This is a genomic window from Janthinobacterium sp. BJB401 (assembly GCF_013372745.1).
In the GTDB taxonomy this organism is placed as follows: Bacteria; Pseudomonadota; Gammaproteobacteria; order Burkholderiales; family Burkholderiaceae_D; genus Janthinobacterium; species Janthinobacterium rivuli.
In genome coordinates this window covers 1-53,506 of sequence record NZ_JABXFH010000042.1, presented here as the reverse complement: position 1 = coordinate 53,506, position 53,506 = coordinate 1, and the positions used below count along the sequence as shown (strand labels likewise).

Sequence of the window (53,506 nt, the reverse complement as noted above, 5' to 3'; positions counted from 1 at the left end):
CACCGGCCATTCGGGCTTGAGCCATGTCAGGCTGCTGCCGATTCATACCATCAAGATCGACCGTTCCTTCATCCACGACCTGGGCAGCAATGGCAGCAGTGGCCGCGACGCCGTCATCGTCGCCTCGACCCTGGCGCTGGCGCGCGGCCTGGGCTTGCAGGCGCTGGCCGAAGGCGTGGAAAACGGTGAGCAATTGGCGCAGCTGCGGCGGCTGGGCTGCCCGCAGGTGCAGGGCTTTTATCTGCACCGCCCGGCGCCCGCGGACGAGGTGGCCGCGCTGCTGTCCGCCGGCCTTGTAACAGTGCCGAAACATGGCGCCATGCGGCATGGCGCGGATGCTCAGTAGAATATGGCCACTGCAAGCCGCGTGCTTTAACACCTACTCCCCCACGCAAGAATGATAAACAGTCCCGTCCCGGCCTATGTCTTTGGCCCGTTTCGCCTTTTGCCGCTGGAGCGCCTGCTGTTCGAGGGCGACCGCGCGCTGCGCCTGGGCAGCAGGGCCATGGACTTGCTGCTGGCCCTGCTGGAGCGCGCCGGCGACATCGTCGACAAGCATGAACTGGTGGCCATCGTCTGGCCCAATGCCGTGGTCGACGACGCGACCTTGCGCGTGCATCTGGCGGCGCTGCGCAAGGCGCTCGGCGATGGCCGCGACGGCCAGCGCTACATCACCACCATCCCCGGTCGCGGCTACGGCTTCCTGGCGCCGCTGGCGCACACGGGCTGTCCGGTGTCCGGTGCGGCGGGCGCCGAGCCGCGCCACAATCTGCCCGTCATGCTGACGCGCATGTTGGGCCGCGCCGAGGTGCTGCAAACGATGGCCAACCAGCTGCTGCAATTGCGCCTGCTGTGCATTGCCGGTCCGGGCGGGATCGGCAAGACCACGCTGGCCGTCGGCCTGGCCACGCGCGTGCTGCGCCGCTATGCCGACGGCGTGTGTTTCGTCGACCTGTCGCCGCTGGACGAGGATCGCCTGGTGCCGCTGGCGCTGGCCACGGCGCTGGGCGTGGCGGTGCCGGCCGGCGACGCCATGCCGGTCCTGCTGGCCTATCTGCGCCCGCGCCACATGCTGCTCGTGCTCGATAACTGCGAACACGTGATCGGCGCGGCCGCCACGCTGGCCGACGCCTTGCTCAAGGGCGCGCCGCTGCTGCACCTGCTGGCCACCAGCCGCGAGCCGCTGCGCCTCAGCAGCGAACAGCTGCAGCGCCTGCCCGCGCTGGAATTGCCGCCGGCCGACGCCGCACCCGATGCGGCGGCGCTCCGGCATTTCGCCGCGGTGCAGCTGTTTTGCGAACGCTGCGCGGCCGTCGACGATGCCTTCGTGCTGGCCGACGCCGACGTGCCCGTGGTGGTGGACATCTGCCGGCGCCTCGACGGCATTCCGCTGGCGCTGGAGCTGGCGGCCGGGCGCATCGGCCATTTCGGCCTGCACGAATTGCGCCGCCAGCTCGACGACCGCTTTCGCCTGCTCACGCGCGGCGCGCGCAACATGCCCTTGCGCCACCAGACCCTGCGCGCCACCCTGGACTGGAGCTACGGCCTGCTCGATGCGCAAGAACGCCAGGTGCTGCAGGCGTTGAGCGTGTTCAAAAGCCGTTTTCGCCTCGAGTCGGCCAGCGCCGTGGCGGGCTGCGACGTGTTCGACACACTGGCCGACCTGGCCGCCAAGTCCCTCGTCAGCATCGAGTTTTGCCGCCAGCATGTGTATTACCGGCTGCTCGACACCACGCGCGCGTATGCTGGCGCGCAGTTGTCGGCGGGCGGGGATGCGGGCGCCGTGCTGCTGCGCCATGCGCGCCATTGCCTGGGCCTGGCCGGACGCATCGCCGCCGACTGGGCAAGCATGCCGCCGGCCCAATGGAGCGCGCGCTACGGCCGCCATGTCGACGACCTGCGCGCCGCCATCGACTGGGCCTTCGGCGAGGAGGGCGACGTGGCGCTGGGCGTGGCACTGACCCTGGCCGCGCAAACCCTGTTCTATCAGCTGTCGCTGATGGATGAATACCGCGTGCGCGTCGAGCGGGCGCTCGAGCGCATGGCAACGCATGCCGTGGACGACCCCGACAGCGAGATGCAGCTGCATGCCTCGCAGGCGCACCTGCTGCTGCATACGCAGGGCATCACCGGCACCATGCTGCGTTCGTTCCAGCGAGGCTATGCGCTGGCCATGCGCACGGACGATGGCAGCCGCCGTGCCGAAGCGATCTGCGGCATGTGGATCTGCAGCCTGAAGCTGGCCGATTTCCAGCGCGCCGACAGTTACGTCACCGAGCTGGCCATCCTGTGCGACACGCGCGACGACACGGCGATGCGCCTGGTGCTGGCGCGCATGCGTTCCGTGGGCGAGTATGTGCAGGGACGCTACGCGCAGTCGTCGGCGCTGGCGCGCATGGTGCTCGCGCATCCCGAGGGCGCCGCGCAGCTCGGCTTCAACAATGCCTTGCTGGCCGATCACCAGGTGTGCCTGCGCGGCACGCTGGCGCGCTGCCTGTGGATGCAGGGCCGCCCCGACGACGCCCTGGCGCTGGCGCGCGAGGCGGTGACGGTGGGCTTCGAGCACAATGGCGTCACGCTGTGCGTGGCGCTGGCCATCAATGCCATCCCCGTCGCCCTGTGGTGCGGGCAGCGGGAACTGGCGCATGCGTGGATTTGCCTGCTGTGCGAGCACGCGGCCCGCTATGGCTTGCTGTACTGGAGCGCCTGGGGCGCCGCCTATGAGCGCCTGCTCGACGGGGGCGAGGCGCTGACACAGTTCCCCTGGCCGTCGGTGCGCAGCTGGCCGATACAGGTCGATCTGATGGCCACCCTGCACGACGCGGCCGCCGATAGCCAGGCGCTGCGGCGCGCGCGCATGGGCCTGGCGCCGTGGAGCGCGCCGGAAGTGCTGCGCCGCGACGCGCACCACCGCTGGCGGGCGCTGGCGCACGACGATGCGGCCGGCCTGGAAGCGGTGCGGGTGCAGCTGGAAGAAGCGCTGCAGCTGGCCAGGGGCCAGCAGGCGCCGGGCTGGGAGCTGCGCTGCGCCACCAGCCTGGCGGCCCTGCTGCAGGCGCAAGGCCGCGCCGTCGCCGCGCATGCTGTGCTGGCCCCTGTGCATGCGGGCTACCGTCAGGGACGCGAGACGACGGATGTGATGGCGGCGGCGGCTTTGCTGGCGCGGCTGGCTTGAGCGCTATTCGTAGGCGCCCAGCCGGCGCTGTTCCTCCGGCGTGAAACTGGCGTCGCGCAGCTGCTGCAGGGCTGCCGCATCCTGCGCGCCGCCGGGCAGGCTGGCCTGCTGTGCCTTGGCAGCCTGGTACGCGATGATGCGCTGCTGCCACTGCGATTCCTCGCGGTCCAGTTCCGCCAGGCGCGCCGCCGCCGCCGGCGTGAAGGTGCCGGCGCGCAGGCGGTAGACTTCATTCTCGCCGCCGCCCTGTGCCCGCAAGGCCTTGACGGAGGCGTCCAGCTGCGCCACCTGCAGCGGCGCGTCGCGTGCGGCGCGCTGGGCCGGCGACATTTTCTGGTCCAGCGCGGCCAGTTGCGCCTGGCGCTGCGCTTCATCGAGCGACGCGTCGCCGAGGATGGCCATGCGCGCCACGGCGTCGTCGTCATACGCGTCGCTGGCGCCAAACAGGCCCGTGCTTTCCTCGGCTGTAAAGTAATTGCCGCGCAAGGCGCGCATGGCTTGCAGGCGCGCGCGCGCCGCCAGGGCCGCATCGGCTTGCGCCGGCAAGGCCTGTTCCGCGCCGGCCAGCGCCTGCTTGTAGGCCAGGTAAGCGCCCAGCAGGCGTTTCGCTTCGCGGGCGGGCGCGGGCGCCAGGCGCTTGTCGAGTTCCGCCTCGATCTGGCTGCGGATGGCGGCCAGCGGCTTTTCACCGAGGCCCGCCAGATAGTAGTCGAACAGGTGGCCCAGTTCCGCGTCGACCACCAGCTTGTCGCCGGCGGCCACCGTCACGTTGCCGTCGGGCCGCGTGCCTTCCATCGAGCGCACGAACGCGAACAGGTCCGGTTCCGCCTTTTCCGGCGGCGGGGCGGGTGGTTCACCGGGGCGCAGCGCCAGGTACAGGGCCAGCGCCGCCAGGCTGCCGCCGAAGATCCATTTCGCGTGCATGCGCTTCTCCTTACAGTCCCAGGCCTTGCAGGCGGTTCGCTTGCTGGCGGAAGACGGTGACGGGGTTCGTCTCGAACAGGTTGACGATGCCGACGAACTGGTTGACTTCATCGAGGTGGTTCATGGCGTAGTCGTCGCGGATCACCTTGCCCAGGTGGCTGGAGCAGCTGCTCACCAGGCCATCGTTCTTGACGCCGCCGAAGGCCAGGCTGATGGCGGCCAGGGCCGGGTCGCCCACGTCGAGCACATTCGTGTACGGCTGCGCGCCGCTCCACGAAAAATAGTGCACGCCTTGCACCTGGTAGGCGCCTTCGCCGCAGGCCGAGGTGGGCACGCCTTGCGGGTGGCGGCTATTGAAGGCCAGCGAGCCGGCCGTGGACAGCGACGCCAGCGAGGCGCCCGCGTTTTGCGGCAAGCCCTTGTTGCCCGACAAAATGCCGATCAGCGAGGCGAGCGCATTGCCCAGCGCGTTGCTGGTGTTGGGAATGGCGCCGCTGAGGATATCGGCCACCTTGGAACCCTTGTTGACGCCGGCCACGCTGGTGACGGAGGCCACCAGGTCGGGGCGCACGGAAGCGACATAGCGGGCCGTGGGGCCGCCGTGGCTATGGCCGATCAGATTGACCTTGGCCGCGCCCGTGGCGGCGAGGATTTGCCGCACCTGCGACAGCAGCTGCTCGCCGCGCACTTCGGTGCTGTTGGCGCCCGACACGGTGGTCACATACACTTGCGCGCCGCCGCTGCGCAGGGCGGCGGGAACGCCATAAAAATATTCGACGGGACCGAGCTTGTCAAAGCCGAACAGGCCGTGTACGAGCACGATCGGGTACTTGGTTTGCGTGTAGCCGGCGGCGCTGGCGCTGCCGGGCAGGATGGCGAGGGAAAACAGCAGGGTGGATAGCAATTGCCAGAAGCGAGTCTTCATTTTGTCTCCGTTATTTGAATAATATGGAAATGTCGATGCTGTAGCGGTGAACCGTGCACTCCTTACATTCTCGATGCATTAAAAATAGCGAGCGCTCGGTTTTTTGAATGTAGCACCGCTCGATGTAAATTGCATTTGAATTGCATGATGCAGCGCAATAACTGTGGGAATTTGGCGTTGCTGATGTGCCCATTGCATAGTTGAAAAGTCAAATAGTTGTTTTCCTGAGCTATAATCGGCCCGGCATCCGCCGTCCCGCCGTCTTGCCATGCCGCGTACCGGCATGGCATGGATATCGCTCCTCCACCGTTACTTGGGAATGCACTTGTCGACCCATTTTAATTTTGAACAGTTTCAGCAGATGACGCCTTTAAATGGCGAAAACATCTGGGAATATATTCTTGACCGCCACGCGGAGCGCATCGGCGTCAAACGCCGCAAGCCGGCGCTGGAAAATCTTGAACGCATCTTCGTCGCCACCTTCCGCCTGGCCAATGACGTGGGCTTCCGCGCCATGAGCTTGCGCGATTTGTGCCGCGAGACGGGGTTGTCGATGGGCGGCCTGTATGGCTACATCACCAGCAAGGATCAACTGGCCGAAATGATCGAGGATGTGGTGCGCCACGCCACGCAAGCCTTACCGCTGCTGTTTGTGGACGTGAAGTCGCCGCTGGACCGCCTGGAAGCGATGATACGCTCGTCGATCTACCTGTCCGAAGTGCTGCAGCCGTGGTTTTATTTTGTCTTCATGGATTCGCGCGTGCTGCAGGTGGAGCAGCGCAGCATGGCGAAAAATTCGGAACTGTATGTGCAGACCCTGATCGCCACCACCATAGCGGAAATCGAACCGAAGCCGCAGGGCGATCCGACCCTGCTGTCGGCGCACTGCCTGGCCCTGTTCCAGGACTGGTATGTGAAACGCTGGAAGTACCGCGCGGCGAAGGTCAATGTCGACGATTTCGCCGACAGCGTCGTCAGTACGGTGCGCGGGTATTTGAGCATGGTCAAGGCGGCGTAAAAACGCCGCCAACGGCGTCTTGTCGGGTTACGCCGTTCCGGCTAACCCGACCTACGGGTCCATCAGTTCGAGGTTTCCACCGGCACCGTCTCTGGCACGGCCGCCGGATCCGTCGGCGTTTCCACATCCATATCCAGCGTCTTGACGCCATTCATGTCGATGAATTCGTCGTACAGCCACTCGCCGTCGACCTGGCTCAGGCCCGTCGGCACGGCGCGCGTGATTTGCGGGCGCGCCGACAGGGCCGTGCGCATGTAGTCGATCCAGATCGGCATGGCCAGCGAGGAGCCGAATTCGCGCCCGCCCAGAGATTTGGGTTCGTCATAGCCCATCCACGCCACCGCCACGATGCCGCCGCCATAGCCGGCGAACCAGCCGTCGACGGCGTCGCTGGTGGTGCCCGTCTTGCCGGCGATGTCAGTCCTACCCAGTTTTTTCGTCGCCGCCGCACCCGTGCCCGTGCGCGTGACTTCGCGCAGCATGCTGTCCATCACGAAGGCGTTGCGCGGGTCCAGCGCCAGGGTCTTGTCATCGTTAGGCGCGGGCGGCTTGGTCTGCATCAGCACCGTGCCCCTGGCGTCGACGATGCGGTCGATCAAATACGGTTCCACCTGGTGGCCGCCGTTGGCGAACAGGGCGTAGGCGCCCGCCATCTGCACGGGCGTGACGGACCCCGTGCCCAGCGCCATGGTGAGATTGCTGGGCTGGCGCTTTGGATCGAAGCCGAATTTTTCCATGAAGTCGTGCGTGTACGACACGCCCAGCGCGCGCAGGATGCGCACCGAGGCCACGTTCTTCGATTGCGCCAGCGCGTAGCGCATGGTGATGGGGCCGTCGAACTTGAAGTCGTCATTCTGCGGCGCCCACACCTTGCCGCCCGCCTGCATTTCCAGTGGCACGTCGTTGATCAGGGTGGCCGGCGAAAAGCCTTTTTCCAGCGCCGCCGAATATACGAACGGCTTCATGGCCGAACCGGGCTGGCGCCATGCCTGCGTGACGTGGTTGAATTTCTGCAGGTTGTAATCGAAACCGCCCACCATGGCGTGGTAGGCGCCCGTTTCCGCATCGAGCGACACGAAGGCGGCGGCCACCAGCGGCACTTGCGTGATGGCCCAGTTGCCCTTGGCGTCCTGGCTGATGCGGATCACGGCGCCCGGGCGCAGCTTGATGCCAGCGCTGGCCTTGGCGGAGAGGGCAGGAGCGGCAAAGCGCAAGCCATCGCCCGTGATGGCCTTGGCGTCGCCATCGCCCGTGTCGGCCACCACCTTGCCGTTGGCGACGTCCGTGACGACGGCGGCGATCAGGCCGTCGCTGTCCGGGCGTTTTTGCAGCGCCGCATCGATGGCGTCGTCGCGCTGTTCAGGATCGAGCGGCATGTCGATGAAGGTTTCCGGGCCGCGGTAGCCGTGGCGCTGGTCATAGGCGATGACGTTGCGGCGCGTCGAGGCGTAGGCCGCGTCCTGGTCCGCTTTCAGTATCGTCGTGTAGACGCTGATGCCCTTGGTGTAACTGTCTTCCTTGTACTGGGCATACACGGCCTGGCGCGCCAGTTCGGCCACGTATTCGGCATGCGTGTCGAAACCCTGCTTGCCGCGGGTATTGATATGCAGCGGCTGGGCCAGCGCCTGCTGGTACTGGCCTTCGCTGATGTAATCGAGTTCGCGCATGCGTTTCAAGACCAGTTGCTGGCGCGCGTGCGCCTTTTTCGGATTGCTGATCGGGTTATGGCGCGAGGGGTTTTGCGGCAAGCCGGCCAGCATGGCCATTTCCGCGATCGACAATTCGGACAGTGGCTTGCCGAAGTACGTTTGCGCCGCGCTGCCGAAACCGAACGAGCGCTGGCCCAGGTACATCTGGTTCATGTACAGCTCGAGAATCTGGTCTTTCGACAGGGCCGCCTCGATTTTCAGGGCCAGCATGATTTCATTGAGCTTGCGCGAGGCGACTTTTTCACGCGTCAGGAAGAAATTGCGCGCCACCTGCATGGTGATGGTGGAGCCGCCGCCGTGGCCGAAGCCGTGGCGCAGGTTTGACAGCACGGCGCCGCCGGCGCGCACGAAGTCGATGCCGTGGTGTTCGTAGAAGCGGCCATCCTCGATGGCCAGCAAGGCCTTTTTCATCATTTCCGGCACTTGCGCGATCGGCACGAAGTCGCGGTGCTCTTCGCCGAATTCGCCGATCAGCACATTGTCGGCCGTGTAGACGCGCAGCGGTATCTTCGGCTGGTAGTCCGTGATGACGTTCAGTTCGGGCAGGCGCGGGCGCACATACAGGAACAGCCAGGCGGCCAGCAGCACGGCGGCGGCCAGCGCGGCGCAGCCGGCGATGATGATAGCGCGCACGGTGGCGCGGCGGGATGGCCAGGGGAATCCGGTTCGTTTGGCAGTCAAGGCAGTCTCACGTGAGCGTGCAAGGCACGGTGGCAGCGATTATAGACCAATGCGCCAGCGCTTCCCGTGCGGGCGGGGCGGCGTCATGGACCTCAAAAAACCTTTTCATCGAAACGCGGCTGTGCGATAGTCTCGGCTTCAAGAAAATAGCCCGGGCGTCAATCCGGGCTGTTTATTTTTAAAAATTAAGGAAATATCCATGGCAAAAGATGCAACACCGAGCGTCGTGAAGCCCTATATCCCGGCCGATGCGAAGCTGCCCGAGATGACCTTCCGCGCGCTGTTCATGGGCGTCATCCTGGGGATGGTCTTTGGCGCCTCCTCGCTGTACCTGGTGCTGAAAGTGGGCCTGACCGTCAGCGCCTCGATTCCCGTCGCGGTCATTGCGATTACCCTGTTCGGCCTGGCCAAGAAGGTGGGCGGCAAGGATTCGTCGATCCTGGAAAACAGCATCACGCAAACGGCCGGTTCGGCCGGCGAATCGCTGGCCTTCGGCCTGGGCGTGACCATGCCGGCCATTTTGATCCTCGGCTTCGACCTGGAAATCTCCAGGGTCATGCTGGTCGGTATCCTCGGCGGCCTGCTGGGCATCCTGATGATGATCCCCATGCGCCGCACCATGATCGTCGACCAGCACAAGGAACTCAAATTCCCCGAAGGCACGGCCTGCGCCGAAGTGCTGAAGGCGGCCGCCACGGAAGAATCGCGCATCGCCGCCGGTGAAAGCATCGAAAAGGATTCGGCTGCCGCGCTGGACGCCAAGCGCCGCGCGAAGATCATCTTCGGCGGTTTTGCGGTCGGCTTGCTGTATAAAGTCTTCAATATCTCGTTCAAAGGCTGGAGAGACACGCCGGGCGTGGAATTTGCCGCACCGCTCAAGGGCGGCTCCATCGGCGCCGAGATTTCCCCTGAATTGCTGGGCGTGGGCTACATCATCGGCCCGCGCATCGCCGCCACCATGGCGGCCGGCGGCGTGCTGTCGTACCTGCTCTTGATCCCGATGATCAAGTTCTTCGGTGACAGCCTGACCACCGTGCTCTCGCCGGGCACCAAGTTGATCAGCGAAATGGGCGCGGACGACGTGCGCAGCGCCTACGTGCTGTACATCGGCGCGGGCGCCGTGGCCGCCGGCGGCCTGATTTCGCTGGTGCGCGCCATGCCCATGATCTGGCGCAGCCTGTCGGCTGGCCTGAAAGGCATCGGCAAAGGCGTCAAGAGCAATTCCACCCTGCGCACGGATCAGGACATTCCCCTCAAATGGGTCATCATCGGCTGCCTGTCCATCATCGCCGTGATCACCTTCGCCACGCCGCTGCACATGAATTTCCTCGGCGCGCTGCTGATCCTCGTCTTCGGCTTTTTGTTCGCCACCGTGTCGTCGCGCCTGACGGGCGAAATCGGTTCGTCGTCGAACCCGATTTCCGGCATGGCCGTGGCCACCTTGCTGTTTACCTGCCTGATCTTCCTGATCATGGGCTGGACGGGCGGACGTTACTATGTGACGGCCCTGTCGGTGGGCGCCATCGTGTGCATCGCCGCCAGCAATGCGGGCACCACCTCGCAGGATTTGAAAACCGGCTACCTGGTGGGCGCCACGCCGCGCCTGCAGCAGTACGCGATTCTGGCGGGCGCCTTGTCGTCGGCGCTGATCCTCGGACCGATTCTGCTGAAGCTGAACGAAGCGAGCACCGTCTACGTGCCGGCCGCGCAAGTGGCGCCTGGCCTGACGGTCGATGCGTCGAAGCTGACGGTGACGGGCGAGCTGCATGGCCCGCAAGCCGATACGGACCACAACACGTATAAAGTCTGGCAAAAGACGGACACCGTGGGCGGCCCGGCCGGCAAGTATTTTGTCAAGGAAGATGGCCAGCTGGCTTACCTGGTCGATCCGGGCATCAACGGCCATTACAACAAGCGTCCGGACGGTTCGGAAGTGAAGAAATACGATGCGCCGAAGGCCGTGCTGATGTCCTACATCATCAAGGGCATCCTCGACCAGCAACTGCCGTGGACCCTGGTGCTGTTCGGCGTGATGATCGCCGTGGTACTGGAAATGGCCGGCATTCCGTCACTGGCGTTTTCGGTGGGCGTGTACTTGCCGTTGTCGTCCACCTTGCCGATCTTCGTCGGCGGCCTGGTACGCTGGCTGGCGGACCGCCGCAACAACAAGCTGGAACACAATGCGAAGCTGAACGAGGAAGAGCGCCAGCTGGCGGGCGACCGCAGTTCGGGCGTGCTGCTGGCATCCGGCTACATCGCCGGCGGCGCGCTGGCCGGCATCATCATCGCCATCACGGCCGGCGTGTTGACGCACTTCGACCAGATGATGGCCGACTGGGCCGAGCACGGCAATCCGTTCTACGCGGGCCTGCACTCGGACGCGTTGTCCCTGCTGCCATATGCGCTCATCATCGTGCTGCTGTATATCGTGGCGCGCGAGAAGAAGGCTGGCAGTCCGCAGGCTTGATGTTCTAGCAAAGCCAATGAAAACCGCCCGGCGTCATGATGATCCGGGCGGTTTTTTCATGCGCGCCCGATGGGCCGCGCCGCCAGTTGCGCCGCGCTGGCGTAGATCGTCACGTGCTCAATGGCCAGCCGGTGCAGGTGCGCATAAAACGCCTGCGCCGGGATGCACCACGATTCCGCATCGCCCACCTGGCCGTTGACGCGCAGGCCGGCGGCATCGAACTCGCGCGCAAAATAATCGCGCAAATCATCCCGGCTTGCATGGTCGATGCGGCGCTGGGCGACGGCTTGGTCAAACGGGCGCACGGGCACGTCCCAGCGCCGGCCGGCGTGGTCCAGGCAAGCCAGCAGCTTTACATCGTCTTCCCATACGGGCACGGGAAAGGCGTCGCCCATGGCGTCTTCCAGCGCGTGATAGAACGTCACCGGCCCCATGGAAATGCCCAAACCCAGCACCTTCGCCTGCTCGCAGCCGATGAAGCGCTGCCACGGCGAGCCCATGCCGAAGATCGAGGGTGCGCGGTGGTGTGCCTCGGTCAGACAGGCGGCATGGCGGCCCCACGCGGACACGGAGTGTGTCGGGTGGATGCTGCGATGGATCGCATCACTGGCCAGGAAGGCTTCCGGCAGCCGCCCCATGTGCGTGCCATGGCGGCGCGGGTCGAACACATAGTCTTTCATTTCACAGGTGGCGCGCACGGTGCCGCCGGGCAGATAGTAGGTGGGCAGCAGCAGGGTGCCTTGCGGGCCGACGGCGTCTTGCAGGGCATGGACCACGGCCACTGCGCCGCCTTCCACATAGCCCAGGCTTTTCAGCGAAGAATGCACGAACAGCGTATCTCCGTGCGCGATGCCCAGCCGCGCCAGGCCGGCTGTCAGCACGGCGCGCGTCACGTGGGGCCTGCTCTGGCGCACGTGACTGGCGCTGGTGGCGCGGCGCCACGCTTCCAGCGCGGCGTGGATGGCGCTTTTTGTCTTTTCAAGCATCGCCAATTTGCATTTCCAGCAGGTTCGCATCGATGCAGAATTTGGCGGCCCAGTTCAGGTAGGACCAGCTGCCGTAGTCGCCATCGACGGGAAACGAGCCCTTGACGCCGCCGCGCGCGTGCGCGGGACCGTCGATGCTGATCGAACGCCGCACGTAACTATTCAGGCGGCGTCCCGCATCGAGGTAGCGCCGTTCGCCCGTGAGCTGGTACAGCAGGAACAGACAATGCGCGTTTTGCGCGGAACCCGTGAGGCAGGCGTAGCCGGCTCCTGGCTGGAAGTCGGGACCGAGGCGGCCGGCCAGGTAGCCGTCGGCCGCCACGGCCCTGACGATGCTCGTGCCGGTGCGCGCGGCGGCGTCCAGCAGGTCGGCGCGCGCGGAAAAGCGGTGCGCTTCGAGCAGGCCGCGCAAGGCGTAGCCGATGGTATGGGTCAGGGGCAGCAGCGGGTTGTCCAGGCAGTTGGAAGCAAACCAGCCGTTGGGGCGTTGCTTGCTCAGCGCCCAGTCGACCTGGCGCAGGCCGGCCGCGCCATAGCCGTGGCCTGGAGCGATGCGGTCCGCTTCGAACAGGCCCCAGGCCACGTGCGTTTCATAAGCCTTGTCGCCGGCGCTGGCGAACGGCGTCGGGTGGCGGCGCCAGCAGCCGTCGGCATCCTGGCTGTCGCGCAGCCAGCTTGCCGCGCGGTGCATGGCATCCTGGTAGGACGCGCCGTACGCCTCCACGCCGGCGGCCAGGCCAAGCAGGATCTGACCCGTGTTGAAGGTGACGGGCACGCGCGGGGTGGAGTCGATCTTCCCGCCCTGGAAGCCGCCTTGCGGGAACTGGATGGCCACGCACCAATCGAGCATGCGGCGCGCCCGCCCGTGCAGGGCCTCATCTTCACCATGATCTCCCGTGCGCCGCGCCAGGGCGATCATGGTGGGGATGATGTAGCCGGTGGTCTCCGGGTAGGAACTCGACCAGCCTGTCAGCAAATTGTAGTCGCGCGCGACGCCGCCGTCGTTTGAGCTGGAATGATCCTGCGCCGCGCATAGCCAGGCCGTGCAGGCCCTGACGATGGCTTGCGGGCCGGGGTCAAAGGCGGGCAGGCCGCGCCGGTCCGACAGCCGCTCCATGCGCGCCGCCGCCGGCAGGCCCGCCTGCGGCGCCAGTGTGTTGCGGATCTTCGTGAGCAAGGTGCGCATGGCATTCCATTTGGTGATTGGCTCAGGCCACTCTAGCGCCGGCAGCCGGCACGGCTATTGACTTGCCGCAAGGATTCGCTGCCGCCGGAATTGACGCATAATGGCTACTTCACCGTCGTCGACGAGGCCCGCCATGAACAATGTCACGCTTGAGTATTCGGTCGTCACCAATCCCGACTCCTTTGTCGGCTTCAAGTATTACGTCAAGGCGGGGCAGGCATTCGATGCCGACGATTTCGCCTATTCCTACAAGCTGAACCGATCCGACCTGGACCCGGACAGCGTGCTGGCCACGCGCGAGGCGGCGGCGAATCTGCAGCCGGGCGAGTGGCTGACGGTGTCGCACTCGATTGCGGCGTAGCGCTATGGCTGTGCGTTTCCACTTTAACTTTACCGGCCCGCCAGGGATCTATGCATCTGACTCTTTCAGCATTTCCTGATATTTCCATTGTTCCAACCTTGCCTGAACACGCGCAAGCGCTGGCCACCCTGGTGGCGCAAAACCGTGAGCACCTGCAAGCTTATTTGCCCGCCGTGGTGCAGCTGGACTCCTTCGGCGAGGCCCAGGCCTATCTGCAGGCCGCTTGCGCGCGCGCGGCCAGCGGTGACGTCCTGGAGTGGCATGTTTTCTCCGCTACGGCCTTGTGCGGCAGCATCCGCCTGAAAGACATCGACGCAGCGGAGCGCAATGCCCGGATCGGTTATTACCTCGGAAGCCAGTTCCAGGGCCGGGGCATCGCCAGCGCCGCGGTGCGCGCCGTCCTCGCGCATGCGTTTGGCGCGCTGCAGTTGCACCGCATCGAATTGCAGTGCGCTGCCGGCAATCACGCCAGCATGGCGCTGGCCGAGCGGCTGGGGTTTGCGCACGAGGGCGTGCTGCGGCAAGGGGAGCTGTTAAATGGCGTGTTTGTCGACCTGCACGTCTTTGGTTTGCTGCAGCCCGATTTTGTGCCGGAGGGTGTGGCCTTTAGCCAGGCATGAACCACGCCCGCAGCTCATCCTCGGCCCGCTGCGCCGTTGCCTGCGTCAAGGTCAAAACGATAATCTTTTCCTGCGCCGGGCGCTGCCCATCGCTGCAGGCCAGTTCGATGGTTTGCTCGAAACTCGTGTAGTCGTGGCCGAATTCATGCGGGCATTGCTGCACGATGCGCGCCGCCTTGCCGGCGTTCCTGTCCGCCAGGTTGATGATGGGATTGCCGTCATAGAATGGCTGGCCATTGGCAAACGCGGTGCGCAGATACGGCGCGCACTGGCCATCGAGGAAGGCCAGGCGTGCCTGCCAGTAGGCCTCGGCCGCCGCATACACGGCATGGTCCTCGAGAAAATCGGCAAACAGGATGTCGCTCATGGTGTTCTTTCCGGCTAGATGCCGAATATTTTTAAAATCGCGTCAGTAAACCCTTCGAACCAGCTGCCCACCTTGCCCGGCTGCTTGCCGTGGCGCGGGGTTTCCTCGTACAGGTAGACGCCGTTGTCGCCGTCGAAGCGGTCGTTGAGCAGCGCCTGCTGGCCGCGCAGGTAGGGGATGAAGGTTTCGCTGCGCAGGGTCGAATACAGCACGTCGGTGCTAAAACCCAGGGTGGCGGACTGGCTGATGGAGCGCCCCTGGCCGGCCCGTTCCAGGCGCACGCCGCGGCAGCCGCGCACGATCAGGGTGATGGGGCCGCGAAAGACGATGAAGCGCAGCTGCAAGGTAAGCCAGGCGTGCAGGCTGCCCAGGCGCCAGTGGCTGCTGATTGCCAAAGGCTGGCCCGCATCGCAGATCAATCCGACGAGGCCCCGTGGCTGGAACACGAGGGCGCTGCCGGCCGGCAGGTGGACGATGGCCACTTCCAGCAGCGGGTCGTCGCTGGCCGATATCGTCACGGATGCCGGCTCGCTGCTTTCCAGCCGCGTCAGCGCCACCATGCCGGCGGCCAGGCTGGTGAACGGGAAGCGCCAGTCCAGCAGCCACTGCGTGCGTTTATGTGTACTGACGGGCGACGATTGCAGGTATTCGGGGTGGATCAGCATCCGCTGGCCAGGCTGCAGCAGCAAGCCCTGCGAAACGGCGGAAATGCGCGATTCGCCCTGCGGCGGCAGGGGCAGGCTGGCGGCGTTGAGCTGCAATGCGCGCGCGATCGACAGCGGCGGCAAACGGGCAGCGACGGGTGCCAGCACGAAGTAAAAGAAGGCCTTGATCGCCACGGGCAGCAACATGGCAGACAAGACCAGCAGGGCGGCCGTGGGCGCCACATCCATGACGGGTGCGCGCCAGCGGGCGATCCAGTTGCGCGCCAGCTGGCTTTCGCCGGCCGTAATCGCCGCCTGCACGGGCGCCAGCGCGCCGGCCAAGGCTTGCTCATCGATGGCAAATGGCGCTGGACGGGCGGCGTTGCCGGTACGTCCGTGCTGCTTTGTCCAGGCCCGATACGCTTGCAGGTTGATCTCGCGCCAGCGCTGGCCCTGCGCTTCGAGTTGCGACAGCTGCGCATAGGCGTCGCTGCCGGGCAGGCGGGCCGCCAGCGGGTGCTGCGCTTCCAGTTGCCGGCGCTGGCGCAGGTTGGCTTGCAGTGCCGCATACGCGCGCACGTGGTCCGCATGCAGGCGCGCCAGCGTCTGGCGTGCATCTGTGCCGCTGACCGCCGCCTGCAGCGCGGTCAGATAACGGGCTTCCTGCGCCAGGACTTCGATCTCCACGCGGCGCGCCGCTTCGTCTTGCGCGTGCAGGGCCAGGGTGTTCGTGTCGGGCAGGGGGCGGGTGAACAGCGAGGGCTGCTGCCGCGCGCGCAAAGCCGTCAATTGCGCCTGCACTTGCGCCAGGCGCGCGGCGATGGCCGTGTGCGAGGCCGTTTGCAGGGCGTTGACCCGCGCCGTGGCGGCAGCGGCCAGGCCGGCGCCATGATGATCGGCGCCACCGGCGGCCAGCCTCAGCGCGGCGACGGCCTCGCTGCCGGCGCTGTAGGCGCGCCATTCGGCCAGCAGCATGCGTCCGGCCAGCAGGATGACGATGAACAGCGCGAACTGCAGCGCGTGGCGCAGCAGGAAGCGCAGGGTGGCCGTCAGCAGCTGGCGCAAGGAGATACCGTCTTAGGCGGCCGAGCTATCGGCGTCGGCACAGCATTTCTTGTACTTCTTGCCGCTGCCGCAGTGGCACGGGTCGTTGCGGCCCGTCTTCGGCAGTTCGCGCAAGACCGTGGCGCCGGGCTGGCTGTGTGCCTGGCTTTTCAGGTGGCGCTGGCGCGCCCAGGCCGCGTTGATGGCGATCACGGAAGGAATCACGCCATCCATGGCCGTTTCAGCGGCATCGTCATCGAGTTCGCCGGCCGTGGCCAGGTGCTGGAACGGTGCCAGGTATTGCGGTTGGCTGACGGCCAGGGCCGCCCATTGGGGCTTGTCCAGGCTCGTGCCCAAGATAAAACCGGCGCACCAGGCGGGCACGCTCCATTCGGGGCCGCACACATAGATGGGCTCGAAGCTGTCCGGGTCCTTCGCCAGCCATTCGACCATGTAGGCGTGGTGGCGCTGCGCCAGGCTGGCCGCCCGTTCGCTGGCCTCATCCTGTGCTGGCGAGGCGCTGCCGGTCGCCTTGTCCCACACCCACGGCAGCCACTGTTCCGGCGCGATCTGTTTCGGGCTCAGGGCGACAGCCGTGAGGAAACCTTCCAGCATCGACACGTCCATGGCACGGCCGGCCAGGGCAGGCGCGGCCAGCAGGGTGTCGAGTTCGGCGTATTCGTCGTCGGAGAGGGGCGTGGTGGTGGAGATGCTGGACATAATATTCTTTGGTGATGTGAGTGGAGTGGCCGGTGGCCCTGGCCGTATTGTACCGCCCGGCAAGGGGAAAACCGGCGCTGGAATGAAAAACGGCGGCCCGCAGGCCGCCGTTGTCAGCTAAGGCAGAACGCTTACTTCACGCCATGCATCAGTTTGTTGATCAGCGGTGCGATCAGGAACAGGATCACGCCGGCGCCCAGCAGGGACCAGAAACCGAAGGTGTAGCCGGACAGTGCCGACTGCACCGACATGCCGCTGGTGCCGCTGACGTGGCTGGCGAAGATGCCCGACAGGTTGTTGCCGATACCAGTCGACAGGAACCAGCCGCCCATGCCCAGGCCGACCAGGCGCACTGGCGCCAGCTTGGTGACCATCGACAGGCCGATAGGCGACAGGCACAGCTCGCCGATCGATTGCAGCACGTAGACGGTGGTCAGGGTCCAGAACGGGATCTTGTTGTCGGCGCCAACCAGACTCGACAGAGCGAAGATCAGCAAACCGAAGGCCAGCGCATTGCCCAGCAAGCCCAGGCCGAATTTGCGCGGGATCGACGGATTGACGTTGTGGCGCGCCAGGAAGACCCAGATGGCGGCAATGATCGGCGCGAAGACGATGATGGCGACCGAATTGACGGTCTGGAAGTAGGCGGTCGGGAAGATCCAGAAGCCCAGGTCGCGGTTGACGATCTTGTCAGCCAGGAAGGTAAACGAGCTGCCTGCCTGCTCGAAGAACATCCAGAACAGGATGTTGAAGACAAAGATCAGCAGCATGGCGATGACACGGTCACGCGCCACTTTGCCGTTGCGTATGCCTTCGAACATCAGCATCACGGCCAGGCCGACGAACAGCACGGTCAGGACGATTTGCAGCTTTTCAGCGCCGACGGTCAAGAGGAAGTACATCAGCGGGATCACGCACAGGGAACCGACGGCCACCCAGACGACGCGCATCGGGTTGCCGGAACCGGCTTCCGGAGCGCCGATGCCTTTCAGGGCGCGGCGGCCGATGGCGAACCATACCAGGCTGATCAGCATGCCGAAACCGGACGCCATGAAGACCATCTTGTACGACGGCATGGCGCTGGTGCCGAAGATCGACTCGGCCAGCCACTGGGTGAAGACAGGGGCAACCATGGCGCCCATGTTGATACCCATGTAGAAGATCGTGAAGCCACTGTCGCGGCGCGGATCGGCGGTCGTGTACAGCTTGCCGACCATGGTCGAGATGTTCGGCTTGAACATGCCGTTACCGACGATCATGGTGGCCAGGCCCAGGTTGAAGATGTCCTGGTTCGGCACCGAGATGCAGAACAGGCCGGCTGCCATGAAGACGGCGCCCAGCAGAATCGAGCGCTGGTAACCGATGACCCGGTCGGCGATGTAGCCGCCGAACAGGGCGCCGGCGTACACCAGCGCGAGGAAGGAACCGTAGGTAAGGTTGGCCGCTGCCTGTCCCGAACCGTCGCCAGCGTGGAACTGGGCCACGATGTACAGTACCAGCGCCCAGCGAACTCCGTAGAACGCGAAGCGTTCCCAGAATTCAGTCATGAACAACATCCACAATGGGCTTGGATGGCCCATAATCTGCTTGAACTCGGGAATAACGGCTTCCTTGTTGGGCGTAGTCGCACCGCTCATGCGGTTCCTCCTGAAAAATTATTATAGTCAATCGATACAACGAACTTATGGAAGCCTGCGGGCGGCGGGGACTCTCATGAAGAACCTCACGCACGGGAATTCCAATAGGCTGGCATTCTAATCTACAAATTGCGCTGAGCGAAGATTTCGATTCGCATTAGCAAGAATGACTGTTTCATATTGTTCAAACCGGTTTGCAGGCAAGGGCGGCGCCGGCGATTTTGCGGCGGCACAGCACAACTTGCCTGACTTGTCGTATATTAAGGCTGCATGACCTTCGAGCATCGATTTTTAAAGGGATTTTTCGCATTATGGAACACGACGTTATCGATACTCTGGTTTCACCGGAAGGCCGCCTGGACGTGCTCTCCAAGACTGAAGTCAACAAACTGCTCGACACCAGCCAGGGCGGCCTGTACAACACTTTCCGCCGCTGCGCGCTGGCGGTCCTGAATTGCGGCAGCACCATCGACGATGGCCGCGCCCTGCTGGAGCGCTACCAGTCGTTTGAAATTTCCATCATCCAGCGCGAGCGCGGCATCAAGCTCGACATCAAGGGCGCGCCGGCCATCGCCTTTGTCGACGGCAAGATGATCAAGGGCATCCACGAGCACCTGTTCGCCGTGCTGCGCGACATCATCTTCGTCAGCGATGAAGTGACGGGCAACCCGAAATTCGACTTGCAGAGCACGGAAGGCGTGACGGACGCCGTCTTCCACATCCTGCGCAACGCGAATGTGCTGCAAACCCAGCTCAACCCGAACCTGGTCGTCTGCTGGGGCGGCCACTCGATCAACCGCGCCGAATACAATTATTCGAAGGAAGTGGGCTACCAGCTGGGCTTGCGCGGCCTCGATATCTGCACCGGCTGCGGCCCCGGCGCCATGAAGGGCCCCATGAAGGGCGCCACCATCGGCCATGCCAAGCAGCGTTTGCACAATGGCCGCTATCTGGGCATCACCGAGCCGGGCATCATCGCGGCCGAGTCGCCGAATCCTATCGTCAATGACCTGGTCATCATGCCGGACATCGAAAAACGCCTGGAAGCGTTCGTGCGCGCCGGCCACGGCATCGTCGTCTTCCCCGGCGGCGCGGGCACGGCCGAAGAGATTCTGTATATCCTCGGCATCCTGCTGCACCCGGACAACGCGGAGATTCCCTTCCCGCTGATTTTCACGGGGCCGGAAACGTCGCGCGAGTACTTCGTGCAGATCAACCAGTTCATCCACGACACCCTGGGCCCGGAAGCGCAGCAGCGCTATAAAATCATCATCGACGACCCGGAACTGGTGGCGCGCGAGATGCTCGAAGGCATACGCCAGGTGCGCGAATTCCGCAAGGCGCACAGCGACGCGTATTACTTCAATTGGCTCTTGAAGATCGACCACGAGTTCCAGAAGCCGTTCCACCCCACGCATGAAAACATGCGCAACCTGAGCCTGCACAAGAACCAGCCCACGCACTTGCTGGCGGCCCAGTTGCGCCGCGCGTTTTCCGGCGTGGTGGCGGGTAACGTCAAGGATGACGGCATCCGTTCGATCGAAGAGCATGGCAACTTCGAGATCCACGGCGACAAGTCCATCGCCGGCCCGATGGATGCGCTGCTCGCTTCCTTCGTGGCGCAGCACCGCATGAAACTGGCGGGCACGGCATACGTGCCTTGCTACACCGTCGTCCAGTAATTTTTTAGTCAGCGCCGCCCGCCCTCAGCATTTGCCGGGGTCGGGCGGCGTTTTTTTATTCATGCCCCCGTCGTGTTCCTTCGCCGCCACAGGCAATCAAATCGCTTGCGTCATCGATGCGTGGGTGCTATCTTTGGAACCGGTTCCAAAATAAAAATATGCAGATCAACAGGCAGTGGAGATAGACCTTGGATTCAGTACGCGGCAGCAAAAAAACCCTCTCCGGCGAGCCGGCAAGGCCCGTGACCATCGCCCAGGTGGCGCGCGAGGCGGGCGTGTCGAAGACGAGCGTATCGCGCTTTCTCGGCGGCGAGCTCGACGCCCTGTCCGAGAATATCCGCCAACAGATCACCAGCACCATCGCGCGCCTCGGCTACCAGCCGAACCAGATGGCGCGCGGCCTCAAGCGGGGACGCACGCGCCTGATCGGCATGGTCGTGGCGGACATGCTCAATCCCTACACGGTGGCCGTGCTGCAAGGCGTGGAGGCGGCTTGCCAGCAACATGGCTATACCTTGATTCTGTGTAATACCGGCAATGACGAACAGCGCGAACGCCAGTCGCTGGCCGCGCTGCGCTCGTACAGCGTGGAAGGGCTGATCGTCAACACGCAAGGGCGCAATATCGAGTCGTCCGACTTGCAGCAGGCGGGCATGCCCATCGTGCTGGTCGACCGCCGCATCGAGGGTGCCGATTTCGACCTGGTGGGGCTGGACAATGTGCAGGCGGGCCGCCTGGCTACCGCGCATCTGATCGAGCAGGGTTTCGACGCCATCGCCTTTATCGCGCCGCCATTGACGGGCGTCAGTTCGCGCCTGATGCGCGCCGACGGTTTCCAGTCCGTGATGGCCGAGTATCCGGGCTGCGTGGGCGAAGTGCTGGCGGTGGACCTGGACGACCGGCCCTCCATCGACGCGCAGGTACGGGAATGCCTGGCGCAGTGGCGCGGCCGCCGCGTGGCGCTGCTGGCCTCGAACGGCATGGTGGCGCTGGAACTGGCGCTGATGCTGCAGCGCCTGGCCTTGAGCATGCCGCAGGACGTGGGCTTGCTGGGCTTTGACGAATTGCCATGGTCGCCGCTGGCGGGCCTGAGCACGATCGAGCAGCAGACGTACGAGATCGGCTTTACTGCGATGACGTGCATGCTGTCGCGCCTGCAGGGCGAGCAATGCCCGCCGCGCGAGGTGCTGTTGCCAGGCAAGCTGATCGTGCGCAATTCCACCCGGGGCGGCGACTGACGGGAAAGAGGGCCTTGCCCTTTTTTTTTGGAAAGGTTATGGAACCGGTTTCATAGATTGTATTCACACTGGAAAGGGGAGTGGATAGTCAAGCGTAGTAAAGGTGGAAAACGGCAAGAGACGAAATAAATCGTCCATTTGACAATATTCCCGGAAGTGCCTCGACGAGGCCGGTACCGGGATCACAGGAGACTGAGCATGAAGATGACGACACTGTTTTACGCAAAAATCGTGGCTTGCGCGCTGGCAGCAACATGCGCCCTCGGCGCGGCGGCCGACGCCGGCGCCCAGACGCTTGGCGACTTGATCAAGAAGGGCAAGCTGACCATCGGCGTGGTCAGCGGCACGCCGCCGTTTGGCAGCATCGACGCCAAGGGCGCGCCCGTCGGCTATGACGTCGACGTGGCCAACCTGATCGGCAAATACCTGAACCTGCCCGTCGAAATCGTGCCGCTGACGGCGCCCTCGCGCGTGCCGTCGCTGGAATCGGGCAAGGTCGACTTCCTCGTCGCGACCCTGGCGCCCACGCCGGAACGGGCCAAGACCCTGATGTTCACCATGCCCTACAGCGCTTTCGAGCTGGCCATCGTCGCGCCGGTCGGCGGCAAGTTCAAGGCCCTGGCCGACTTGAAGGGCAAGAAAGTGGGCGTGACGCGCGGCACCACGAACGACACGGCGCTGAGCCGCATGGCGCCGGCCGGCACGGCCATCGTGCGTTTCGAGGATGACGCCACCGTCACCCAGGCTTTGCTCAGCAAGCAGGTCGATGCCGTCTCGATCCCCAGCACGATGGCGCTCGACATCATCAAGACGCGCGGCGCGGGCAAGATCGAGGTCCGCTTCGCCTACTCGCTGCAACCGAACTCGATGGCCGTGCGCCGCGGCGACTTCGAGCTGCACCAGTGGCTCAACAACTTCATCTACTACGTCAAGCTGAACGGTGAACTCGACGCCATCGCGCGCAAGTGGAGCGGCGCGCCGCTGCCGGCGCTGCCGACCTTCTGATGCCGCCACCCGCACAGCGATAGTGCTCGTCCGCACGGCGCGCCGTCATGGTGGCGCGGCCGGGGACGTGCACGTAGAAAGGAGTTGAGTATGCCGTATGAATTTCATTTCGAACTCGTCATGCAATCGCTGGACCGCCTGTTGTGGGGCGCGGCGCTGACGATACGCCTGAGCGCCCTGTCCATGGTGCTGGGGCTGGCGGTGGGCGTGTGCGCCGCCGTCATCCTGAAGAACGGTCCCGCCTATGCCCGCGCAGTGGTGCGCGCGTATGTCGAGGTGATCCGCAGCACGCCATTCCTGGTGCAGCTGTTCATCATCTACTTCGGCTTGCCGTCGCTGGGCCTGCAGCTCGACGCGAACGGCGCCGCGCTCGTCGCCATGACGGTCAACCTCGGTGCTTATGCTGCCGAGATCGTGCGGGCCGGCATCGGCGCCGTGCATCCGTCGCAGCTGGAGGCGGCCCAGGCCCTGGGCATGACGCGCTGGCAGGTGATGCGCCACGTGGTGCTGCTGCCGGCGCTGGAAAAAGTGTATCCGGCGCTGGCCAGTCAGTTCACCTTGATGATGCTGGCATCGAGCGTGGTGTCGGCCATTTCCGCCGAGGAGCTGACGGCCGCCGCCCACCTGCTCGACTCGGAAACCTTCCGCAGCTTCGAGATCTACATCGTCGTGATGGTGCTGTACATCGTGCTGGCCCTGCTGTTCCGCTTCAGCTTCTGGGTGCTGGGCCAGATCGTCTTCAAACGCCGCCGCCGTCTGGGCGCGGTGCGCATGGGAGCATGACATGATCAGTGACTTTTCCTGGGATAACCTGCAATTCCTGCTCGAGGCCACGCGCTGGACCATCGGCCTGTCGCTGATCGTCTTCATCACGGGCGGCATCGCCGGCTTCGCGGTGGCGCTGCTGCGCACGGCGCGCAGCCCGCTCCTGCGCTTCATCAGTGCCCTGTACATCCAGCTGGTCCAGGGCACACCCGTGCTGATCGTGCTGTTTTTGACCTATTACGGCCTGGCCCTGTTTGGCTACAAGCTGTCGCCGATCATCGCGGCCGGCGCGGCGATGACGATCTTTGCCAGCGCCTACCTGGGCGAGATCTGGCGCGGCTGCATCGAAGGCGTGCAGCGTCAGCAGTGGGAAGCATCGGCCGCGCTGGCGCTGAACCGCTACCAGCAGCTGCGCTACGTCATCCTGCCGCAGGCGCTGCGCCATTCGCTGCCGCCGACCGTGGGCTTCATGGTGCAGATCATCAAGAACACTTCGATCACCTCGATCATCGGCGTGGTGGAACTGACGCGGGCAGGGCAATTGGTCAGCAATGCGACCTTCCTGCCGTTCATCGTCTTCCCCATCGTCGCCCTGATCTACTTCGCGATGTGCTATCCGCTGTCGCGCTACAGCCATTCACTGGAAAGGAAATTCCATGCCCATCGTTGACATCGACAATATCAGCAAGAGCTTCGGCGCCAATCACGTGCTCAAGGGCGTGTCGTTCGCCGTCGAGCGGGGCCAGGTGATCGCCGTGATCGGCCGCAGCGGCTCGGGAAAAAGCACCATGCTGCGCTGCATCAACGGCCTGGAGACCATCGACAGCGGCAGCATCGTCGTGGCCGGCCATACGCTGACGGCGCGCCAGGAACACCTGCTCGACTTGCGCAAGGACGTCGGCATGGTCTTCCAGAGCTACAACCTGTTCCCCCACCTGACGGTGGAAGAAAACGTCATGCTGGCGCCGCGCATCGTCAAGAAGGTGCCCGATGCCCAGGGCCGTGCCACGGCGCTGCGCGTGCTCAAGCAGGTGGGCCTGGACCACAAGCGCGAAGCCTATCCCGAGCAGCTGTCGGGTGGCCAGCAGCAGCGCGTGGCGATTGCCCGTTCGCTGGCGATGGAGCCGCAAGTGATGCTGTTCGACGAAGTGACGTCGGCGCTCGACCCGGAACTGACGCAGGAAGTGCTGAAGGTGATGGAGGAACTGGCGCAGGAGGGCATGACGATGCTGCTGGTGACGCACGAGATGGAGTTCGCGCGGCGCATGGCCGACGTCACCGTCTTCATGCACCAGGGATTGGTGTGGGAGAGCGGGCCGTCGGAAGCCTTCTTCAGCAACCCGCAAACGCCCGAAGCGCGCCAGTTCGTCGGCGCGGGAGCGATCAAGTGAGCCCCGTCCTGGTGGCGGCGTCGGCCTACGGCGCAAGCAGGGTAAGACAGCTGGGGCAAAGCCATTTCATCGACGTGGTGGCCGATGCGGGCGGCGCTGGCATCGAGATCCGCCGCGAACTGTTCACCTCCGACTTGCCAGATCTGGCGCGCATGGGTGCTGCGGTGGCCGCGCGCGGTCTGTACTGCGTGTATTCCACGCCCATCGAATTGTGGGACGCGGAAGGGCTGCTGCGCCACGAACTGCTGCGGCAAATGCTGGATGAGGCGGCGCGCCTGGGCGCGCGCTACCTGAAGGTGTCGCTGGGCCATTACCCGGCCGCGCCGGACTTGCCGGCCTTGAAGGCCCAGCTGGAGGCCGCGCCCGTGGCGCTGCTGGTGGAAAACGACCAGACGGCCCATGGCGGCAAGCTCGCGCCGATGGCGCGCTTCCTGGCGGCGGCGCGCGACATCGGGCTGCCGGTGGGGCTGACCTTCGACATCGGCAACTGGCGCTGGGTGGGCGAGGATGCGCAGCATGCGGCGCGCCTGCTGGCGCCGTACGTGCGCTATGTGCACTGCAAGGCTGTTCTCGATGACGGGGGCCGGCTGTCCGCCTGCGCCGTTTCCGAAGCTGATCCCGCCTGGCGCGCCGTCTTTGCGCACTTTGCGCCCGGTGTGCAGCGGGCCATCGAATTCCCGCTCGAAGGCGCCGACCTGGTGGCCGAAACGGGCCGCTACATTCAGATACTGGAGGCCGCATGATGAAGCTTGACGTTGTCACCTACGGCGAAGCGATGGCGATGTTCGTTGCCGAGCAAACGGGAGACCTGGCGGCCGTGGCGCACTTTACGCGCCGCCTGGCCGGCGCCGAGACGAATGTCGCCATCGGCCTGGCGCGCCTGGGCTTGAAAGTCGGCTGGCTGAGCCGGGTGGGCGACGACTCGTTCGGCCGCTTCATCCGCGCCAGCGTGCAGGCCGAAGGTGTCGATTGCAGCCGGGTCGTTGCCGTCGCCGGCCAGTCCAGCGGCTTCCTGCTCAAGGAAAAGGCCGAGAACGGCGCCGATCCGCTGGTCGAATACTTCCGCAAGGGTTCCGCCGCCAGCCGGCTGGCGCCCGAGCATTTCGACCCCGCCTATTTCCTGTCAGCGCGCCATTTGCACGCCACGGGCGTGGCCGCGGCGCTGTCCGAGACCAGCCTGGCGTTCGCCGGCCAGGCGCTCGACTTCATGCGCGCGAATGGCCGCAGCGTGTCGTTCGACCCGAACCTGCGGCCGTCGCTGTGGCCGTCGCAAGCCGTCATGGTCGAACAGATCAACCGCCTCGCCGCCAAGGCGGACTGGGTGCTGCCCGGCCTGGGGGAGGGAAAAATCCTCACCGGCCACGACCTGCCGCACGACGTCGCCGGCTTTTACCTGCAGCAGGGCGCGCGGCTGGTGGTCGTCAAGCTGGGCGCCGAGGGCGCCTATTACCGCACGGCCGAGGGCGACAGCGGCATGGTGGCGGGCGAGCGCGTGGCCAACGTGGTCGACACGGTGGGCGCCGGAGACGGCTTCGCTGCCGGCCTGGTCAGCGCCTTGCTGGAGGGCTTGCCGCTGGCGCAGGCGCTAGGGCGCGGCAACCGGGTCGGTGCCTTCGCCATCCAGGTGGCGGGCGACATGGAAGGCTTGCCGACCCGCGCCCAGCTCGACGCGCTGGATCCATCTTGAACCGAACAGGAGAAAAACCCGTGAAAAAACATGTGCTTGTCTATAAAAAGCTGGCCGAACCGCTGCTGGCGCGCCTGCGCGCCGAATGCGAGGTGACGTACTTCGAGTCTATCGATGCGGGCAACCGCGCCGCGTTCGCCGCCGCCATCCGCGGCGCGCACGGTTTGCTGGGCGCCAGCGTGCGCCTGGACCGCGAACTGCTGGACCCGGCCGCCAACCTGCACATCATTTCCACCATTTCCGTGGGCGTCGACCAGTTCGACGTCGATTACCTGCGCGAAAGGGGCATCCTGCTGGCCAATACGCCGGACGTGCTGACGGAAACGACGGCCGACACCATCTTCGCGCTGATCCTCGCCAGCGCGCGCAGGGTCGTCGAACTGGCCGAATTCGTCAAGGCCGGACGGTGGACGCGCAGTGTGGGTGAAAGCCAGTACGGCGTCAACGTGCACGGCAAGACCATCGGCATGCTGGGCATGGGCCGCATCGGCCGCGCCGTCGCCCGCCGCGCCGCGCTGGGCTTCGGCATGCAGGTGCTGTACGTGAACGGCGAAGCGGTGCCCGAGGTGGAAGCGGCGCTGGGCGCGCGCCAGGTGGCGCTCGACGATTTGCTGGCCGGCTCCGATTTCGTCTGCGTCGTGCTGCCGCTGACGGCGCAGACGGAACGCATGATGGGCCGGCGCGAGTTCGCGCTGATGCGCCCCGGCGCCATCTTCATCAACGGTTCGCGCGGGCGCATCGTCGACGAGGCGGCGCTGATCGAGGCGCTGCAGCAGGGCACCATCCACGGCGCCGGTCTCGACGTGTTCGAGCGTGAACCGCTGGCGCCGGACAATCCGCTGCCGGGCATGGCCAACGTGGTGGCGCTGCCGCATATCGGCTCGGCCACGCATGAAACGCGCTATGCCATGGCGCAGCAGGCCGTGGACAACCTGCTGGCCGGCTTGCGCGGCGCGCGTCCGCGCCACCTGGTCGGCTAAGAACAGTATCCATAAAAAGACAGACAGGGAAAGAAATGAAGAACAAGGTAGCAAGGGCAATCATCATCGGCGCGGGTGCTTGCGGCGGCCTGTGTAGCGCGCAGTCGAACGTGACCATGTATGGCATCGCGGACCTGGGCGTTGTGTCCGAGAACGGTGGCCCAGGGGGCAGGGTGCTCAAGGTGACGAGCGGCATCGCCAACGGCTCGCGGCTCGGTTTCAAGGGCAGCGAAGACCTGGGCGGCGGCATGACGGCGATCTTTACGATGGATGCGGGCATCCTGGCCGACACGGGCGCTTCGGCCCAGGGCGGCCTGCTGTTCGGACGCCAGGCATTCGTCGGCCTGGCCGGCGCGGCGGGCACCTTGCGTCTGGGCCGCCAGTACACATTCATCGACAGCAGCCTGGGTGTGCTGGATCCGTTTTACCTGGGTTTTGCGGGCAGGATGAGCAATGTCTTCACGGCCGGCTACATCAGCCGGGTCGACAACAGCATTACCTACAGTTCGCCCGTGCGCGGGGGACTCTCCGGCGAGCTGGCGTACGGCTTCGGCGAAGTGCCGGGCGACGCGTCGGCCAAACGCTACGCGGGCGCGGCCACCACCTATGCCAGCGGATCGCTGTACGTGCGCATGGCGCACCAGGATGCCAATACGCTGTCGACCGCGCTGGTGGCGGGCAGGGCGCGCAACACGGTGCTGGGCGCCACCTGGGACTTCGGCGTGGTCAAGGCGCATGGCGCCGTCGCCGTCAGCAAGAGCACGGCTGGCGCCGCCGCCACGGTCGACAGCGCGGACCTGATGCTGGGCGCCACCGTGCCTGTCGGGCCGCACAGAGTCCTGTTCTCGTACGTGCGACGCGACGACCGGCGCGCCGCCAACGGCGACGCTTCTCAAATCGGCATCGGCTACACCTACGCGCTGTCGAAGCGCAGCACCTTGTATGCGGCCTATGCGCACATCGACAACCGCAATGGCGCCGCCTATGTGGTGGGCAACGCCACCGACAACGGTACCGGCAACCAGGCCTGGAACCTGGGCCTGCGCCACACTTTTTAAGGGGAGAATCGAATGAAGAAAATCGGATGGATTTTGGTCGGTGCCAGCACCGTGGCGCGCGAATGGATGGTCGACGCAATCGGCCAGCAGGGCGACGCGGAAGTGCTGGCCGTGGTCAGCCGGGACGCCGCGCGCGGCGCCGCCTTTGCCGAACAATTTGGCATCGCCGCCAGCTACACGGACCTCGACGCGGCGCTCGCGCATCCGGGCGCGGACGCCGTGTACATCAGCACCACCAACGAATGGCACATGGCGCAGACCTTGCAGGCGGCGCGCGCCGGCAAGCACGTGCTGTGCGAGAAACCGCTGGCGCTGAACCTGGAGGACGCCCGCCGCATGGTGGACGGCTGTGCCGAAGCGGGCGTGGTGCTGGGGATTAATCACCACCTGCGCAACGCGGCCAGCCACGGCAAGGTGCGCGAGCTGATACGCGCCGGCGAGATCGGCCAGCCCCTGTATGGCCGCGTGCTGCACGCGAATAACCTGCCGCAGCACCTGCGCGGCTGGCGCCTGGACGCGCCGGAGTCGGGTGGCGTCACGCTCGACATGTTCGTGCACGATGTCGACACCCTGCGCTTTCTGCTCGACTCGGAGCCGCGCTACGTCACGGCCTGCGCCACCAGCGGCGGCATGACGGTGGCCGGGCTGGAAGAGGGTCTGATGGCCGTCATCGAGTTCGACAACGGCACGCTGGTGCAGGTGCATGACGCGTTCAACGCGCCGTATTCGCTGTCCGGCGTGGAAATCATCGGCACGAAGGGCACCATCTTCGCCACCGGCGTGATGACGCAGCGCCCCGTCGGCAGCATCAGCCTGACGCGCGACGGCGGCAGCATTGACATCCCCGTCGAGCATGAAAACCTGTACGTGCGCTCGGTGCGCGCCTTCCAGCGCGCCATGCGCGGCGAAGGGCAGCCGGCCGCCACGGGCGATGACGGCATGCGCGCGCTGGCCACGGCATTGGCGGCGCAGCAGGCCAGCCGCAGCCACCAGCGCGTTACCCTGGCCGGCTGATACGGCCGCAGATGTAAAAAAGCCGCCTGATCGCAAAATCAGGCGGCTTTTTATCGGCTTGCGTCCGTGATTAGTCTTCGCGGCGGAGGTGAGGGAACAGCAGGACGTCGCGGATGTTCGGCGAATCCGTGATGATCATCATCAGGCGGTCGATGCCGATGCCGCAGCCACCAGCTGGCGGCATGCCGTATTCCAGCGCGCGGATGTAGTCGGCGTCGTAGAACATCGCCTCTTCATCGCCGGCGTCCTTGGCAGCGACTTGCGCCAGGAAGCGGGCCGACTGGTCTTCCGCATCGTTCAACTCGGAGAAGCCGTTGGCGATCTCGCGGCCCACCATGAACAGCTCGAAGCGTTCGGTGATGCCGGCCACCGTGTCGGAAGCGCGCGCCAGTGGCGACACTTCGACCGGATAGTCGATGATGTAGGTCGGTTCCCACAGCTGCGCTTCAGCCGTTTCTTCGAACAGCGCCAGTTGCAGCGCGCCCAGGCCGGCCGTGGCGAACGGCTTGACGCCGAATTTCTTCAGCTCTTCCTTGATGAAGTCCGCATCGTTCAACTGCTCGGCGGTGTAGCCTGGAGCGTACTTGTTGATCGCTTCGACGATGGTCAGGCGGTGGAACGGTTTTGCCAGATCCAGTTCGCGGCCGCCGTAGGTCAGGGTGGCGGTGCCGTGCGCATCGATGGCGGCCTGGCGGATGACGGCTTCCGTGAAATCCATCAGCCATTTGTAGTCGGTGTAGGCCGCGTAGAATTCCATCATCGTAAATTCCGGGTTGTGACGGATCGACACGCCTTCGTTGCGGAAGTTGCGGTTGATCTCGAACACGCGGTCGAAGCCGCCCACGACCAGGCGCTTCAGGTACAGCTCGGGCGCGATACGCAAATACATTTCCATGTCGAGCGCATTGTGGTGCGTGACGAATGGCTTGGCCGCCGCGCCGCCAGGAATCGTGTGCAGCATCGGCGTTTCCACTTCCATGAACTCGTTCTTTTCCATGAAGCGGCGGATCGACGAGATGGCGGCGGTACGCGCCTTGAAGGTGCGGCGCGTCTCTTCGTTCATGATCAGGTCGACGTAGCGCTGGCGGTACTTGGTTTCTTGATCGGCCAGGCCGTGGAATTTGTCCGGCAGCGGGCGCAGCGACTTGGTGATCAAACGCAGTTCGGTGACCTTGATGGTCAGCTCGTCCGTCTTGGTTTTGAACAGGGTGCCCGTCACGCCCAGAATATCGCCCAGGTCATAGTGGTGCAGGGCGGCCATGGCCGCTTCGCCGGTCAGGTCCAAGGTGGCGTAGATCTGGATGCGGCCATCGGCTTTCGGGCCGGAAGCGTCTTGCAGGGTGGCGAAAGCGGCTTTCTTGCCGGCTTCGCGCTTGAGCATCATGCGGCCGGCCAGCACCACGGTGACAGGTTCGGCTTCCAGCTCTTCGCGCGTCTTGCTGCCGTATTGCGCGTGCAGATCGGCCGCCTTGTGCTCGGGGCGGAAATCGTTCGGGAAGGCGATGCCTTGTTCGCGCAGTGCTGCCAGCTTGACGCGGCGCTCGGCGATGATCTTGTTTTCATCGGGTGCGGCGGCTTGTTCTTGGATATCCGTAGTCATGGTGTTCTTCGTTGGTGATTATTGATGATGTGGCGCCAGCGCAGGCGCCACGCTGGCAAACAGTGCGTCGACGTCGAGTGCGGAGAAATCCGGCACGATGGCAATGACGTTGTCGAAGGCGGCAAATGCTTCGGCCGGCAGGGTGGTGGTGAGTACCACGACGCGCATGCCGGCACGGCGCGCCGCTTCCACGCCCAGGGGCGCGTCTTCAAAGACGATGCAGTTGTGCGGCAGCGCGCCGGCCAGCAGCGCGCCTTTCAGGAAAACGTCCGGGTGCGGCTTGCCCCGTTGCACGTCGGCGGCGCCGACGATGGCGTCGAAGCGGTGGCGCAGATCCAGGCCATCGAGCGTGAACGCGATGTTCTCGGCCGGCGCGGCCGTGCCCACCACCAGCCCGACGCCAGCCTGGCGCGCGCTGGCGATCAGCTGGTCGAAGCCAAGCACTGTCGCCAGGTGCGGGCCATACAGTTCGCGGTAGACGACTTCCTTTTCAGCTAGCAGGGTGACGTGGTCGGCATCCTCGCCCAGGTACTTGGCGATAATTTCATGTCCCTGCCGTCCTGCCGTGTCGCGGAAAAAGGCGTCCGCGTCCAGCGCATGGCCGTGGCGTTCAAAGAACGCCAGCCACGATGTCGTGTGGAAGGCCATGTTGTCGACGATCGTGCCATCCATGTCGAACAGGAAGGCGCGCTTTGCCAATGCCGGAGCGAATGCGTTCATCCTTACACGCCTTGCTTGAGCGAGGCGGAAATGAACTCGTCGATGTCGCCATCGAGCACGCCCTTGGTATTGCCCGTCTCGAAACCGGTGCGCAAGTCCTTGATGCGGGACTGGTCCAGCACGTAGGAGCGGATCTGGTGACCCCAGCCCACGTCCGTTTTCGAGTCTTCCAGCTTTTGCTGTTCGCTCATGCGCTTGCGCAGTTCATGTTCGTACAGTTTCGCTTTCAGCATTTCCATCGCTTCGGCGCGGTTGCGGTGCTGCGAACGGTCGTTTTGGCACTGCACCACGATGCCGGTCGGCGCATGGGTCATGCGGACGGCGGAGTCGGTCTTGTTGATGTGCTGACCACCGGCGCCCGACGCGCGGTAGGTGTCGACGCGGATATCGGCCGGGTTGACGTCGATCTCGATCGAATCGTCGACTTCCGGATACACGAACAGCGACGTAAACGAGGTGTGGCGGCCGTTGGCCGAGTCGAACGGCGACTTGCGCACCAGGCGGTGCACGCCCGTTTCCGTACGCAGGAAGCCGTATGCGTGATCGCCCTCGACCTTCAGGGTGGCCGTCTTGATGCCGGCTACCTCGCCGTCGGACTGCTCCAGGATTTCGACCTTGAAGCCCTTGCGTTCGCAATAGCGCAGGTACTGGCGCAGCAGCATCGAAGCCCAGTCCTGGGCTTCCGTACCGCCGGCGCCGGCCTGGATGTCGATGAAGCAGTTGTTCGGGTCCATCGGATTGTTGAACATCCGGCGGAATTCCATGCTTTCGATGACCTTGCGGATTTCCTGCACGTCCTGCTCGATCGCTTCGAGCGTATCGTCGTCGCCTTCTTCGCGGGCCATGTCGAACAGGTCGCGGGTGTCGCGCAGGTCGGCATCGGCCTTGGCCAGGGTGAAGACGATGGCTTCCAGCGCCTTCTTCTCTTTACCAAGGTCCTGGGCGCGCTTGGGATCGTTCCAGACGGTGGGGTCTTCCAGCTCTTCGTTGACTTGCTCTAGTTTCTCCGACTTGACAGTGAAGTCAAAGATACCTCCGAAGTTCGGCTTCGCGGACCGTCAGGTCGTTCAGCAGGGCGGAGATGATATTGATGCGTTCGGCTTCCATAATGTTCTGGTCTTCTATGGTGAAATCAAACCCTGAATTATACGCGAGCGCGGCGCGTTTCTGATGCCGGCGGCGCCGAATCGATGCCGCACGGGGCAATAAAATGACGATTTTGCTGTATTTGCGACAATATTTTTGCCTTGAAGATGGCTGGCGTGCTGCGTATGATGCTGGCGATATTGTCTTTCCATAGGAATACATCATGCTTCAATCTCCCCGTCTTGCCCTGTTACCGCTGCTGCTGGCCGGCTGCGGTGCCTTGCCGCCCGCCGCCACCGGACCGGTCCACCCGCTGGCCTCCGCGCAGGCAGGCAGCAGCGCCACCCTGGCCCTGCTCGAGACGACGGACTTGCACGCGAATGTGCTCAGTTATGATTACTACAAGCTGCAGGCGGAGCCGTCGATCGGCCTGGAACGCACGGCGGCCCTGATCGCCCAGGCGCGTGCGCAGTTCCCGAACAATCTCCTGCTCGACAACGGCGACACCATCCAGGGCACGGCGCTGGCCGACTACCAGGCATTGGTAAAACCGCTGGCCTGCGACCAGACCCTGGCCATCTACAAGGCGATGAATTTGCTGAAAGTCGACGGCGGCGGCATCGGCAACCATGAATTCAACTACGGCCTGGCGTTTTTGAGCCAGGTGACGGGCAACCAGTTTGACGTCGACAGCGTCGACGCCAGCAAGCCACGCTGCGCCGGCCCCGCATTCCCGCAAGTGCTGGCCAACGTCTACAGCGTCAAGACGGGCAAGCCCCTGTTTGCGCCGTACCACATCATAGCCAAGCAAATCACGGCCACCGGCCCCGATGGTAAGGCAATCACCTCCACCGTGAAGGTCGGCATCATCAGCTTTGCGCCGCCCACCATCATGGCCTGGGACAAGCGCTGGCTGGAGGGCCGCGTCTACACGCAGGGCGTGCGCGAGACGGCGGAAAAATTCATCCCCGAGATGCGCGCCAAGGGCGCCGAACTGGTGGTGGCGATCTCGCACGGCGGCCTCGATGACAGCCCGTACTCGCCGAGCATGGAAAACGGCAATTACTACCTGTCGCAAGTACCGGGCGTGGACGCCATGCTGATCGGCCATTCGCACCAGCTGTTCCCGAACGCGGCCAGCACGGTGCCGCAGTTTAATTTGCCCGGCGTCGACAAGGCCAAGGGATTGGTCAATGGCGTGCCCACCGTGATGGCCAATTTGTGGGGCAAGCACCTGGGCGTGATCGGCCTGCGCCTGCGCCACGACGGGAAGCAGTGGGTCGTCGACAAGAGCGCCACCACGGTGGAAGCGCGCGGCATCCAGAACGCGGACAAGAGCTATGTCGCGCCAGATCCCGCCATCGCCAAGCTGGTGGCCGAGGAACACGCGGCGACGATTGCCTACGTGCAGACGCCGGTCGGCGCCACGGACTTCCGCATGTCGACGTACTTCGCCGACGTGGGCGATGTGAGCGCCATCGAAGTGGTGAACCAGGCGCAAGCGGGCTACCTGGCCGCCTACGTGAAGGCGAATTTGCCGCAATATGCCAGTCTGCCCGTGCTGTCGATGTCGTCCCCGTTCAAGAGCGGCTCGGCCGGCGTGTCCGACTACACGGACGTCAAGGCGGGCAATGTGGCGCTGAATAATGCGGCCGATCTGTATTTGTATCCGAATGCGCTGTATGGCGTGAAGATGAATGGCGCGGACTTGAAAGCCTGGCTGGAACAGTCGGCGCAGCGCTTCAATACCATCGACCCGAACAAGGCAGAAGCGCAGGAACTGGTCAACACGGCCCATCCGAGCTACAACTTCGACGCGATCACCAGCGCCGACGTGCGCTACCAGATCGACGTCACGCAAAAGCCCGGCCAGCGCATCAAGGGCCTCACGTACAAGGGCAAGCCGGTGGGCGCGGCGCAGGAATTTTTGATCGCGACGAATAACTACCGCGCCAGCGGCGGCGGCAACTTCCCTGGCCTCGACGGCAGCAAGACGGTGGTGGCCTCGCCCGACAACAACCGCGAACTCCTGATCGCCTACGTGACCAAGGAAAAGAACCTGACGCGCGCGAAAAACGGCTCGGCGCGCAGCTGGCGATTCGCCAGGGTGGCCACGCAAGGGCCCGTGGTCTTCCATTCGGCGCCGAACGTGATCGACCTGGCCAAAGCGGCCGGCATCGACAACGTCACGCAGCTGAAGCTTGACGATGGTGCGGGCAAGGGTTTTGCGCTGTACCAGCTCGATCTGTCGAAATGATGCTGGCAAACTTGCTGCTCGCCGCCGCGCTGGCCTCGCCCGTGGTGGCGGCACCCGATGTCACGGCCCGGGCCAAGGCCTTGATGCGCGCGGGTGAGGCGTCCCAGCCGCAGGCGCGCACCCTGTTCGAACAGGCGGCTGGGCAGGGCAGCGGTCCGGCCGCGTATTACCTGGGCTTGATGTTCAAGAACGGCATGGGCGGACCGCAGGACAGCGCCGCCGCGCTGCGCTGGCTGGAACTGGCCGCGCAACGGGGCGTGGCGCCGGCCATGTTCATCGTGGCGAACATGCTGCTGGAGAGCGACGAAGCCAGGGCGCGTTACTGGCTTGACGCTGCCTGCGAGCAGGAGCACCCTGAAGCCTTGATGCAAAAAGCCATCGCCACGAAAGAAGGGGCAATGGGCTATGCGCGCAGCGATGCGCAGTCAACGCTGCTGATCAGGATGGCTGAGCATGCGATGGGGCACCGGGGACAGGAGCCTTGATGCCGTCGTTTTTCGATTCCTCCTTGGCCTTGAGCAATGCCTGAAGGTCTTTCGTTGCATCCACCACACCCAGCACGTCTTTTGACAGCAAGGTCGCGGCAACACTGACGACAGCGGCAGCGACGTCAATCGCATGCTTGACGTCTTTTATTTTTTCCAGCGCCGCATTGGCGATATCGATTGCCTGGTCGGCCTGCCTTGCGGCCTCTTGTGCGCCATCTGCGATCATGTCGATGCCGTGCGCCTGGAAACTGGCCACCAGTTCATTGAGGTGGTCTTCGAGTTCCTTCAGTTCCTCTTTTTGCTGAGGGCTCAGTGTCCTGCGTCCCTTGATCCTCCACGCCAGCAGCAAGGTGGAAATCTCGGACAGGTTATTGGCGATTTCGAATGCTTTCAAGGTGGCCTGTTTGTTGATCGTTGCCATAATGTCCTCCTACCAAGTTGCAGATGCAAGGAAGGCCACCTGGAGTTTCAGTTCATCGACGCGCAGGGAGAAATCCTTCAATTGCTGTTGCAGTTGCGCGCTGTCGTCGCGCGATTTGCGAAGGCTGTCGAGGCTTTCCTGGAAGGCCTTGACGGCCCTGGCATAGCTATCAGGAATTTTCGCGCGTTCGCCCAGTTGCTTCTCGTCACGATACAGCCGGACCCTGACGTAATTCGTTGCCAGCGGCTCGGCACGTGCCGTTTCATGCAGGGCCATGTGCAAGACGCTGCTGTCGCGCCGTTCGATCGCGATCCTGTCGCGGTACGCCGCCTGCACATAGGTATTGAGCGCATTGGTGATGATGCCGATTGCCTCTTGCTGGGCGAGTAGTTCATTGATGGCTGATTTCTGTATGTTCTGCGTCAGCAAACGGCTCAGTTGTTCGCTCAGTTTCATGACGATGCTTACCTGCCCCGGGTCGAGCAGCGGCGTACCGCTGCCGGGAACAGGAATGCTGCCCAGAGCGTCGCCGAGGCCGGAAAACTGATCGTGGTAGTCGGCTACCTTGCTGCCGCTCAGATCTTGCAGGGCTTGCGCGTAGCGCGCCAGGACACTGTTCAGCAGCAGTATTTTCTGATTCGAATTGGCGATTTTGTCACAGCCGCGCCTGGCCTGCTGCTCGGCGGCTGCAGGGTCGAAGCCATCGGTGGAAATCAGGTTCCTGCGCAGCTCATTGTTCATGCAGCTGTCCACGGTGGCGTTGGCGATGGGTGGGAAGGCGGCGGTCATTTGCTGGCCCGTCTGCGCAAAGCTGTCGACGGATTTGAAGCTGGCGCAACCGCTGAGCATACTGAGCAGTAGTGCAGCGAGGGAAACGGTGAACGATCTTGTCAGTGGTAGCGCCATAATGCCTCCGGGCAGGTGGTGGTGCAGGAGAGGCCCATGCGGATGCCGGGGCACATCTCACCTTAGCAGTCGACGACGGTTCGGCTTTGCGGTAGATCAAGCAGGCGAGGTGGTGCGTGCTTCAGCGGAAATTGGCACCCGCCTTTCTCCTCGGCGGTCAAGTCATTTCGGGTTTGCTGCATAATTTCCTTACAAAATACTGACAAGATTTCGGCGGAAATGTTGTTTTTTCTATGTTGCGACGCGTCATATGTAGTTGTTGCTGGTGCATGTTTACTCACCTACAATGATTTATCGATGGGGCGGTTATCCAGCGTACGACTATAAAAATAAGTGGCATTAAAAACGTTGTATCAGAGGAGATGACAATGAATTTGAAACAGAAATTGCTCGTGGCAAGTTTGGTTTTGGGTTTCTCGCAGGCGGCGGTCGCAGCCGACCCCATCAAGATCGGCGTGTCCGGTCCGTTCACGGGCGGTTCCGCGCCGATGGGCGTGTCGATGCGCGACGGCGTCAAGCTGGCCGTGGCGGAAATCAATGCCAAGGGTGGCGTGCTGGGCCGCTCCCTGCTGCTGATCGAGCGCGACGACGAAGCGAAGAATGAACGCGGCGTGCAGATCGCCCAGGAACTCATCAACAAGGAAAAGGTCGCCGCCACCGTCGGCTACATCAACACGGGCGTGGCCCTGGCGTCGCAGCGCTTCTACCAGGAAGCGAAGATTCCCGTCATGAACAATGTGGCGACGGGTTCCATCGTCACCAAGCAGTTCGCCGACCAGCCGGAAAACTACGTCTTCCGCAATGCGGCCAATGACACCATTCAGTCCGGCATGATCGTGCATGAGGCGATCGAGAACCGCAAGTTCAAGAAAGTGGCGATCCTGGCCGATTCCACCAACTATGGCCAGCTGGGCCGCGAAGACCTGGAAAAGGCGCTCGACAAGAAGGGCATCAAGCCCGTCGTCGTGGAAAAATACAACATCAAGGACGTCGACATGACGGCCCAGCTGCTGAAAGCCAAGCAGGCGGGCGCGGAAGTCGTGCTGACCTACGGCATCGGCCCGGAACTGGCGCAGATCGCCAACGGCATGGAAAAACTGGGCTGGAAAGTGCCGCTGATCGGCAGCTGGACCCTGGCCATGGGTAACTTCATCGACAACGCGGGCAAGAACGGCAACGGCACGCGCATGCCGCAAACCTTCATCCAGGATGCCAGCACGCCGAAGCGCAAGGCCTTCATCGACGCCTACGTGGCCGCCTACAAGCCATCGGGCGGACGCATGCCATCGGCCGTCTCGGCCGCGCAAGGCTACGATTCCATCTACCTGCTGGCCGCGGCCATCACGCAGGCGGGCGGCACGGATGGCCCGAAAGTGCGCGCCGCGCTGGAAAACCTGAACGAGAAGGTGGAAGGCGCCGTCACCACCTACAACAAGCCATTCAGCAAAACCAACCATGAGGCGATCACGGCCGACCTGACGGTCTTCGGTGAGGTCAAGGACGGCAAAGTCGTCCTCGCGAAATAAGCCTGGCAGACAGTCGCCGCGCAGTGGCCAGCCTTGAGGAATCAGGACTGGCCATTTTTTCATCGTTCGTCTTCCGGGGAATACCATGGAAATCTTCCTGCAGCTCGTCTTCAGCGGCGTCGCGCTGGGCATGATCTATGCCGTCATCGCTTTCGGCTACCAGCTGACCTTTGCCACTTCCGGCACCCTCAATTTCGGCCAGGGCGAATCCCTGATGCTGGGCGCGCTCGTGGGCCTTTCCCTGGTGGGCACCATTCACGGCGGCCCGTACATGAGCTATCTGCTGATGATCCCCATCGTCATCGTCTTCGGCGCCTTGCAGGGCGTGTTCGTCGAATGGATAGGCGTGCGGCCCGCCATCAAGATCAAGTCCGAATTCGGCTGGATCATGTCGACCATCGCGCTGGCCATCATTTTCAAGAACGTGGCGGAAAACATCTGGGGCAAGGATGACCTGATGTTCCCGTCGCCCCTGTCTGCCGCGCCGTTTCAGGTGTTTGGCGCCAATGTGCAGCAGATGCAGGTGGCCGTCATCGTCGGCGCGCTGGCCATCATGCTGGCCGTCGAAGTGTTCAACCGCAAATCGATCTATGGCAAGGCCGTCGTGGCGACAGCCAACGACCGCGACGCGGCCGGTCTGATGGGCATCAACACGGGCATGGTCATCACGTTCTCCTACGCGCTGTCGTCGGCGACGGCCGCCTTTGCGGGCGTGCTGGTGGCGCCGCTGACCTTGACGGGGGCGACCATGGGCGCCTCGCTGGGCTTAAAAGCCTTTGCGGTGGCCATCATCGGCGGCCTGACGTCGGGCGTGGGCGCCATCGTCGGCGGGCTGATACTGGGCATCGCGGAAACGACCACCGGCTATTACATCTCCACCGGCTACAAGGAAGTGCCAGGCCTGCTGCTGTTGCTGCTGGTGCTGGCCATCAAGCCGTCCGGCCTGTTCGGCAAAGCCGCGATCAAGAAAGTCTGAGGACGACATGAACAAGAAAATCACCATGCTGGCATTGAGCGCGGCGGGCCTGGCCGTGCTCGCGCTGTTCCCCATCGTCATCCCGAATCCCTACTATATTCACCTGGCCGAGACCATTCTGATCTACGCCATCCTGCTGTTCGGCCTCGATATCGTCGTCGGCTACACGGGGCAGGTGTCGCTGGGCCATGCGGGCCTGTTCGGCATCGGTTCCTATGTCACGGGTGTGCTGGTGTTCAAGCTGGGCCTGTCGTTCTGGCTGGCCATCCCCGCCAGTATTCTGGGCGCGGCCGTGTTTGGCGCCATCCTGGCCTTGCCGGCCCTGCGCGTGACGGGGCCCTACCTGGCCATGGTGACCCTGGCCTTCGGCACCATCGTGCAAATCCTGATCAATGAAATGAGCTTCCTGACGGAAGGCCCGATGGGCATCAAGATCCACAAGCCCGTGCTGTTCGGCCACAAACTGACGGAAGTGGAGTACTACTACATGGTCGCCGCGCTGCTGGTGATCTCGCTGGTGGTGGTGCACCGCATCCTGAAATCAAACCTGGGCCGCGCGTTCGAAGCCTTGCGCGACAGCCCCATCGCCTCGGACTGCATGGGCGTGTCCGTGTACCGCTATAAAGTCTACGCCTTCGTCATCAGCGCCGGTTTCGCGGGCCTGGCCGGCAGCCTGTATGCGTATTCGGAAGAGTACATCTCTCCCAATACCTACAACTTCGAGCTGACGATCCTGTTCCTGCTGGCCGTCATCATGGGCGGGCGCAAGACGCGTTCCGGCGCGCTGATCGGCGCCATGATCGTCGTCATGCTGCCCAGCCTCTTGTCGGACATCGAATTGTTCCGCAAGATCGCCGTGGCCGCCGCCGTGCTGGGCGTGATCGGTTCCGCCTTCATGCTGGCGAAGAAACGCTCCACCGTGCGCGGTGTGCTCGTGCCCTTGGTGGCCACCATCGGCCTGGCCGCGTATTCGTACAAGCTGGAAAACATGGTCGACTGGCGCCTGACCATCTTCGGCCTGATGACCTTGTTCGTCGTGTACTACCTGCAGGACGGCATCGTCGGCTTTTTGATGAGCTTTATCGGCAAGGGCCGGCGCCATGTGCAAGCCGTCGCTTCGCACGGCGTGGCGCCATTCGACCACGCCCAGGGCGGACAGCAGGGCGCGACCCTGCTGCGCGTGGAGCAGGCCCTGATGCAGTTCGGCGGCCTGAAGGCGCTGAATCAGGTGGACTTGAACGTCACGCAAGGCTCCGTGCACGGCTTGATCGGGCCGAATGGCTCGGGCAAGAGCACGATGATGAACGTGCTGACGGGGATCTACAAGCCGACGGCGGGCAAGGTGGAATTTGCCGGCGCCGTGATCTCCGGCCGCACGCCATCCGAGATCGCGCTGGGCGGCGTGGCGCGCACCTTCCAGAACGTGCAGCTGTTTGGCGAGATGACGGCGACGGAAAACGTGCTGGTGGGCTTGCACAATACTTTCAAGTCGAATGTGCTGGACGTGATGCTGCACACACCGCGTTACAAGCGCGAAGAGGCGGCCGCGCGTGAGCGGGCCGCCAGTATCCTCGAATTCGTCGGCCTGGCGGACCTGGCCAATGAAGAAGCGCGCAATCTGCCGTATGGCAAGCAGCGGCTGCTGGAAATCGGCCGCGCGCTGGGCCTCAACCCGCGTCTGCTGCTGCTCGATGAACCGGCGGCGGGCCTGACGGCGCCCGACATCAAGGAACTGATGGCCATCATCCGCAAGATCCGCGAGCATGGCATCACCATCATCCTGATCGAGCACCACATGGACGTGGTGATGGCCCTGTCGGACGTGGTGACGGTGCTGGACTTCGGCCAGAAGATCGCCGAAGGCGTACCCGCGCTGGTCCAGAGCGACCCGAAAGTGATCGAAGCCTACCTGGGCGGCAGCGCCGAAACCCTGGCGCCAGCGGCGCACTGAGAGGAAGACCATGCTGACCATTAGCAATCTGCACGCCGCCTACGGCAAAGTCGAAGTCCTGCACGGCATTTCGCTCGACGTCCCGAAAGGCAAGCTGGTGACCCTGATCGGCTCGAACGGCGCCGGCAAGACCACCACCATGCGCGCCATTTCCGGCATGCTGAAACCGAAATCCGGCACCGTTACCCTGGGCGGCAAGGACGTCACGGGCCTCGACTCGCACCGCATCGCCCGCGCCGGCCTGGCCCATTCGCCGGAAGGCAGGAGGGTGTTCGCCTCGATGTCGGTGACGGACAACCTGCTGCTGGGCGCCTTCCCCCGCTTTACGCGCTCGCGCCCGAAAGGCGACATCAAGGGCGACCTGGACAAGGCCCTGGAGCTGTTCCCCCGCCTGAAGGAGCGGCGCGACCAGCTGGCCGGAACGCTCTCGGGCGGCGAGCAGCAAATGCTGGCAATGGCCCGCGCCGTGATGCTGAACCCGGAAGTGATACTGCTGGACGAACCGTCGATGGGCCTGGCGCCTATCCTGGTGGAAGAAGTCTTCCGCATCATCACGCGATTGAAGGCCGAAGGCGTGACCATGCTGCTGGTCGAGCAATTCGCCGCCGCCGCCCTGAACGTGGCCGATTACGGCTACGTGCTGGAAAACGGCAGCATTTCCGTGCATGGGCCGGCGGAGAGTCTGAAGACTGATCCGAAGGTGATCGCGGCGTATCTGGGTGGCGGGCATTGAACCTGGCTTGACAATGCGCTTGCTGCGCATTGTCAAATCCTCTACACTGCGCGCTCCCGTACCCGCAGTGTAGAAAAGGCATCATGCGCAGCGCCAGCCCGACTTTCCCTCTCCTTTTTCTGCTCTTGCCGGCCGTTGCCTGCGCCGACGATACGCCGTTGCAGCAAGTTGCCATTTCCGCCGCCAGCGGCGTGCAGCAGCGGCGCGACGACACGGCCGCGAAAATCGTCGTCAGCCGTGACGACCTGGCCCAATATGGCGACAGCAGCCTGGCCGCGACGCTGAAACGCCAGCCCGGCGTCTCCGTCGTCGGCGGCGAGGTGCGCATGCGGGGCCTGGGGGCGGGCTACACGCAGATGCTGATCAACGGCGAGCCCGCGCCACCGGGCTTTTCCATCGAATCGATCGGGCCCGACATGATCGAGCGCATCGAGATTTTGCGCAGCGCGACGGCTGAATACAGCATGCAGGCCGTCGCCGGCAGCATCAATGTGGTCTTGCGCAAGGGCGCCAGCGGCGCCGAGCGCGAATGGAAGCTGGGCGCGGGCCGGCAGGACGGCCGCTGGCAGCCTGCCGCATCCCTGCGCGTGGCGGACAAATTGCCGGGTTTCGCCTATGCGCTGACGGGTGCGCTCGCGCGCACGGCCGACGACGTGGCGGGCAGGACGACTGACACCATGTCCGATGCCGCCGGCGTGCCGCTGGCGCTGCGCGACACGCGCACGCGCAATGCCTCGTCCGTCAACAAGGCCAGCCTGACGCCGCGCCTGCACTGGACCCTGGACAAGGGCGACACCATCACCTGGCAAAGCCTGCTGGACTGGTATCGCACGGGGTTTGACGGCGTGGCCCGCGAAACGACCTTGCTGGGGCAGGCATCGAGCTATCCGCGCAATGGCGCCACCTCGCAAGCGAGCGTGTTTTCAGCGCGCAGCGATGTGAGCTGGTCGCACGCGCTGGGGGCCGCGGGCAAGCTGACGGCCAAACTGGGCGTCAACCACAACCGGCGCGACACGGATTACGCCTTCCATGGCGAGGCGGCCGGTGGCGCGCCCCTGCTGCTGCGCGGCGTGGTCGCCGACGCCATCGACGACAGCGTCAACAGCAGCGGAAAATACCTGGGCCGGCTGGGCGGCGGCCACGCCCTGAGCGTGGGCTGGGACGGCAGCCTGATACGCCGCAGCGAGTCGCGCCGCCAGCGCGACACGTATTTTTCCGGTGGCGCGCCGTATGCGCTCGATGAAGACTACACGGCCGACGTGCGGCGCCTGGCCCTGTTTGCGCAGGATGAATGGGATGTGACGCCGCGCCTGCAAATGTATGCGGGCGTGCGCTGGGAAGGCTTGCAGACGGCGACCGAAGGCCGCACCTTGAGCGAAGTGCGCACGCGTGCCAGCGTCTGGAGTCCCGTGGCGCAGCTGCTGTGGAAGCCGCCGCGGCAGGAGCGCGACCAGCTGCGGCTGGCGCTGGCGCGCACCTACAAGGCGCCCACCACGCGCAACCTGGTGCCGCGCCGCTACACCGTCAACAATGGCAACAGCGCCAACAATCCCGATTTCCAGGGCAATCCCGACCTGCGCCCGGAACTGGCATGGGGGCTGGACGCGGCCTGGGAAAGCTATTTCGGCAAGAGCGGCGTGGCCAGTTTGTCGGCATTCACGCGGCGCATCAGCGATGTCACCGTGCAGCGCCTGTTCCAGCACGATGGCATCTGGACGGCCAGCCCGTTCAACAATGGCACGGCCACGGTGCGCGGCATTGAAATGGATGTGAAGTTCCCCGTGCGGACCTGGTGGGAGCAGGCGCCCGATGTCGACGTGCGCGCCAATGCGGGGCGCAACTGGTCGCGCGTCGCCGCCGTACCGGGTCCTGGCAACCGCCTGGCCAGCCAGGTGCCGGCCACGTTCAACCTGGGGCTCGATTACCGGCGCTCGCCGATGCTGAGCATGGGCGGCAATCTGCACGTGCAGACGGGCGGGCTGGCGCGGCTCGATGCGCACGCCAGCAGCCATGCGGGCGTGCGGCGCACTCTGGATGCGTATGCGCTGTGGCAGCCGGACGCGAAAACGCGCGTGCGCCTGTCGGCGGCCAACCTGCTGCACCGGCAGCAGGTGCAAGGAGAATCCTATGTGGATGGGGAGGGCCGCAGCGACAGCGTGATGACCCTCGACAGCAGCGCTGCGCTACGCTTGATGTTCGAACGCAGCCTGTAAGCATCAGTGCCTGGTCGGTTTTTCCTGCTGCACCAGAATGAACGGGCTGACGACGGCGGCCCACAGGCATGCGTCGGCGGCCTGCCAGTCCAGCGCCTGCTGGTCGGAGACTTTGGCCACTTTGCCATCGGCCATCCATTGCGTGATCGTGGCCTTGTCGTCGTGCGAGATGCGCACGGCCACTTCGACCAGGTCCAGTTCATTGGCGACCCAGACGACGTTGCCCTGGGCGAAGTGCTTTTCCAGTTCGCTCCAGGCCAGGCGGGCCGTTTCGCTGTTCACTTTGAGGCGCAGTTCGGTGTCTTTTTCAGGATTGGTTTGCATGTGAGATCAGGTTGCGGTGAGTCGGTGCCGATGCGCGCGGTTTATTTGCCTGGGACGGCTTCCACCTGCGGTATTGGCGTACCCCGCCATGTTAACCGATAGGCGGCGCCTTTGCGAACATTGCCCACGAGGGCGGGGCGAAAGCAGGCCAGGTTGGTGCCGCCCGCCAGCCGGGTGCTGGGGAAGATGACGCCCATGGAGCCGGCTTCGAGCAGGATGGCGGCCAGGTCTTGCGAGGCGATGTAGCTGGCCGGATCGAGGCAAGCCTGATAGCGCTCCTGGCCGCGCAAGTCGTGGAAGCTGGCGGAAAAATCGGCCAGCAGCGACTGGTAGCTGACGCTGTCGTCGAAATAATCGATTTCCTGGTATTCCACGGTCTTGTGGAAAATGATCTCGGCCAGCGCCGTTTTCATGTCGAAGGCGCAGTACCAGGCGCCCCGTTCGCCATCGTTGAAACGCGCCCCTTCCGGCCGGGCATAGGTGTAGGCGGCGTTGATGATGCGAAAATGCGGCACGCCAAAAACCAGCTCGTCCACGCCAATTCCTGGCGCGCCGCCGTACTCGGCCACCAGGCGCGCATTCGTCGCGTTATCGAGCTCGAACAGCTCGCGCAGGTGCGCGTCGTCCTCGGCCAGCGGCGCCAGCACGGAGTCTTCCATGTCGGCGAAGCGCGACGGGATCAGGCGGCACGTGTCGATCTGGCGCAAGGCGGCCAGCGGCGGCAGGTGGGTAGGCGGGACGGCAGGCACGATTACAGTCCTCCGCGGCGCGCGTCAAGCAGCTTGCGCACCGTCTGCATGGCCAGCAAGCCGCCGGCCAGCATTTGCGACAGGGGCGTGCGGCCGCCGAAGATCGGGTTTTTGTTGGGCAAGCTGACCCATTCGTCGGCCAGTTTGTCGCCATACAGGATGTGCAAGGCTTTATAAATGCCCAGCAAATAGGAAATGCGCGTGATGCGGTCCACTTCCAGCACGCGGTCCGGGTGCTTCTTCCACTCGTACCAGGCGCTGCTGGACAGGCCGCCCAGCAATTCGCGCGCATCGTCGTCGCGCAGTTTCCAGGCGGATGCCAGCTTGAAAAACCCCTTCAATGCCGCCTGCGACAATCGCTCGCGCTCGGCTTTGGCGTTCAGGTCGACGAGCACGGCCGGCTCGAAGCGGCTTTTGGGGTAGGCGTAAGCGAGATTCATGATATGTCCTTCGATAAAACTCTGTTTAAGGACTATTTATACTCCTTTTCAGGATTCGTTGCAACGGCCGCGCGCATGCAAAACGGGGCGCGCCAGGACATGTGTCCCGGTGCGCCCCGTTGGCGGGCGGGCTGCGCGAGCTTATCTGGCCGTGACGATGACGGGCACGTTCAGCTGCGCCGTCAAGCCATGATTGTCCAGCGCCACGACCTTCAGCGTGTAGCTGCCCGTCACCGGCAGGGGCCAGCGGGCCGTGATGGTCATGCCGCTCATGGAAAACTGCATGCCCAGCGGCGCGCCGATGATGGAGATCCACAGCGCGTTCGCGCCCGGCGCCGTCAGCACGATGCTGCCGCTCATGGCCTTACCGGCCACGCCCGTCATGGCGGCGGCGCTGATCGTGGGACCGGCGGCGGCGATTTTTACCGTCGCCACGGCCTGGCCCGTCAAGCCCGTCTTGCTGTCTTTGGCGATGACCGTCACGCTGTAGCTACCCAGCACGGGACTGGCCCAGCTGACGACGCCGGCGGCGTTGATGCTCATGCCGGACGGCGCGCCCAGCATGCTGTAGCTGACGGGGTTGGGCGCCACCGTCGTGGCCGTGAACGACAGGGCCACGCCCGGCTTGCCGCTGACGCTGGACACTGTCACCACGGGCGGCAGCGGGGCGGCGATGGCCACCGTGTACAGGCCTTTGCCGCTTAAGCCAGTCTTGCTGTCCTTGGCCGTGACGGTGACGGCATAGGTGCCGGCCACGGGCGCGGCCCAGCTCACCAGCCCGGCGCTGCTGATGCTCATGCCGGCCGGCGCGCCGGCGAGCGTGTAGCTGACGGGATTGGGGGCGGAGACGCTGACATTGAACGCCAGTGCCGTGCCTACCTTGCCCGTGATGGCGCCGGTGCCGACGACGGGCGGCGCGACGGGGGTGATCACGATGGCGTACACGCCCTGGCCACTGAGACCGCTGACGCTATCCCTGGCCACCATGGTCACGGCATACGTGCCGGCGATGGGATTGGCCCAGCTGACCACGCCCGTGGCGGCGATGCTCATGCCGGCCGGCGCGCCCAGCATGCTGTAGCTGAGGGGATTGCTTGCGCTGGCCGAGACGGTGAAGGACAGCGGCTTGCCGGCCGCGCCGCTGATGCTGGCCGGCGCCACCACGGGGGCTGTTGGCGCGATCTGCGTGCCCGACAGGCTGGCCAGCAGGCTTTTCACGTTGGGTGTGCCCAGGCCGCCCAGCGGGTCGTAGCCGACCCTGGCCGTGCACACGCCGCAAGTGCCGTTGCTGCCGCGCGTGATGTCGGCAAAGCTGCTGGCAAAGGTTCCGGGCACGCTGGCGATCTGGCCGTACAGCATGCCGTGCGCCAGGCCGAGCGCCGTCTTCGCCTGCAGCGCGCGGCTGGCGTTGGCGATGGCGATCAGGCCGGCCCATTGCGGCGTGGACAGGCTGGTGCCGCCGATGCTGAGCCAGCTGGCGGTGCTGCTACCCGGTGTCATCACGGCCGTGTACTGGCCCGTGGCGGGGTCGGCATTGAAGGCCACGTCGGCCACGTTGCGCCGCAGCAGGTTGGTCAGGCCGGGCACGCTGGCCGTCTGGTAAGCGGGCAGTGCCGTGTAGGCGCTGATGCCGCCGCCCGTGCCGGACCAGGCCGTTTCGCTGCGCATGCCGCTGCCGCTGTAGCTGAGCGTGGTGCCGCCCACGGCCAGCACGTTGGACGATACGGAAGGCCAGGACACGCCGCTGCCCGAGTCGCCCGTGGCGGCCAGGTAGCTCATGTTCTTGCCCGTGAAGGCGCTGTCGACGGAAGTCGTCCAGTTGCCCTCGGCGGCGCCAAAGCTCATCGACACGACGCCAGGCCCCATCAGGTTGGCCAGGCGCACGGCGCCCAGCAGGCTGTTGATGGACGCGTCGGGCGCCTCGATCAGCACGATGCGCGCCAGCGGCGCCGTGGCATGCGCCCACTGCACGTCGAGCGCGATTTCCATGGCCCAGCCCGAGTTATAGGCGGGCGCGGTGGCCGTCATGGTGCTCGACGGCGTGTTGTAGACAACGGAAAATTCACAGCCGCTGAGCGGGGCCGGCGGCAAGGGCAAAGTGGCATTCGTGGCGATGGCCTTGGTGGTGCAGCCTGGCAAACCGAATTTCTGGTTGAAGATGGCCAGTTCGGCCGCCGCGTTCGGGTTGTGCATGGCGTCGACGATGTAGATCGTCTGCCCCGCGCCCAGCTGGGCCGCCTGGGCTGGCGTCAGCGCCGTGCCCGCCGCCGGCAGGGCGGGCAGGTCGTAGGCGGCGCGGATTTGCGCGGGAGAATAGGTCGCCACCACGCTGCTGCCGGCCATGGGCGCGGCGACGTCGCTCGCGCCGCTACCATCGAGCAATGGCGCGATGTCCTGCGCCGCCTGTTCCGCGACGGCGATTCTTTGCGCCGTCAGGCGGCGCGTGGTCATTTCCCCCATGGCGCCGGGCACGCGCTGCAAGTGCGGCCGCCAGTGCGCCGAGCCGCTGCTGTTGGCGCTGTCGCGCCCGTCAGGCGTATCGAGCAGGGCCGGGGCCGCATGGAACATCGGTTGCACCACCAGCGCGCCGACGGCGTCCGGAATGACGGGCACCTCGACGGTGAACTGTGTCGCGGCCGTGGCGATGGCGGCAGGCGGCGTTGATGCCGGCGTCTCCTGGCCGGGGCCGCACGCGGCCAGCAGGATGGCGGCCGTGGCGCCCAGCAGCAGGCGCCCGTGACGGTGGTGCGGGGGAATGATTTTTTTCATGGCGAAACTCTCCGAGTTGGGCGAGGGCCACATCTCGACAATGCATCCAGGCTGGTGCCGCGCGCTGGCGGCTCCGGTCCTGCACATTGGCAGCCCCGCTGCCGTGGCGCTTGCGCGCGGTAGGCCGGTGGCTTTGCGTCCCCGCCTTTCGACGGGTTTGCCCTCAAAACTGATCATGCATCATTGGGAATTTCCTGATGCGTCATCAATTTTAGCGAATTTGCCAAATAAGTGTTAACTATTTTCAATCAATATTTTTATTTTTGCAATGAAATGTGGCTTATTTGCCTGTTGTTGAGTGAAATATTGTCAGCTTTGTTAAGTCTTAAAAGCAAGATTATCAGGGGCGTACCGATACGCGACAGTGTTTTTTCACGGTGCTTGTTTTTTTTGAGGAATAATGAATTTAACGAATTTATTGAATATTCGATGTGGACAGCTTCAATCCTCGAACACCATGCCCTGGTACGGCGCTGCGCGGCAGGCCGCCAGCCGCTGCGCCAGACTGCCCGTATGGGCTTCCAGCTGGTGGCCGTCCGGATCGAGAAAATACAGGGAATTGCCGGCGCTGCGGTTTTGCTGCCATTCGGGCACGCCAGCGGCGCGCAGGCGGGCGGCAAAGGCGGGGAAGTCGTGCTGGGAAATGGAAAACGCGTAATGCGTGTAGGCCGGGCTGGCCAGCGCAGCCGTGCCTTGCCCGTCCAGCGACAGGCACAGCCACAAATCCCTGGCCGACAGATACGCGCCCCTGTCCCAGCGGGCATGCAGGCGCAGGCCCAGCATGTCGCGGTAAAAGGCGACGCTGCGCGCCAGATCGCGCACGGACAGGGTGAGGTGGTTCAGACCGGTCAACATGGTGTTGCTTTCAGGTGCCATCAGACAGGTTCCGCGTGCTCCACCATCAGCTGAACTTTCGTGGTGCCATTGTATTCATTCGCATCAAGCCGGAACGCCACCCGCGTGCGTTCGCCCAAGGCGTCCGTATGCCCGAACCAGATGGCATCGAAGCGCACGCCGTTCTTTTCCAGCAGCAGTTTCAAGTGGCGTTCTTTTAAGATGCGCTGGCTGACGACGCGGAATTCATCGCAGAAGACGGGCGGGGCGAAGCCCTGGCCCCACACCTGGCCATCCATCAGCTCGATGAAGGCCGTCGTGTAATACGCGTCTTCCAGCGGGCCGTCCGTTTCCACGACTCTTTCCAGCTGTTGCTGGCTGAGCCAGGCCTGGCCCACGGCTTCGAAAGCCTTGGAAAAGGCGTCGAAAGCGTCGGCGCGAATGGTCAAGCCGGCCGCCATGGCGTGGCCGCCGAACTTGTCGATCAGGCTGGGCGCCCGTTTCGACACGAGGTCGAGCGCGTCGCGCAAGTGAAAACCGGGAATCGAGCGTCCGGAACCCTTGATCCAGCCGTCCGCGCCGGGCGCGAACGTGATGGTCGGGCGGTAGAATTTTTCCTTAAGGCGCGAGGCCACGATGCCGATCACGCCCTGGTGCCACGATTCATCGAACACGCTGATGGTGCTGCTGTTGGCCGGTTCGAAATCATCGAGGTGCAGCAGGGCCGTGTCCTGCATTTCCGCTTCGATCTCGCGCCGCTTCAGATTGATGTCGTTCAATTGCTGCGCCAGCGCCCAGGCGCGGCCTTCGTCGTCCGTGACCAGGCATTCGATGCCCAGTGACATGTCTTGCAGGCGGCCGGCCGCATTCAGGCGCGGCCCCAGGGCAAAGCCCAGGTCGAACGGCGTGGCGCTGCGCGCTTCGCGCCCCGCCACGCGAAAGAGCGCCGCCACGCCCGCGTGCATATTGCCCTTGCGCATGCGTTTGAGACCTTGCGCGACGAGGATGCGGTTGTTCGTATCGAGGCGCACCACGTCGGCCACCGTGCCCAGCGCCACCAGGTCGAGCAGGTTTTGCAGGGGCGGCTGGGTTTTCTGGTCGTAAATCCCCCTTTGGCGCATTTCCGCGCGCAGGGCCAGCAAGACGTAGAACACGACGCCCACGCCCGCCAGGTGCTTCGACGGAAAACCGCAGGCGGGCTGGTTCGGGTTGACGATGACGGCCGCGTCGGGCAGGGTGTCGGCCGGTAAGTGGTGGTCGGTGACAACCACCTGGATGCCGCGCCGGTTCGCTTCGGCCACGCCATCGATGCTGGCGATGCCGTTGTCGACGGTGATGATGATGTCGGGCGACTTTTCGCGGGCCGTCAGTTCGACGATTTCCGGCGTCAGGCCGTAGCCGTACTCAAAACGGTTGGGTACGATGAAATCGACGTCGGCGCCCATGGCGCGCAAGCCGCGGATGGCCACGGCGCAAGCGGTGGCGCCGTCGCAATCGTAGTCGGCCACGATGACCATGCGCTTCTTGGCGGCAATGGCGTCGGCCAGGAAAACGCCGGCCGCGCCGATGTGCAGCAGGCCGGACGGCGGCATCAGGGCCGCCAGTTCGCTCGACAGTTCTGCCGCGTCGGACAGGCCGCGCGACGCGTACAGGCGGGCCAGCACAGGGTGGATGCCGCCCTGGCGCAGCAATTCGGATTCGCGGTAGGGGCAGGGACGGGTGGCGATGCGGGTACGGGTCATGATGCTTTCAACTTGTTCAGGGTAATCGCGCGCCAGAATTTGCGCTGCGCATGCTTGCTGGTGGTGCAGTCCAGCCAGGCGTCGCGGTGGCTCAGCACCAGGCGCAGCTGGCCCAGGCGGCCATCCTTGACGGCCGCCAGCAGGGGCGCGAACCAGTCCGCTTCCAGCGCTTGCAACTGCTGCAGCCACATGCCCCATTCCTGGGCTTGCGCCGCTTCGGTCAAGCCGCCCAGCACGACAATCGCGTCCTGTTGGCTTGCCAGCACACTGTTTGGACTGGCATCGCGCTGCGCCGGTTCCGCCAGCGCGGCCAGCCAGCCCGGTACGTCTTTGGTATGCAGGCTGGACGCGCAGCGCGCCGGTGCAGATGCCGCCGTGGCCAGGCTGGCGCCCCAGATCCAGAAAGAATTGATGGCTTTCAAGCCCCGCTCTTCGCGCGCCGCATTGACGGGATGTTCATGCCACAGCATCTGCACTTCGTTTTGCAGGCGGCGCGCGGCGCGCGCATGTTCGCCTTCCGGCATCCACACGGACAGGTCTTGCGTGGTGGCGGCGTCCGGCGTGGCGCACTGCAAGTCGAACCAGCCATCGGCGCGCATGAACCAGGTGCCCGCGTCGCCATACGACAGGGGCTGGCCGATCTCGTCGAAATACGGGCGCGCCGTGTCGAACAAGGTGCGGCCATCGGCCTCGCTCAGCTTGAGCTGGCGCAAGTCTTCCAGGCTGATATGGCTGCGGGCGATGGCCAGGTGGGCCGGGTGCAGCAGGAAGTAGCGCGCGCCCGGTTCCGGCACCAGGCCGTAGCCGCGCATGGCCTGGGCCGCGAAGGCCGATTGCGCCGCCTCGCCGTTGGGCGCGGGCGACAGGGTCAATGCATGGGCCAGCCACGCTTCGTGCGGCAGCAGCCGGTTGGCGTTGTCAAAAGTTTCTAAATTGCAATTTGAGGTGCGCGACAGCAGGGCCGCCAGGGCGGGCGCCTGCAAGACCTTGAGCAGGTCGGCAGCCAGCTCGGCATTGGGCAAGGCGAAGGGTAGGACGAGGGTAAGTTGATTCATCCCGAGATTGTAGGCGATTGTGGCGCTGGAGGAGTAGTTCCCGCGGTTTTTCCCTAGCCGCCGGGTGCGGAAAAATGGCGCCACGGTGATGTGTTTCGCGCATGAAATACCATTTGTGTGGCACACTGCGCGCTCGCATATCACGTTGTCGCGGGAGCGCATGAGCATCATCAAACAATTTCCTTTCGAGTGGCAGGTCGGCGTGCGCTATACGCGCGCCGGGAAACGCAGTGGCCGCAACAGCTTCATTTCCTTCATTTCCCTCATTTCCGTGGCCGGCATCGGCCTGGGCGTGGCCGCCCTGATCGTCGTCCTCTCCGTCATGAACGGCTTCCAGAAGGAAGTCACGGACCGTTTGATGTCGGTGCTGGCCCACGTCGAGGTGTTCGATACGAGCGGCTCCATGCCGAACTGGCAGGCGCAGGAGCGCGCCGCCTACGCCAACCCGCAAGTGAAAGCCGTGTCGCCGTTCGTGGAAACCCAGGGCATGCTGCTCAACGACGAAACCATGCGGCCATCCGTCGTGCGCGGCGTGCTGCCGCAGCAGGAAGCCACCGTCTCCAGCGTGGCCAGCCAGATGAAGCAGGGCAGTTTCAAGGAATTGACGCCAGGCTCGTACAACATCGTGCTGGGCATCGACCTGGCCAAGGCGCTCGACGTGAAAGTGGGGCAGAACGTCACCCTGATGCTGGAACGCGAGCCGAGGGCGGGCGACCCGGCCACTGGCATCGTCATGCCGCGCATGCGCGCGCTCAATGTATCTGGCATCTTCGAGGCGGGCCACAATGAACTCGATGGCAGCCTGGCGTTTGTGAACATGCAGGACGCCGAGCAGCTGCTGCAGCTCGACGGCCCGTCCGGCCTGCGGCTGCGGCTGCACGACATGAACCAGGCGCCGCAGGTGGCGCGCGAACTCAAGGCGTCGATGCCTGGCCAGCTGTGGATGCGCGACTGGTCGCGCGCCAGTGCCAGCTGGTATGCGCTGGTGCAAAGCCAGAAGAACATGATGTTCATCATCCTCAGCATGATCATCGCCGTGGCCGCGTTCAACCTGGTCTCGACCCTGGTCATGTCGGTCACCGACAAGCAGGCCGACATCGCCATTTTGCGCACCCTGGGCGCCTCGCCGTTCTCCATCATGAAGATTTTCATGATCCAGGGCGCGCTGGTCGGCTTGCTGGGGAGTGCTTTGGGCGTCATCGGCGGCGTCGTGCTGGCGCTGAACGTGGGCGTCATCGTGCCTTTCATCGAAGGCATCTTCGGCTTGCACTTCATCTCCAAGGAAATCTACCAGATCAGCGCCGTGCCGTCGGACGTCCATTGGCTGGACGTGGCGCAGATCGGCCTGATCGCCTTTGGCCTGGCGCTGGTGGCGACCATCTACCCGAGCTGGCGCGCCGCGCGTGTCAAGCCGGCCGAGGCGCTGCGGTAT

At 64.5% G+C, this 53,506-nt stretch carries 47 protein-coding genes and 1 riboswitch; of the genes, 25 read left to right on the top strand and 22 right to left on the bottom strand.

Annotation, left to right across the window (positions count from 1 at the left end; genetic code table 11):
- Both HWE17_RS22290 and HWE17_RS22285 read left to right on the top strand, forming a co-directional pair.
- Positions 1–346: EAL domain-containing protein (locus HWE17_RS22290; protein WP_176390284.1), on the top strand; the 346-nt coding region annotated here is incomplete at its 5' end.
- Positions 347–397: 51 nt separating this feature from the next.
- The gene (locus HWE17_RS22285) at positions 398–3,175 is read left to right on the top strand and encodes a winged helix-turn-helix domain-containing protein (RefSeq protein WP_176390283.1); all 2,778 of its coding nucleotides are present in this window, start codon (positions 398–400) and stop codon (positions 3,173–3,175) included.
- Between the two features lie 3 nt (positions 3,176–3,178).
- On the opposite strand, the gene HWE17_RS22280 is transcribed toward HWE17_RS22285, so the two are convergent.
- Together HWE17_RS22280 and HWE17_RS22275 are read right to left on the bottom strand one after the other, a co-directional pair.
- On the bottom strand, positions 3,179–4,099 hold the full coding sequence (locus tag HWE17_RS22280) for a lipase secretion chaperone (protein WP_176390282.1): 921 nt from the start codon (positions 4,097–4,099) through the stop codon (positions 3,179–3,181).
- Positions 4,100–4,109: 10 nt separating this feature from the next.
- Positions 4,110–5,024, bottom strand: coding sequence for a triacylglycerol lipase (locus HWE17_RS22275; RefSeq protein ID WP_176390281.1), 915 nt, complete (start codon positions 5,022–5,024; stop codon positions 4,110–4,112).
- Between the two features lie 361 nt (positions 5,025–5,385).
- Between HWE17_RS22275 and HWE17_RS22270 the strand changes: the two genes are divergently transcribed.
- Positions 5,386–6,042, top strand: a complete 657-nt coding sequence (locus HWE17_RS22270) for a TetR/AcrR family transcriptional regulator (protein WP_255206349.1) — start codon at positions 5,386–5,388, stop codon at positions 6,040–6,042.
- Between the two features lie 62 nt (positions 6,043–6,104).
- Here the strand turns inward: HWE17_RS22270 and HWE17_RS22265 are convergent, their stop codons facing one another.
- On the bottom strand, positions 6,105–8,384 hold the full coding sequence (locus HWE17_RS22265; RefSeq protein WP_176390279.1) for a PBP1A family penicillin-binding protein: 2,280 nt from the start codon (positions 8,382–8,384) through the stop codon (positions 6,105–6,107).
- Positions 8,385–8,631: 247 nt separating this feature from the next.
- On the opposite strand from HWE17_RS22265, the gene HWE17_RS22260 reads away from it, so the two are divergent.
- Complete coding sequence (locus HWE17_RS22260; protein ID WP_176390278.1) at positions 8,632–10,899, top strand: OPT family oligopeptide transporter; 2,268 nt, start codon at positions 8,632–8,634, stop codon at positions 10,897–10,899.
- 56 nt (positions 10,900–10,955) lie between these two features.
- Here HWE17_RS22260 and HWE17_RS22255 read toward each other — a convergent pair whose 3' ends face one another.
- Complete coding sequence (locus tag HWE17_RS22255; RefSeq protein ID WP_176390277.1) at positions 10,956–11,885, bottom strand: AAC(3) family N-acetyltransferase; 930 nt, start codon at positions 11,883–11,885, stop codon at positions 10,956–10,958.
- On the bottom strand, positions 11,878–13,071 hold the full coding sequence (locus tag HWE17_RS22250; protein ID WP_176390276.1) for a hypothetical protein: 1,194 nt from the start codon (positions 13,069–13,071) through the stop codon (positions 11,878–11,880). The genes HWE17_RS22255 and HWE17_RS22250 overlap by 8 nt, the downstream gene beginning before the upstream one ends.
- A gap of 133 nt (positions 13,072–13,204) precedes the next feature.
- On the opposite strand from HWE17_RS22250, the gene HWE17_RS22245 reads away from it, so the two are divergent.
- Positions 13,205–13,432, top strand: a complete 228-nt coding sequence (locus HWE17_RS22245) for a hypothetical protein (protein WP_035819625.1) — start codon at positions 13,205–13,207, stop codon at positions 13,430–13,432.
- Between the two features lie 98 nt (positions 13,433–13,530).
- Positions 13,531–14,052, top strand: coding sequence for a GNAT family N-acetyltransferase (locus HWE17_RS22240; protein WP_176390275.1), 522 nt, complete (start codon positions 13,531–13,533; stop codon positions 14,050–14,052).
- Here HWE17_RS22240 and HWE17_RS22235 read toward each other — a convergent pair.
- From HWE17_RS22235 to HWE17_RS22220, 4 genes are all read right to left on the bottom strand, one after another.
- Complete coding sequence (locus HWE17_RS22235; RefSeq protein WP_176390274.1) at positions 14,039–14,419, bottom strand: hypothetical protein; 381 nt, start codon at positions 14,417–14,419, stop codon at positions 14,039–14,041. The two genes, HWE17_RS22240 and HWE17_RS22235, sit on opposite strands and share 14 nt — an antisense overlap.
- Positions 14,420–14,433: 14 nt before the next feature.
- Positions 14,434–16,128: a hypothetical protein gene (locus HWE17_RS22230; protein WP_176390273.1), complete on the bottom strand. Its 1,695-nt coding sequence runs from the start codon at positions 16,126–16,128 to the stop codon at positions 14,434–14,436.
- Between the two features lie 12 nt (positions 16,129–16,140).
- Positions 16,141–16,827, bottom strand: coding sequence for a UPF0149 family protein (locus HWE17_RS22225; protein WP_176390272.1), 687 nt, complete (start codon positions 16,825–16,827; stop codon positions 16,141–16,143).
- Between the two features lie 131 nt (positions 16,828–16,958).
- The gene (locus HWE17_RS22220; protein WP_035819614.1) at positions 16,959–18,464 is read right to left on the bottom strand and encodes a peptide MFS transporter; all 1,506 of its coding nucleotides are present in this window, start codon (positions 18,462–18,464) and stop codon (positions 16,959–16,961) included.
- 311 nt (positions 18,465–18,775) lie between these two features.
- Here HWE17_RS22220 and ppnN point away from each other — a divergent pair, with 311 nt between their 5' ends.
- The 11 genes from ppnN to HWE17_RS22165 all read left to right on the top strand — a co-directional run bounded on the left by ppnN (position 18,776) and on the right by HWE17_RS22165 (position 29,284).
- Positions 18,776–20,146, top strand: a complete 1,371-nt coding sequence (gene ppnN, locus HWE17_RS22215) for a nucleotide 5'-monophosphate nucleosidase PpnN (protein WP_035819612.1) — start codon at positions 18,776–18,778, stop codon at positions 20,144–20,146.
- A gap of 188 nt (positions 20,147–20,334) precedes the next feature.
- On the top strand, positions 20,335–21,384 hold the full coding sequence (locus tag HWE17_RS22210) for a LacI family DNA-binding transcriptional regulator (RefSeq protein ID WP_099403127.1): 1,050 nt from the start codon (positions 20,335–20,337) through the stop codon (positions 21,382–21,384).
- A 198-nt stretch (positions 21,385–21,582) separates the two neighbouring features.
- Positions 21,583–22,389, top strand: coding sequence for a transporter substrate-binding domain-containing protein (locus tag HWE17_RS22205; protein WP_176390271.1), 807 nt, complete (start codon positions 21,583–21,585; stop codon positions 22,387–22,389).
- A 90-nt stretch (positions 22,390–22,479) separates the two neighbouring features.
- On the top strand, positions 22,480–23,172 hold the full coding sequence (locus HWE17_RS22200) for an amino acid ABC transporter permease (protein WP_176390270.1): 693 nt from the start codon (positions 22,480–22,482) through the stop codon (positions 23,170–23,172).
- A 1-nt stretch (position 23,173) separates the two neighbouring features.
- Positions 23,174–23,824: an amino acid ABC transporter permease gene (locus HWE17_RS22195; protein WP_176390269.1), complete on the top strand. Its 651-nt coding sequence runs from the start codon at positions 23,174–23,176 to the stop codon at positions 23,822–23,824.
- The gene (locus HWE17_RS22190; RefSeq protein ID WP_176390268.1) at positions 23,811–24,545 is read left to right on the top strand and encodes an amino acid ABC transporter ATP-binding protein; all 735 of its coding nucleotides are present in this window, start codon (positions 23,811–23,813) and stop codon (positions 24,543–24,545) included. Before HWE17_RS22195 ends, HWE17_RS22190 begins: the two co-directional genes overlap by 14 nt.
- Positions 24,542–25,288 (top strand): TIM barrel protein, encoded by a 747-nt coding sequence (locus tag HWE17_RS22185; protein WP_176390267.1) that lies wholly within the window; start codon positions 24,542–24,544, stop codon positions 25,286–25,288. The genes HWE17_RS22190 and HWE17_RS22185 overlap by 4 nt, the downstream gene beginning before the upstream one ends.
- Positions 25,285–26,232 (top strand): sugar kinase, encoded by a 948-nt coding sequence (locus HWE17_RS22180; RefSeq protein WP_176390266.1) that lies wholly within the window; start codon positions 25,285–25,287, stop codon positions 26,230–26,232. Before HWE17_RS22185 ends, HWE17_RS22180 begins: the two co-directional genes overlap by 4 nt.
- Positions 26,233–26,252: 20 nt before the next feature.
- Positions 26,253–27,212 (top strand): D-glycerate dehydrogenase, encoded by a 960-nt coding sequence (locus HWE17_RS22175; protein ID WP_176390265.1) that lies wholly within the window; start codon positions 26,253–26,255, stop codon positions 27,210–27,212.
- Between the two features lie 35 nt (positions 27,213–27,247).
- Positions 27,248–28,270 (top strand): porin, encoded by a 1,023-nt coding sequence (locus HWE17_RS22170; RefSeq protein ID WP_176390264.1) that lies wholly within the window; start codon positions 27,248–27,250, stop codon positions 28,268–28,270.
- A 12-nt stretch (positions 28,271–28,282) separates the two neighbouring features.
- On the top strand, positions 28,283–29,284 hold the full coding sequence (locus tag HWE17_RS22165) for a Gfo/Idh/MocA family protein (protein WP_176390263.1): 1,002 nt from the start codon (positions 28,283–28,285) through the stop codon (positions 29,282–29,284).
- Between the two features lie 70 nt (positions 29,285–29,354).
- Here HWE17_RS22165 and lysS read toward each other — a convergent pair whose 3' ends face one another.
- From lysS to HWE17_RS22145, 4 genes are all read right to left on the bottom strand, one after another.
- On the bottom strand, positions 29,355–30,884 hold the full coding sequence (gene lysS, locus HWE17_RS22160) for a lysine--tRNA ligase (protein WP_176390262.1): 1,530 nt from the start codon (positions 30,882–30,884) through the stop codon (positions 29,355–29,357).
- 18 nt (positions 30,885–30,902) lie between these two features.
- Positions 30,903–31,604 carry an HAD family phosphatase gene (locus tag HWE17_RS22155; protein ID WP_176390261.1) on the bottom strand — a complete coding sequence of 234 codons (702 nt, stop codon included), beginning with the start codon at positions 31,602–31,604 and terminating at the stop codon, positions 30,903–30,905.
- Between the two features lie 2 nt (positions 31,605–31,606).
- Positions 31,607–32,711, bottom strand: a protein-coding gene (prfB, locus tag HWE17_RS22150; RefSeq protein WP_138829122.1) for a peptide chain release factor 2 whose coding sequence is annotated in 2 segments (ribosomal slippage) — positions 31,607–32,629 and positions 32,631–32,711 — 1,104 coding nt in all. Because the reading frame shifts where the segments join, the coding sequence is not laid out codon by codon here.
- Positions 32,628–32,915, bottom strand: coding sequence for a hypothetical protein (locus tag HWE17_RS22145; protein WP_176390249.1), 288 nt, complete (start codon positions 32,913–32,915; stop codon positions 32,628–32,630). Before HWE17_RS22145 ends, prfB begins: the two co-directional genes overlap by 84 nt.
- Here HWE17_RS22145 and HWE17_RS22140 point away from each other — a divergent pair.
- Together HWE17_RS22140 and HWE17_RS22135 are read left to right on the top strand one after the other, a co-directional pair.
- Positions 32,914–34,947, top strand: coding sequence for a bifunctional 2',3'-cyclic-nucleotide 2'-phosphodiesterase/3'-nucleotidase (locus HWE17_RS22140; RefSeq protein WP_176390260.1), 2,034 nt, complete (start codon positions 32,914–32,916; stop codon positions 34,945–34,947). The genes HWE17_RS22145 and HWE17_RS22140 overlap by 2 nt on opposite strands.
- Entirely contained in the window at positions 34,944–35,432 is a 489-nt protein-coding gene (locus HWE17_RS22135; RefSeq protein ID WP_176390259.1) for a tetratricopeptide repeat protein, read from the top strand. Before HWE17_RS22140 ends, HWE17_RS22135 begins: the two co-directional genes overlap by 4 nt.
- Here HWE17_RS22135 and HWE17_RS22130 read toward each other — a convergent pair.
- The gene (locus HWE17_RS22130; RefSeq protein WP_176390258.1) at positions 35,386–35,856 is read right to left on the bottom strand and encodes a hypothetical protein; all 471 of its coding nucleotides are present in this window, start codon (positions 35,854–35,856) and stop codon (positions 35,386–35,388) included. The two genes, HWE17_RS22135 and HWE17_RS22130, sit on opposite strands and share 47 nt — an antisense overlap.
- A gap of 9 nt (positions 35,857–35,865) precedes the next feature.
- Entirely contained in the window at positions 35,866–36,762 is an 897-nt protein-coding gene (locus tag HWE17_RS22125; RefSeq protein ID WP_176390257.1) for a hypothetical protein, read from the bottom strand.
- Between the two features lie 368 nt (positions 36,763–37,130).
- On the opposite strand from HWE17_RS22125, the gene HWE17_RS22120 reads away from it, so the two are divergent.
- The 5 genes from HWE17_RS22120 to HWE17_RS22100 all read left to right on the top strand — a co-directional run bounded on the left by HWE17_RS22120 (position 37,131) and on the right by HWE17_RS22100 (position 44,161).
- Positions 37,131–38,288 (top strand): ABC transporter substrate-binding protein, encoded by a 1,158-nt coding sequence (locus HWE17_RS22120; protein WP_035819582.1) that lies wholly within the window; start codon positions 37,131–37,133, stop codon positions 38,286–38,288.
- Between the two features lie 85 nt (positions 38,289–38,373).
- Positions 38,374–39,264, top strand: a complete 891-nt coding sequence (locus HWE17_RS22115; protein WP_035819581.1) for a branched-chain amino acid ABC transporter permease — start codon at positions 38,374–38,376, stop codon at positions 39,262–39,264.
- A gap of 7 nt (positions 39,265–39,271) precedes the next feature.
- Entirely contained in the window at positions 39,272–41,215 is a 1,944-nt protein-coding gene (locus HWE17_RS22110; RefSeq protein WP_176390256.1) for an ATP-binding cassette domain-containing protein, read from the top strand.
- Positions 41,216–41,225: 10 nt separating this feature from the next.
- Complete coding sequence (locus tag HWE17_RS22105) at positions 41,226–41,948, top strand: ABC transporter ATP-binding protein (protein ID WP_099403143.1); 723 nt, start codon at positions 41,226–41,228, stop codon at positions 41,946–41,948.
- An 83-nt stretch (positions 41,949–42,031) separates the two neighbouring features.
- Positions 42,032–44,161 carry a TonB-dependent siderophore receptor gene (locus HWE17_RS22100; protein ID WP_176390255.1) on the top strand — a complete coding sequence of 710 codons (2,130 nt, stop codon included), beginning with the start codon at positions 42,032–42,034 and terminating at the stop codon, positions 44,159–44,161.
- Between the two features lie 3 nt (positions 44,162–44,164).
- Here HWE17_RS22100 and HWE17_RS22095 read toward each other — a convergent pair whose 3' ends face one another.
- The 7 genes from HWE17_RS22095 to HWE17_RS22065 form a co-directional block, all read right to left on the bottom strand.
- Positions 44,165–44,485 carry a DUF2288 domain-containing protein gene (locus HWE17_RS22095; RefSeq protein WP_176390254.1) on the bottom strand — a complete coding sequence of 107 codons (321 nt, stop codon included), beginning with the start codon at positions 44,483–44,485 and terminating at the stop codon, positions 44,165–44,167.
- A gap of 41 nt (positions 44,486–44,526) precedes the next feature.
- Positions 44,527–45,234 (bottom strand): RES family NAD+ phosphorylase, encoded by a 708-nt coding sequence (locus HWE17_RS22090; protein WP_176390253.1) that lies wholly within the window; start codon positions 45,232–45,234, stop codon positions 44,527–44,529.
- Positions 45,235–45,236: 2 nt separating this feature from the next.
- Positions 45,237–45,674, bottom strand: coding sequence for an MbcA/ParS/Xre antitoxin family protein (locus HWE17_RS22085; RefSeq protein ID WP_035819569.1), 438 nt, complete (start codon positions 45,672–45,674; stop codon positions 45,237–45,239).
- Positions 45,675–45,815: 141 nt separating this feature from the next.
- Positions 45,816–48,443, bottom strand: coding sequence for a S53 family peptidase (locus tag HWE17_RS22080; protein ID WP_176390252.1), 2,628 nt, complete (start codon positions 48,441–48,443; stop codon positions 45,816–45,818).
- Between the two features lie 85 nt (positions 48,444–48,528).
- Positions 48,529–48,615: riboswitch (cyclic di-GMP riboswitch) on the bottom strand.
- 269 nt (positions 48,616–48,884) lie between these two features.
- Positions 48,885–49,298, bottom strand: coding sequence for a fosfomycin resistance glutathione transferase (gene fos / locus HWE17_RS22075; RefSeq protein WP_176390285.1), 414 nt, complete (start codon positions 49,296–49,298; stop codon positions 48,885–48,887).
- Positions 49,299–49,318: 20 nt separating this feature from the next.
- Positions 49,319–51,019 (bottom strand): single-stranded-DNA-specific exonuclease RecJ, encoded by a 1,701-nt coding sequence (gene recJ, locus HWE17_RS22070; protein WP_099403146.1) that lies wholly within the window; start codon positions 51,017–51,019, stop codon positions 49,319–49,321.
- Positions 51,016–52,074, bottom strand: a complete 1,059-nt coding sequence (locus HWE17_RS22065) for a hypothetical protein (protein WP_176390251.1) — start codon at positions 52,072–52,074, stop codon at positions 51,016–51,018. Before HWE17_RS22065 ends, recJ begins: the two co-directional genes overlap by 4 nt.
- Before the next feature lie 160 nt (positions 52,075–52,234).
- Here HWE17_RS22065 and HWE17_RS22060 point away from each other — a divergent pair.
- The coding region (locus HWE17_RS22060; RefSeq protein WP_176390250.1) for a lipoprotein-releasing ABC transporter permease subunit at positions 52,235–53,506 on the top strand (1,272 nt) is incomplete at its 3' end.

Excerpts from the sequence above, each read along its gene's own strand:
- HWE17_RS22205 (WP_176390271.1), top strand. The coding sequence starts at position 21,583 with ATGAAGATGACGACACTGTTTTACGCAAAAATCGTGGCTTGCGCGCTG.
- ppnN (WP_035819612.1), top strand. The coding sequence starts at position 18,776 with ATGGAACACGACGTTATCGATACTCTGGTTTCACCGGAAGGCCGCCTG.
- HWE17_RS22065 (WP_176390251.1), bottom strand. The coding sequence starts at position 52,074 with ATGAATCAACTTACCCTCGTCCTACCCTTCGCCTTGCCCAATGCCGAG.
- HWE17_RS22100 (WP_176390255.1), top strand. The coding sequence starts at position 42,032 with ATGCGCAGCGCCAGCCCGACTTTCCCTCTCCTTTTTCTGCTCTTGCCG.
- HWE17_RS22255 (WP_176390277.1), bottom strand. The coding sequence starts at position 11,885 with ATGCTTGAAAAGACAAAAAGCGCCATCCACGCCGCGCTGGAAGCGTGG.
- HWE17_RS22095 (WP_176390254.1), bottom strand. The coding sequence starts at position 44,485 with ATGCAAACCAATCCTGAAAAAGACACCGAACTGCGCCTCAAAGTGAAC.
- HWE17_RS22170 (WP_176390264.1), top strand. The coding sequence starts at position 27,248 with ATGAAGAACAAGGTAGCAAGGGCAATCATCATCGGCGCGGGTGCTTGC.
- HWE17_RS22115 (WP_035819581.1), top strand. The coding sequence starts at position 38,374 with ATGGAAATCTTCCTGCAGCTCGTCTTCAGCGGCGTCGCGCTGGGCATG.
- HWE17_RS22285 (WP_176390283.1), top strand. The coding sequence starts at position 398 with ATGATAAACAGTCCCGTCCCGGCCTATGTCTTTGGCCCGTTTCGCCTT.
- HWE17_RS22195 (WP_176390269.1), top strand. The coding sequence starts at position 23,174 with ATGATCAGTGACTTTTCCTGGGATAACCTGCAATTCCTGCTCGAGGCC.
- HWE17_RS22105 (WP_099403143.1), top strand. The coding sequence starts at position 41,226 with ATGCTGACCATTAGCAATCTGCACGCCGCCTACGGCAAAGTCGAAGTC.
- HWE17_RS22135 (WP_176390259.1), top strand. The coding sequence starts at position 34,944 with ATGATGCTGGCAAACTTGCTGCTCGCCGCCGCGCTGGCCTCGCCCGTG.
- HWE17_RS22085 (WP_035819569.1), bottom strand. The coding sequence starts at position 45,674 with ATGAATCTCGCTTACGCCTACCCCAAAAGCCGCTTCGAGCCGGCCGTG.
- HWE17_RS22140 (WP_176390260.1), top strand. The coding sequence starts at position 32,914 with ATGCTTCAATCTCCCCGTCTTGCCCTGTTACCGCTGCTGCTGGCCGGC.
- HWE17_RS22125 (WP_176390257.1), bottom strand. The coding sequence starts at position 36,762 with ATGGCGCTACCACTGACAAGATCGTTCACCGTTTCCCTCGCTGCACTA.
- HWE17_RS22280 (WP_176390282.1), bottom strand. The coding sequence starts at position 4,099 with ATGCACGCGAAATGGATCTTCGGCGGCAGCCTGGCGGCGCTGGCCCTG.
- HWE17_RS22225 (WP_176390272.1), bottom strand. The coding sequence starts at position 16,827 with ATGTCCAGCATCTCCACCACCACGCCCCTCTCCGACGACGAATACGCC.
- HWE17_RS22155 (WP_176390261.1), bottom strand. The coding sequence starts at position 31,604 with ATGAACGCATTCGCTCCGGCATTGGCAAAGCGCGCCTTCCTGTTCGAC.
- HWE17_RS22190 (WP_176390268.1), top strand. The coding sequence starts at position 23,811 with ATGCCCATCGTTGACATCGACAATATCAGCAAGAGCTTCGGCGCCAAT.
- lysS (WP_176390262.1), bottom strand. The coding sequence starts at position 30,884 with ATGACTACGGATATCCAAGAACAAGCCGCCGCACCCGATGAAAACAAG.
- HWE17_RS22120 (WP_035819582.1), top strand. The coding sequence starts at position 37,131 with ATGAATTTGAAACAGAAATTGCTCGTGGCAAGTTTGGTTTTGGGTTTC.
- HWE17_RS22080 (WP_176390252.1), bottom strand. The coding sequence starts at position 48,443 with ATGAAAAAAATCATTCCCCCGCACCACCGTCACGGGCGCCTGCTGCTG.
- HWE17_RS22180 (WP_176390266.1), top strand. The coding sequence starts at position 25,285 with ATGATGAAGCTTGACGTTGTCACCTACGGCGAAGCGATGGCGATGTTC.
- HWE17_RS22200 (WP_176390270.1), top strand. The coding sequence starts at position 22,480 with ATGCCGTATGAATTTCATTTCGAACTCGTCATGCAATCGCTGGACCGC.
- HWE17_RS22220 (WP_035819614.1), bottom strand. The coding sequence starts at position 18,464 with ATGAGCGGTGCGACTACGCCCAACAAGGAAGCCGTTATTCCCGAGTTC.
- HWE17_RS22165 (WP_176390263.1), top strand. The coding sequence starts at position 28,283 with ATGAAGAAAATCGGATGGATTTTGGTCGGTGCCAGCACCGTGGCGCGC.
- fos (WP_176390285.1), bottom strand. The coding sequence starts at position 49,298 with ATGTTGACCGGTCTGAACCACCTCACCCTGTCCGTGCGCGATCTGGCG.
- HWE17_RS22110 (WP_176390256.1), top strand. The coding sequence starts at position 39,272 with ATGAACAAGAAAATCACCATGCTGGCATTGAGCGCGGCGGGCCTGGCC.
- recJ (WP_099403146.1), bottom strand. The coding sequence starts at position 51,019 with ATGACCCGTACCCGCATCGCCACCCGTCCCTGCCCCTACCGCGAATCC.
- HWE17_RS22235 (WP_176390274.1), bottom strand. The coding sequence starts at position 14,419 with ATGAGCGACATCCTGTTTGCCGATTTTCTCGAGGACCATGCCGTGTAT.
- HWE17_RS22270 (WP_255206349.1), top strand. The coding sequence starts at position 5,386 with ATGACGCCTTTAAATGGCGAAAACATCTGGGAATATATTCTTGACCGC.
- HWE17_RS22245 (WP_035819625.1), top strand. The coding sequence starts at position 13,205 with ATGAACAATGTCACGCTTGAGTATTCGGTCGTCACCAATCCCGACTCC.
- HWE17_RS22260 (WP_176390278.1), top strand. The coding sequence starts at position 8,632 with ATGGCAAAAGATGCAACACCGAGCGTCGTGAAGCCCTATATCCCGGCC.
- HWE17_RS22130 (WP_176390258.1), bottom strand. The coding sequence starts at position 35,856 with ATGGCAACGATCAACAAACAGGCCACCTTGAAAGCATTCGAAATCGCC.
- HWE17_RS22145 (WP_176390249.1), bottom strand. The coding sequence starts at position 32,915 with ATGATGTATTCCTATGGAAAGACAATATCGCCAGCATCATACGCAGCA.
- HWE17_RS22250 (WP_176390276.1), bottom strand. The coding sequence starts at position 13,071 with ATGCGCACCTTGCTCACGAAGATCCGCAACACACTGGCGCCGCAGGCG.
- HWE17_RS22275 (WP_176390281.1), bottom strand. The coding sequence starts at position 5,024 with ATGAAGACTCGCTTCTGGCAATTGCTATCCACCCTGCTGTTTTCCCTC.